The organism is Winogradskyella undariae (genome assembly GCF_013285155.1).
GTDB classification, from domain to species: domain Bacteria; phylum Bacteroidota; class Bacteroidia; order Flavobacteriales; family Flavobacteriaceae; genus Winogradskyella; species Winogradskyella undariae.
The window spans coordinates 57,672-113,424 of record NZ_JABTEL010000012.1 but is presented as its reverse complement, the minus strand read 5'-3'; the positions used below and the strand labels follow the sequence as shown (position 1 = coordinate 113,424).

At 31.6% G+C, this 55,753-nt stretch carries 54 protein-coding genes (1 of these 54 running past the window's edge); 15 read left to right on the top strand and 39 right to left on the bottom strand.

Annotated features, from left to right (window positions below):
• Positions 1-531 precede the first annotated feature (531 nt).
• From HSX10_RS15300 to HSX10_RS15290, 3 genes are all read right to left on the bottom strand, one after another.
• Positions 532-1,722, bottom strand: a complete 1,191-nt coding sequence (locus HSX10_RS15300; protein ID WP_173589116.1) for a CynX/NimT family MFS transporter — start codon at positions 1,720-1,722, stop codon at positions 532-534.
• 166 nt (positions 1,723-1,888) lie between these two features.
• A complete protein-coding gene (locus HSX10_RS15295) occupies positions 1,889-2,767 on the bottom strand; it encodes a YihY/virulence factor BrkB family protein (RefSeq protein ID WP_173589115.1) in 879 nt (292 codons plus the stop codon).
• Positions 2,768-2,835: 68 nt separating this feature from the next.
• Positions 2,836-3,342, bottom strand: a complete 507-nt coding sequence (locus HSX10_RS15290) for a redoxin domain-containing protein (protein WP_173589114.1) — start codon at positions 3,340-3,342, stop codon at positions 2,836-2,838.
• Positions 3,343-3,581: 239 nt separating this feature from the next.
• Between HSX10_RS15290 and HSX10_RS15285 the strand changes: the two genes are divergently transcribed.
• A complete protein-coding gene (locus HSX10_RS15285) occupies positions 3,582-4,973 on the top strand; it encodes an NAD-dependent succinate-semialdehyde dehydrogenase (RefSeq protein WP_173589113.1) in 1,392 nt (463 codons plus the stop codon).
• Positions 4,974-5,050: 77 nt separating this feature from the next.
• On the opposite strand, the gene HSX10_RS15280 is transcribed toward HSX10_RS15285, so the two are convergent.
• From HSX10_RS15280 to HSX10_RS15255, 6 genes are all read right to left on the bottom strand, one after another.
• Positions 5,051-5,242, bottom strand: a complete 192-nt coding sequence (locus tag HSX10_RS15280) for a cold-shock protein (RefSeq protein ID WP_173589112.1) — start codon at positions 5,240-5,242, stop codon at positions 5,051-5,053.
• A gap of 64 nt (positions 5,243-5,306) precedes the next feature.
• Entirely contained in the window at positions 5,307-6,296 is a 990-nt protein-coding gene (gene lpxD, locus HSX10_RS15275; RefSeq protein WP_173589111.1) for a UDP-3-O-(3-hydroxymyristoyl)glucosamine N-acyltransferase, read from the bottom strand.
• A gap of 308 nt (positions 6,297-6,604) precedes the next feature.
• On the bottom strand, positions 6,605-7,723 hold the full coding sequence (locus HSX10_RS15270) for a DEAD/DEAH box helicase (protein WP_173589110.1): 1,119 nt from the start codon (positions 7,721-7,723) through the stop codon (positions 6,605-6,607).
• A 193-nt stretch (positions 7,724-7,916) separates the two neighbouring features.
• On the bottom strand, positions 7,917-9,467 hold the full coding sequence (locus HSX10_RS15265; RefSeq protein ID WP_173589109.1) for an SDR family NAD(P)-dependent oxidoreductase: 1,551 nt from the start codon (positions 9,465-9,467) through the stop codon (positions 7,917-7,919).
• A 30-nt stretch (positions 9,468-9,497) separates the two neighbouring features.
• On the bottom strand, positions 9,498-9,947 hold the full coding sequence (locus HSX10_RS15260) for a KTSC domain-containing protein (protein ID WP_173589108.1): 450 nt from the start codon (positions 9,945-9,947) through the stop codon (positions 9,498-9,500).
• 91 nt (positions 9,948-10,038) lie between these two features.
• On the bottom strand, positions 10,039-11,592 hold the full coding sequence (locus HSX10_RS15255; RefSeq protein ID WP_173589107.1) for a DEAD/DEAH box helicase: 1,554 nt from the start codon (positions 11,590-11,592) through the stop codon (positions 10,039-10,041).
• Between the two features lie 384 nt (positions 11,593-11,976).
• Between HSX10_RS15255 and HSX10_RS15250 the strand changes: the two genes are divergently transcribed.
• Together HSX10_RS15250 and HSX10_RS15245 are read left to right on the top strand one after the other, a co-directional pair.
• A complete protein-coding gene (locus HSX10_RS15250; RefSeq protein ID WP_246293579.1) occupies positions 11,977-12,864 on the top strand; it encodes a M23 family metallopeptidase in 888 nt (295 codons plus the stop codon).
• Between the two features lie 64 nt (positions 12,865-12,928).
• Entirely contained in the window at positions 12,929-15,151 is a 2,223-nt protein-coding gene (locus tag HSX10_RS15245; protein ID WP_173589105.1) for a type IA DNA topoisomerase, read from the top strand.
• 24 nt (positions 15,152-15,175) lie between these two features.
• Here the strand turns inward: HSX10_RS15245 and HSX10_RS15240 are convergent, their stop codons facing one another.
• The 5 genes from HSX10_RS15240 to HSX10_RS15220 form a co-directional block, all read right to left on the bottom strand.
• Positions 15,176-15,649, bottom strand: coding sequence for a GyrI-like domain-containing protein (locus tag HSX10_RS15240; RefSeq protein ID WP_173589104.1), 474 nt, complete (start codon positions 15,647-15,649; stop codon positions 15,176-15,178).
• Between the two features lie 113 nt (positions 15,650-15,762).
• Complete coding sequence (locus HSX10_RS15235; protein ID WP_173589103.1) at positions 15,763-16,356, bottom strand: fasciclin domain-containing protein; 594 nt, start codon at positions 16,354-16,356, stop codon at positions 15,763-15,765.
• A gap of 183 nt (positions 16,357-16,539) precedes the next feature.
• Entirely contained in the window at positions 16,540-16,998 is a 459-nt protein-coding gene (locus HSX10_RS15230) for a cold-shock protein (RefSeq protein ID WP_173589102.1), read from the bottom strand.
• Between the two features lie 163 nt (positions 16,999-17,161).
• Positions 17,162-17,623, bottom strand: coding sequence for a hypothetical protein (locus HSX10_RS15225; RefSeq protein WP_173589101.1), 462 nt, complete (start codon positions 17,621-17,623; stop codon positions 17,162-17,164).
• A gap of 1 nt (position 17,624) precedes the next feature.
• Positions 17,625-20,096, bottom strand: coding sequence for a zinc-dependent metalloprotease (locus tag HSX10_RS15220; RefSeq protein WP_173589100.1), 2,472 nt, complete (start codon positions 20,094-20,096; stop codon positions 17,625-17,627).
• 133 nt (positions 20,097-20,229) lie between these two features.
• Between HSX10_RS15220 and HSX10_RS15215 the strand changes: the two genes are divergently transcribed.
• Together HSX10_RS15215 and HSX10_RS15210 are read left to right on the top strand one after the other, a co-directional pair.
• On the top strand, positions 20,230-20,526 hold the full coding sequence (locus HSX10_RS15215; RefSeq protein WP_173589099.1) for a DUF3817 domain-containing protein: 297 nt from the start codon (positions 20,230-20,232) through the stop codon (positions 20,524-20,526).
• Complete coding sequence (locus HSX10_RS15210; protein WP_173589098.1) at positions 20,519-21,757, top strand: mechanosensitive ion channel family protein; 1,239 nt, start codon at positions 20,519-20,521, stop codon at positions 21,755-21,757. Before HSX10_RS15215 ends, HSX10_RS15210 begins: the two co-directional genes overlap by 8 nt.
• On the opposite strand, the gene HSX10_RS15205 is transcribed toward HSX10_RS15210, so the two are convergent.
• Together HSX10_RS15205 and HSX10_RS15200 are read right to left on the bottom strand one after the other, a co-directional pair.
• The gene (locus HSX10_RS15205; protein ID WP_173589097.1) at positions 21,754-22,146 is read right to left on the bottom strand and encodes an acyl-CoA thioesterase; all 393 of its coding nucleotides are present in this window, start codon (positions 22,144-22,146) and stop codon (positions 21,754-21,756) included. The genes HSX10_RS15210 and HSX10_RS15205 overlap by 4 nt on opposite strands.
• A 39-nt stretch (positions 22,147-22,185) precedes the next feature.
• A complete protein-coding gene (locus HSX10_RS15200; RefSeq protein ID WP_173589096.1) occupies positions 22,186-23,079 on the bottom strand; it encodes a DUF72 domain-containing protein in 894 nt (297 codons plus the stop codon).
• 183 nt (positions 23,080-23,262) lie between these two features.
• Here HSX10_RS15200 and HSX10_RS15195 point away from each other — a divergent pair, with 183 nt between their 5' ends.
• Positions 23,263-23,679, top strand: a complete 417-nt coding sequence (locus HSX10_RS15195) for a glyoxalase (RefSeq protein ID WP_173589095.1) — start codon at positions 23,263-23,265, stop codon at positions 23,677-23,679.
• A 16-nt stretch (positions 23,680-23,695) separates the two neighbouring features.
• Here the strand turns inward: HSX10_RS15195 and HSX10_RS15190 are convergent, their stop codons facing one another.
• The 3 genes from HSX10_RS15190 to HSX10_RS15180 form a co-directional block, all read right to left on the bottom strand.
• Positions 23,696-24,373 (bottom strand): DUF2461 domain-containing protein, encoded by a 678-nt coding sequence (locus HSX10_RS15190; RefSeq protein ID WP_173589094.1) that lies wholly within the window; start codon positions 24,371-24,373, stop codon positions 23,696-23,698.
• Between the two features lie 88 nt (positions 24,374-24,461).
• A complete protein-coding gene (locus HSX10_RS15185; RefSeq protein ID WP_173589093.1) occupies positions 24,462-24,659 on the bottom strand; it encodes a hypothetical protein in 198 nt (65 codons plus the stop codon).
• A gap of 112 nt (positions 24,660-24,771) precedes the next feature.
• Positions 24,772-25,671: a mechanosensitive ion channel family protein gene (locus HSX10_RS15180; RefSeq protein ID WP_173589092.1), complete on the bottom strand. Its 900-nt coding sequence runs from the start codon at positions 25,669-25,671 to the stop codon at positions 24,772-24,774.
• A 303-nt stretch (positions 25,672-25,974) separates the two neighbouring features.
• Here HSX10_RS15180 and HSX10_RS15175 point away from each other — a divergent pair, with 303 nt between their 5' ends.
• On the top strand, positions 25,975-26,196 hold the full coding sequence (locus HSX10_RS15175; RefSeq protein WP_092443056.1) for a hypothetical protein: 222 nt from the start codon (positions 25,975-25,977) through the stop codon (positions 26,194-26,196).
• Between the two features lie 219 nt (positions 26,197-26,415).
• Here HSX10_RS15175 and truA read toward each other — a convergent pair whose 3' ends face one another.
• The 19 genes from truA to HSX10_RS15080 all read right to left on the bottom strand — a co-directional run bounded on the left by truA (position 26,416) and on the right by HSX10_RS15080 (position 46,165).
• Entirely contained in the window at positions 26,416-27,201 is a 786-nt protein-coding gene (gene truA / locus HSX10_RS15170; RefSeq protein ID WP_173589091.1) for a tRNA pseudouridine(38-40) synthase TruA, read from the bottom strand.
• A gap of 46 nt (positions 27,202-27,247) precedes the next feature.
• The gene (gene hisIE / locus HSX10_RS15165; RefSeq protein WP_173589090.1) at positions 27,248-27,850 is read right to left on the bottom strand and encodes a bifunctional phosphoribosyl-AMP cyclohydrolase/phosphoribosyl-ATP diphosphatase HisIE; all 603 of its coding nucleotides are present in this window, start codon (positions 27,848-27,850) and stop codon (positions 27,248-27,250) included.
• 72 nt (positions 27,851-27,922) lie between these two features.
• Positions 27,923-28,678, bottom strand: a complete 756-nt coding sequence (hisF, locus tag HSX10_RS15160; protein ID WP_173589089.1) for an imidazole glycerol phosphate synthase subunit HisF — start codon at positions 28,676-28,678, stop codon at positions 27,923-27,925.
• A 141-nt stretch (positions 28,679-28,819) separates the two neighbouring features.
• A complete protein-coding gene (gene hisA / locus HSX10_RS15155) occupies positions 28,820-29,536 on the bottom strand; it encodes a 1-(5-phosphoribosyl)-5-[(5-phosphoribosylamino)methylideneamino]imidazole-4-carboxamide isomerase (protein ID WP_173589088.1) in 717 nt (238 codons plus the stop codon).
• A 101-nt stretch (positions 29,537-29,637) separates the two neighbouring features.
• Positions 29,638-30,219, bottom strand: a complete 582-nt coding sequence (gene hisH, locus HSX10_RS15150; RefSeq protein WP_173589087.1) for an imidazole glycerol phosphate synthase subunit HisH — start codon at positions 30,217-30,219, stop codon at positions 29,638-29,640.
• A 9-nt stretch (positions 30,220-30,228) separates the two neighbouring features.
• Positions 30,229-31,362 (bottom strand): bifunctional histidinol-phosphatase/imidazoleglycerol-phosphate dehydratase HisB, encoded by a 1,134-nt coding sequence (hisB, locus tag HSX10_RS15145; RefSeq protein WP_173589086.1) that lies wholly within the window; start codon positions 31,360-31,362, stop codon positions 30,229-30,231.
• 224 nt (positions 31,363-31,586) lie between these two features.
• On the bottom strand, positions 31,587-32,630 hold the full coding sequence (gene hisC, locus HSX10_RS15140) for a histidinol-phosphate transaminase (protein WP_173589085.1): 1,044 nt from the start codon (positions 32,628-32,630) through the stop codon (positions 31,587-31,589).
• A 58-nt stretch (positions 32,631-32,688) separates the two neighbouring features.
• Complete coding sequence (gene hisD / locus HSX10_RS15135; RefSeq protein ID WP_173589084.1) at positions 32,689-33,975, bottom strand: histidinol dehydrogenase; 1,287 nt, start codon at positions 33,973-33,975, stop codon at positions 32,689-32,691.
• 16 nt (positions 33,976-33,991) lie between these two features.
• Complete coding sequence (gene hisG / locus HSX10_RS15130; protein ID WP_173589083.1) at positions 33,992-34,849, bottom strand: ATP phosphoribosyltransferase; 858 nt, start codon at positions 34,847-34,849, stop codon at positions 33,992-33,994.
• Between the two features lie 271 nt (positions 34,850-35,120).
• A complete protein-coding gene (locus HSX10_RS15125; RefSeq protein ID WP_173589082.1) occupies positions 35,121-35,936 on the bottom strand; it encodes a prohibitin family protein in 816 nt (271 codons plus the stop codon).
• A 10-nt stretch (positions 35,937-35,946) separates the two neighbouring features.
• Positions 35,947-37,980, bottom strand: coding sequence for a VWA domain-containing protein (locus HSX10_RS15120; protein WP_173589081.1), 2,034 nt, complete (start codon positions 37,978-37,980; stop codon positions 35,947-35,949).
• Positions 37,981-38,025: 45 nt separating this feature from the next.
• The gene (fabG, locus tag HSX10_RS15115) at positions 38,026-38,772 is read right to left on the bottom strand and encodes a 3-oxoacyl-[acyl-carrier-protein] reductase (protein WP_173589080.1); all 747 of its coding nucleotides are present in this window, start codon (positions 38,770-38,772) and stop codon (positions 38,026-38,028) included.
• 118 nt (positions 38,773-38,890) lie between these two features.
• Positions 38,891-39,763, bottom strand: a complete 873-nt coding sequence (gene sucD, locus HSX10_RS15110) for a succinate--CoA ligase subunit alpha (protein WP_173589079.1) — start codon at positions 39,761-39,763, stop codon at positions 38,891-38,893.
• A 182-nt stretch (positions 39,764-39,945) separates the two neighbouring features.
• On the bottom strand, positions 39,946-40,881 hold the full coding sequence (locus tag HSX10_RS15105) for a UDP-3-O-(3-hydroxymyristoyl)glucosamine N-acyltransferase (protein WP_173589078.1): 936 nt from the start codon (positions 40,879-40,881) through the stop codon (positions 39,946-39,948).
• A 74-nt stretch (positions 40,882-40,955) separates the two neighbouring features.
• Positions 40,956-41,522, bottom strand: coding sequence for an elongation factor P (efp, locus tag HSX10_RS15100; protein ID WP_173589077.1), 567 nt, complete (start codon positions 41,520-41,522; stop codon positions 40,956-40,958).
• Between the two features lie 49 nt (positions 41,523-41,571).
• A complete protein-coding gene (lpxA, locus tag HSX10_RS15095; protein ID WP_173589076.1) occupies positions 41,572-42,357 on the bottom strand; it encodes an acyl-ACP--UDP-N-acetylglucosamine O-acyltransferase in 786 nt (261 codons plus the stop codon).
• Positions 42,358-42,462: 105 nt separating this feature from the next.
• The gene (locus HSX10_RS15090) at positions 42,463-43,869 is read right to left on the bottom strand and encodes a bifunctional UDP-3-O-[3-hydroxymyristoyl] N-acetylglucosamine deacetylase/3-hydroxyacyl-ACP dehydratase (protein WP_173589075.1); all 1,407 of its coding nucleotides are present in this window, start codon (positions 43,867-43,869) and stop codon (positions 42,463-42,465) included.
• Positions 43,856-44,884: a UDP-3-O-(3-hydroxymyristoyl)glucosamine N-acyltransferase gene (gene lpxD, locus HSX10_RS15085; protein WP_173589074.1), complete on the bottom strand. Its 1,029-nt coding sequence runs from the start codon at positions 44,882-44,884 to the stop codon at positions 43,856-43,858. Before lpxD (HSX10_RS15085) ends, HSX10_RS15090 begins: the two co-directional genes overlap by 14 nt.
• A 51-nt stretch (positions 44,885-44,935) precedes the next feature.
• Complete coding sequence (locus HSX10_RS15080) at positions 44,936-46,165, bottom strand: HD domain-containing protein (RefSeq protein ID WP_173589073.1); 1,230 nt, start codon at positions 46,163-46,165, stop codon at positions 44,936-44,938.
• Positions 46,166-46,209: 44 nt separating this feature from the next.
• Here HSX10_RS15080 and porX point away from each other — a divergent pair, with 44 nt between their 5' ends.
• The 8 genes from porX (at position 46,210) to HSX10_RS15040 (ending at position 54,885) form a co-directional block, all read left to right on the top strand.
• Positions 46,210-47,757 carry a T9SS response regulator signal transducer PorX gene (gene porX, locus HSX10_RS15075; RefSeq protein WP_173589072.1) on the top strand — a complete coding sequence of 516 codons (1,548 nt, stop codon included), beginning with the start codon at positions 46,210-46,212 and terminating at the stop codon, positions 47,755-47,757.
• Between the two features lie 142 nt (positions 47,758-47,899).
• Complete coding sequence (gene tsaE, locus HSX10_RS15070) at positions 47,900-48,328, top strand: tRNA (adenosine(37)-N6)-threonylcarbamoyltransferase complex ATPase subunit type 1 TsaE (protein WP_217363296.1); 429 nt, start codon at positions 47,900-47,902, stop codon at positions 48,326-48,328.
• 277 nt (positions 48,329-48,605) lie between these two features.
• The gene (locus HSX10_RS15065; RefSeq protein WP_217363294.1) at positions 48,606-49,160 is read left to right on the top strand and encodes a hypothetical protein; all 555 of its coding nucleotides are present in this window, start codon (positions 48,606-48,608) and stop codon (positions 49,158-49,160) included.
• Between the two features lie 99 nt (positions 49,161-49,259).
• Positions 49,260-50,459, top strand: coding sequence for an alanine dehydrogenase (locus HSX10_RS15060; protein ID WP_173589071.1), 1,200 nt, complete (start codon positions 49,260-49,262; stop codon positions 50,457-50,459).
• A gap of 106 nt (positions 50,460-50,565) precedes the next feature.
• Complete coding sequence (locus tag HSX10_RS15055; protein WP_173589070.1) at positions 50,566-50,943, top strand: hypothetical protein; 378 nt, start codon at positions 50,566-50,568, stop codon at positions 50,941-50,943.
• A gap of 78 nt (positions 50,944-51,021) precedes the next feature.
• Positions 51,022-52,041, top strand: a complete 1,020-nt coding sequence (locus HSX10_RS15050; protein ID WP_173589069.1) for an NAD-dependent epimerase — start codon at positions 51,022-51,024, stop codon at positions 52,039-52,041.
• 125 nt (positions 52,042-52,166) lie between these two features.
• The gene (locus HSX10_RS15045; protein ID WP_173589068.1) at positions 52,167-53,546 is read left to right on the top strand and encodes a nucleotide sugar dehydrogenase; all 1,380 of its coding nucleotides are present in this window, start codon (positions 52,167-52,169) and stop codon (positions 53,544-53,546) included.
• 220 nt (positions 53,547-53,766) lie between these two features.
• Positions 53,767-54,885: a DegT/DnrJ/EryC1/StrS family aminotransferase gene (locus tag HSX10_RS15040; protein WP_173589067.1), complete on the top strand. Its 1,119-nt coding sequence runs from the start codon at positions 53,767-53,769 to the stop codon at positions 54,883-54,885.
• 46 nt (positions 54,886-54,931) lie between these two features.
• Here the strand turns inward: HSX10_RS15040 and HSX10_RS15035 are convergent, their stop codons facing one another.
• Positions 54,932-55,753 carry the 3' portion of a proline dehydrogenase family protein gene (locus HSX10_RS15035; RefSeq protein WP_173589066.1) on the bottom strand. The gene runs 351 nt beyond the window's last position, so the window shows 822 of its 1,173 coding nt (coding positions 352-1,173); the start codon falls outside the window, past its right edge; the stop codon is at positions 54,932-54,934.

The following is a 55,753-nucleotide window of genomic DNA, read 5'->3' as shown; positions in this document are numbered from 1 at the left end:
TTATAGAACACTGCGTGTCATTAGAACTATGATTATGTCAAATTTCACACAAAAACATTATTACGCTAACAAGAAGACACAACAATTAGCTTGTACATAATCATTAACGTTATGGAACACTGCGTGTCACTAGAACTATGATTATGTCAAATTTCACACAAAAACATTATTACGCTAACAAGAAGACACCACAATTAGCTTGTACATAATCATTAACGTTATAGAACACTGCGTGTCACTAGAACTATAATTATGTCAAATAGCGCTAAAATGCGCTATTACGCTAATTGTTATAGTTTGTCCTATAATTTATATTATGTAAAATAGACTTTGTAAAATAAGATAGTTCACTCCAAATACTGTTTATTGTAGCATATTAAAATCAATCAACATATCTATTTAAACAAATTTTGATGATTGACGCCTTTACTAAAAAAGACCTACTGCTTATTATATAATTTTAAAATAAAAAACCCATCACTATAATGATGAGTTTCAATATTTAGGTTAAAAAGATATCTTAGATAACGTTTAAACCTTAAGATCTTTACCAGCATTAATACCTAGAATCAATTTAACAATACCAAATACAATTAATAAAACTAAAGTATAATCCCAAACGGCTGTTAAATCAAAAATAACTCCAGCGATAAATGGTCCTGCAGCTGCAATAAAATAACCAATAGATTGTACAATACCAGAAAGTTCTGCGGCAGTTTCGGCATCTTCAGATCGTAAAACAATCAGCAACAAAGCCAATCCAAAAGTACCACCAAGTGCAATACCTAAAAGTCCAATCCAAAGTCCAACCATACCATCTCCAGGAAACATTAAACCAGCAAACGCTATAATTTCAATAACACCTAAAGTCAAAATAACCAAGCGCTGATCTTTTCTAGATCCGGCCCACATAGGTACCAAAATAGCACCAATAATACCTGTAGCTTGACATAATGAAAGCATCCACCCTGCGTATGCTGCGTCATACCCCCTATCTATTAAAATAGATGGTAACCAAGCTATAGTCACATAAAATGCAGCAGACTGAAGCCCCATATAAAAAGCAATTCTCCAAACTAATAACGAACCGCTCAATTTTCTCATAGCCGCTTTAAAGCTTCGGTTTGGAGGGAATCGTTTAATACGCTTAACATTAGGAATCCAAACAATAACAGCTAATACAGCTAAAATAGCCCAAATACCTAATGAGCCTCGCCAACCGAGGTTAAGCTCTATAGCCAAAGGCACACTTAAGCCCGATGCAAAAGCTGCACCTAGTGATAAAATTCCGGTAAATAAACTGGTGACAAATCCGGCTTTATGAGCAAAGTTTCTTTTAATTAATGCTGGGATCAATACATTTCCAAACGCAATAGCTATACCTAATAAAATGGTCCCTAAATACAGGTTAAAAATACCACCAACAGAACGAATTACAATACCTAATGCTAATAAAACCAATGATCCAAAAATAGTGATACCAATACCAAAACGTTTAGTAAATAAAGGTGTTATAGTAGAAACCACTGCAAATGCAAGTAATGGCAAAGTAGTTAGTAAGCCTAATAAAGTATCAGATAGCTTAACATCAAAACGAATCATGTCTATTAACGGTCCAATACTAGAAAGTGCTGGTCTTAAATTTACAGCCACAAATAAAACACCTATAAGTAGTAGCGTTCGGGATCCTTTATTTAATCCATTTTTATCTAATTTTGCCATAATGTTTAATAAGAGACACGAAGCGTCTAATTACTGCGGGGTTTAATATGCTTTCCTAATGAGTCGAAATACGTTTAAAAAGACAGCAAAAATAGGCGTTTGTTTTGAGAAGCAGCCTTTATTGGTAAAAAAAAGGCAGCACGAAAAACACAAAACCAACCGATAGCTACCCTGTGATATAGTCTCCTTCTACATATTGGTCAGCATATTGCTTGGTAAAATGTGCACCAAACAACAAGATTAAACAAGAATAAGATACCCAAAGCATAATTAGAATAATTGAACCCGCAGCTCCGTATGTAGACCCAGGTTCCATGGTATTAAAATATAAAGCCAATAGATATTTACCAATTAAAAACATAAACGTTGTTAATGCAGCACCTGTACGCACAGATTTCCATTTAATCTTAGCAGATGGTAAATATTTAAACATCGTTGCAAACAATAAATAAATGAAGCCTACAGAAACTAAAAAATCAACAATAAACAGATAATCAAATAAGTTGTCGGGCAAAAACCGATTGAGTTGTTTGCTAAAGGTGCTTAATAATGAGGTTAATATAAAACTGGTTAGCAATAAAAATCCAAGAATTAGGATAAATCCAAAACTCTTCACACGACTCATTAATGTGGCTACTATGTTATTTTTATAAGAAGGTTCTTGTTCCCAAATGGTATCTAATGCCGATTGTAGCTGAAAAAACACACCTGTAGCACCATAAAGCAAGGTTCCAACACCTATAATTGTAGCAAAAATATTGGTCTTTTCTCCGCTTTGGTTTTCAATCATTGTTCTAATAGCGTCTGCGGCATCTGGACCAATAGCTTGTGAGATTTCGCTTAGTAATTCGCCTTGTACCAATTCTTCTCCCCAAAAACTCCCCACCACTTTCAAAATAATAATCACTAAGGCAGGCAGAGACAAAACGGCATAATAAGCTACAATAGCACTACGTTGAAAAGGTGCTCCATCAAACCACGATTTGCCTGCGGCAACTAATAATTGGGGTAAATGCTGTATTTTAAACTTAGGTTTTTCTGTCATATTTTAATAATAAAAAATACGTAAAGCCTAATGAAAGACTTTACGTATATATAAAGTGATACTATGGATTAAGCTTCTCCTCTAGCCGGATAATCTTTACTTAACACAAATTTAATGGCATTAATAACATCGTCTAATGCAGGTCTTGCAAATGGCATCGTTTGTATAGAGGCGCAATATAATTCTTGATTAGGTTTTATAATAAATAAACCAGGTTCTATAAATGTTTCAGGTTCATCTTTGATACCTTTCGATATAAATAAGCCCCATTCTCTAGCGTCTTCTATAGGGAATTCATACCCTAATGGCACATCACCTATCGCCCATTCCTTAGTTGTTTTTTCAGCTAATGCTTTCGTTTCACTACTAATAGCTATTACATTAACACCTAGTTTTTTAAACTTTGGTAACTTAGTTTGTAATTCCTCTAAATATGTTTTACACACCGGACAGTGAAGACCTCGATAAACAATAATCATTGTAAACGCTTCTGGATCTTGTTTACTTAGTGTCCACTCTGTTCCATTCGTTAAATTTATGGTTAAATCTGGTGTTTTCTGTCTTGGTTTTAACATGTCTTTTTATTTTTTATGATTCAATAATTTCAATTCCAATATCGGAATGCTCTAAATTAGATATTATGCAGCGCACATGTTGTCTCGTTTGCAAATTCTATTAATGCGAAAGCTAAAATTCTTATAAAACACCTCACAAAATCATCTATTCTTATATCCGTCAATAGTTTTAGGGATACTGTCAATAGTTTCCTTAATAGATGTAGACCTTTGATATGAATTAAAAAAGAAAGAGAATTATGAAAACGACTGCAATTAAAAACGACATTACAACTATAAACCCTACAACAGGAAAAACCTTGACGTCATATACTTATATGACAGATGAAGACGTAAAAAACACCATTGATAAATCTCACAAAGCATTTTTAAATTGGAAATCGAAGTCTTATAATGAGCGTGGAAAAATCATAAAAGCCATAGGAAAGGAATTACTAAACTATAAACCTGAATTGGCAGAACTTATGACCAGTGAAATGGGGAAACTCCTAACACAGAGTCAGCAAGAAGTTGATCTATGTGCTGGTATTTGTGATTATTCCGCTAATAATGCTTCAGAATTCTTAAAGAATGAAGAACGAAAATTACAAGATGGCAGTAAAGGCATTATTACCTACGCTCCCATTGGTGTTATTTATGGTATTCAACCTTGGAATTACCCATCGTATCAAGTTATCCGTTACACTATAACCAATCTCATGGCAGGAAATAGCATTTTATTAAAACATGCTGCCAATGTAACAGGAACAGCCAAATTATTAGAGTCCATATTTAAAGCGGCAGGATTACCAGATGGCTTATTCAGCGTACTATTGATAGATCACGACCAATCAGACTTGGTAATTGATAATAAGCACGTTAGAGGAATCACCTTAACAGGAAGTCCTAAAGCAGGTGAAATTATTGGAGAAAAAGCAGGAAAAGCATTGAAAAAATCAGTTCTAGAATTAGGAAGTAACGATGCGTACATTGTTTTAGAAGATGCTGACATTGAGTTGGCAGTAAGAACCTCTGTCATGGGGCGTATCTATAATAATGGAGAAACCTGTATTGCAGCCAAACGATTTGTGGTGGTTGATGCTGTTTATGATGAATTTAAAGACGCTTTTGTAAAGGCTATGGAAAATCTTAAAGTGGGAAACCCTATGGACAGCGACACCAAATTAGGCCCCATTGCAAGAGAAGATCTTAGAAACACCTTACATGAACAAGTAAAAAAGAGTATTGAAAATGGAGCGAAACTACTTTGTGGTGGTAAAATACCAGAAGGTGAAGGTTTCTTTTATCCTGCAACGGTTTTAGAAAACGTTACCAGCGGACAACCGGCCTATGATGATGAATTATTCGGACCTGCAGCAGCACTAATAAGAGCTAAGGATGAAGAGGACGCCATGCGTATTGCCAACGATAGCCGTTTTGGATTGGGTGGAGGCATCTTTTCTAAAGATGTAGACCACGCCATAGAACTAGCCGAAAAACATTTTGATACAGGTATGATCTTTATTAATAAATTTGGTACAGCCTATCCTAATATGCCTTTTGGTGGTGTAAAAGACTCCGGGTTTGGTAGAGAACACGGCGGATTTGGGATGAAAGAATTTGTAAACGCAAAATCAATAATGATCGGTTAATAATAACGGAATTCATAAGATAAAAAAAAGCCCATCACATATATGTGATGGGCTTTTAAACTTAGTTAAAAGATATCTTAGATAACTTTAACATTAATAGCGTTTAAACCTTTTTTTCCTTCTGTAAGTTCGAATTCAACTTCATCACCTTCGCGAATCTCATCGATTAATCCAGAAATATGGACAAAATGATCTTTGTTTGAACCTTCTTCTGTAATAAAACCGAATCCTTTGTCGTCGTTGAAGAATTTTACTGTTCCTGTACTCATTGTAATCTATTTATTTAATAATTATTATATAGTAGTCAAATATAGTGCCAAAAATTTAAATCACCTAACGTGCTAACTTTCTTAATGCCACCCATTGTTTTAACATTTCTCTAGAATCAACCGCCGGATACCCCAAAACAGTTTTTCCTGCTGCAACATCATTCATAACACCAGAACCAGCACCAACAGTTGCACCAGAATGGATTGTAGTATGATCTTTTATAGATGCAGATCCTCCAATCATTACACCATCACCAAGCGTTACAGAACCTGCAAGTCCTGAACTTCCTGCCATAATACAAGAACGACCAAGAACACAATTGTGTGCAATTTGCACCAAATTATCAATCTTACAGCCATCACCTAATATTGTAGAACTAAATTTACCACGATCTACACAAGAGTTTGCTCCAATTTCAACAGCATTACCGATAACAACATTACCGATATGTGGAATTTTAACTAAACCTTTTCCGTCATCACTTGGACGATATCCAAAACCATCAGCGCCAATACTTACATTATTATGAAAAATACAATAGCTACCAATCTCAGAACGTTCTCTAATAACGGTCCCAGACCAAACGACCGTATGATCTCCAATCGTCGTTTCATCTAAAATAGTAACATTAGGATAAATGGTTACATTTTTGCCAAGTACAACATCTTTACCAATATAAGACCCCGCTCCAACTCTACTTCCTTCTCCTATTATTGCAGAAGGATCAATAGTTGCAGAAGGATGAATTTCTACTTCAAAGTGAGGTGTTGCAGGTGTAAATGACTCCAGTAATTTGGCCATTGTTAAATCGGCATTCTTAACTTTAATCAATACACGATTCTCACCAGGTTCTAAATCAATGTTATTATTAATAATGGCTAAACTTGCTTTAGAATCTTTCCAAAGGGCTGCAAATTTACGATTACCAATAAAGGTTGCCTGATTTTCTGTTGCTTTTTGAATCTGCTCTAATCCAGTAATTTTATGTGTTGTTGTTCCTACAACTTCGCCGTTAACGAAGGCGTTGATGTCTTCTATTGAAAGTGAGATCATTGATGTAAATAATATATAGTTTATAGAGACACAAGGTAATACTTAAATTCGAAAATCAAACAAAGTAATGCAATCTTCAAGTGTTGCTATTTCTCTTAAATAATTTAGAGGTAGACCAGTTGTGAATTTCTAGTTCAACAGGAATAACAAAATTATATATCGTATTTATTACGACTAATTTAGAGCCTATTAAATATAAAATTACGACACTAAAATCACTTATTTAAACAAAAAAAAGAGATTAACCATAACTTTAGTTAATCTCTTTTAAGTATTTAAATAACAAATAATTAAATTAACAGCAATTATTAAATCGCTAATTCTCTAAATGTAATTCCTAATGCCGATTGAATATCGATTACTTTCTGCATTTCACCAGGAATAATTAAAGCAATAGATTGCCCTGTTTTACCTGCTCTTGCTGTTCTTCCACTTCTATGTGTGTAATAATCTAATTGTTCTGGTAGTTGGTGGTGTAATACAAAACCTAAATTATTCACGTCAATTCCACGAGCAGAAACATCTGTTGACACTAATATTTGAAGCGTTTCGTTCTTAAAAGCACGCATAACTTTATCACGATCTTTTTGTTGCATATCGCCTTCTAAGGCATCTACAGCAAAACCTTCATTTTTTAATTGTAATGCCAAAGCTTTAGTCCCTGCTTTTGTTCTACAAAAAATGATTCCTCGTTCTTCCTGACGTTTGTCTATGATACGGATAATCATATTCAACTTTTCCTTAATATTGGTATGGATGTAATGGTGTGAAATATTTTCGTTTACCAAAGCATTTTTATTCACCTCAATCTTAATTGCATTTGGTGACATATAAGTATTTACAATACGTTTTATTTCTTCTGGCATCGTTGCAGAAAACAACCATGTATTCCTTTTCTTGGTATTGTAGGCTAATATTTTGTTTAAATCTTCTTTAAACCCCATGCTTAGCATTTCGTCTGCTTCGTCTAAAATCAAGGTTTTCACATTAGAAATATCAACAGCTCCACGTTCTACTAAATCTAGTAAACGTCCTGGCGTTGCGACTACAATATGTGTTGTTCTTGTTAAAGCTTTAATTTGCTTATCCATCTTTTCACCACCGTAAACACCTTCAGAGAAAATCTTCTCGTCAATATATTTGGTATAACGAAACAATTGCTTTTGTATTTGTTGCACCAACTCACGCGTAGGTGCAATAATTAAAGCCTGAACATCAGAATTTTTTGTATTTATTGAATGTAAAACAGGCAAACCAAAAGCAGCTGTTTTACCAGTACCTGTTTGCGCTAAACCAATTAAATCTGTCTTAGATTCTAATAAAATAGGAATAACTTTTTCTTGTATTTCCGTTGGATTTACAATGTTAAGTTCTTTTAAACCTTTTATATAGGATTTCTTAATCCCTAATTCTGAAAATGTTTTCATTATATTTTTATTATGATGCAAAGGTAATTTGTTCTTTTGATGAAATTCGTCAATTCGAGTAAATTTTACGATTGAAAATGCGTCAAATTTACTCGAAAATAAGAATTTCTAATAAGATGTGTTCTCACTACGATTTTTCATCCTTCAAAATGACGTTATAAATCGGAATAAGAGTATGTGGTCGATATTTAAACTACCAACTAATAGGTCTATAATCTTTTAAGAATTTACCAGACCAATGTTTCCCTGTATTAATCCCATCAAAAAGAGGATCCATAACACGAGCTGCACCATCTACGATATCTAAAGGAGGTTGAAAATCGTGTAAATCTTGTTTTCTTTTTGCTAATTCTGCAGGATCTTCGTCAGTTACCCAACCCGTATCAACTGCATTCATATAAATACCTTCTTTAGCTAAACCACCTGCTGCCGTATGCGTTAACATATTTAAAGCAGCTTTTGCCATGTTAGTATGTGGATGACGGTCTTCTTTAAAGAAAGAATGAAACTTTCCTTCCATTGCAGATACGTTAATAATGTGTTTTTGACCTGTAGGGTTCTTTTTCATGACCTCAGACAAGCGGTTACACAATACAAATGGCGCAACAGAATTAACCAACTGAACTTCAATCATTTCAGTGGTTTCAATTTCACCTAGTTTTAATCTCCAACTGTTGGTTTTTCTTAAATCAACTTGTTGTAAATCGGCATCTAATTCTCCTTCCGGAAAAACTTCTTGTGACACCAAAGTATTATCAAAACTATAAGGAATTTGAGATAATTTAGCCGAAGCTCTTAATCCAATTCCTGGTTCTGGTCCATGCCAAGTTACAGGCATGTTTTTGTTAGGTGAAGCACCCGACGTTAATTCTTTTAATTCTACTAAACATTCGGTATGATCATTTAGTAAATCGCGTGCAAATTTAGGCAACTCTTCAATTGGTCGCTCTTCATTTGGCATTAAATGGCTATAAAAACCAGAAGGTCTTCTTACGGTTTGTGCAGCATTATTAATAAGAATATCAAGCCTTTCGTAGCGTTGTTCTATAAAATTACAGAAAATCTCTACACTTGGTATATGTCTTAAATCTAAACCATGAATTTTTAAACGATGTCCCCATTCTGTAAAATCCTCTTCTTTAGAAAAACGTAAGGCAGAATCTACAGGAAAACGTGTTGTTGCAATCACAGTTGCCCCACCACGTAATAACATTAAAGTAATATGATAACCAATTTTTAATCGAGAACCTGTAATAACGGCTACTTGACCTTTAACATCTGCTGTTTGAAAACGTTTAGCGTAGTTAAAATCACCACATTCTTCACACATGGTGTCGTAAAAATGATGCAATTTGGTGAACATTTTTTTACAAACGTAACAGTTTCTTGGTGACTCTAATTCAAATTGATCCTTCTTTTTTAAGTCGGCTTCAGGTAAAAATTTAGGAGCAACAAAGACATGAGATTCTCTTGCACTTCTAATCCCTGTTTCCTTACGAGCATTTTTATCACGAGCAGCTTGTTTTCTTTTCGCTGCTTTTTTCCCATCCTTTTTACGACGTGAAAACTCTTCTCTGCTTGGGCGCGATAATAGACCCGAAGCTTTGATTAAAGCGGTACGCTGTTCTTTTGGAATTTCGAAAATTTGATCGGTATCAGCAATTAATCGTTCTAAAGTAGAAATACAACTCTCAATTTCTTTTGCTGAAATTTCTTCTGATTTATCGGATTTATCGTGGCTCATAACTATATAAGGACTACTTCTACTCTAAACTTATGCGTCTTGAGTTTCTTTCTTAGACTTTCTGTAGGTGTACGAGTTGAAGATACTACGTCTTGCAAATCGCATTTGTTTATCTGAGTTTAAAAACTTTATAAACACATTTTTAGGCACTCCAAAATATTCGTAAGTTGCACCGTCTAAAAATGTTATTTCTAATAATAAACCTTTATGTTGAAAATCTACAATACTAGACTCCATAATAGTTTTATTATATTCTTCTAAGTTTGCAGCCTTAGTCTCAGGAGCAATACTCACTAGAAAATGGTAAGCATCAATAATTTCAACACTTTTTAATTCTGCTTCTTCTTGTCCTTCATCACCATCTTGAAATTTATCTGGGTGCCATTCTTTTACAAGATTTCTATAGGTTTTCTTTAAGGTCTTTAAATCTAGAGGTCCCTCTACAGAAAAGAGTGTTTTGTACTGCTTAATGCGTTTCATGTTAAGTGCTTTATTTTGAGGCGCGAAATTACACTAATTTCTTGGACAAGGACTATTTTATTATTTTTTAATCTCAGAGCTTAATATTGTCTTAATCTTCAGGGGGGAAACCATGTATTTCTTCAAATTTCTCATCAAAATTAGTTCTTAAATACGAACTTAATTTTTTCTGATAATCATCTTTTAACCATTTTAAGAAATTATAGGTGCTTCTACTGATACATTTTGCATAAGTTTCTATACGTTGATTAATGTCATCTTTCAACAATTTAGCTAAAGCTAATGCATCATAAACATCTTCACTATTTTCAATACAAATTTTAGCATGATGCTCTATAGAACGCTCAAGAACTACTTTTGAAGATTCACCTGCAACCACAGCGTCCTTATACGTTTGTTTAATATCAAAATATGTATCTTCAGACTTAGAAAATTCTTTTTTTACTTCCTCAGATAAGTCGTGCTTAAAGTTAGATTCAATTGCTTCATCATCTTTAATACGATCTGCATAAAAATTGGGGGACTTAAAAATTGTTTGCCAATCTAAATCAGCACCCCAGGGTCCAAATCTATGTAAGTTGTTTCCTAAATCAATGGTTGTAAATTTCGATTTATTATTTAAAATACGAGATCCTCGACCAATCATTTGGTAATATAAGGTCAATGATTTTGTTGCTCTATTTAATATAATAGTATCAATTGTAGGCTCATCAAAACCTGTTGTTAAAATACTTACAGAAGTTAAAATGGCATCTGGCGTCTCATGAAACCATTGTAAAATCTGTTTACGTTGTTTTTTTGTAGCTGTATTATCTAAATGCATAATAGGTAAATCTGCTTCTTTAAAAGCATAATATACATTTATAGATGTATTAATACCATTATTAAAGATCAGTGCTTTTTTACCTAGTGAATGTCTTTTATAAGCATCAACTAATTTTTGCAACATTGAAGGACTTGAGTATAAATCTTCAGAAGACTTTACCGTATAATCACCATTAGAACCAATTTCTAAAGATGTTAATCCCATATCATAAGCATAAGTTTCAGCTCTAGCCAAAAACTCATTTTCAATAAGGTTTTCAATCGTTTCACCTGTAATAAGTTCGTCATAGTTATCCTTCATCGGTAACTCTTTATTAGAACTTAAAGGTGTTGCAGTAACTCCTAAAATAAATGATTTTTCAAAAAACTTAAAAAGCTTTGTAAAAGAATTGTAATGCGCCTCATCAATAATCACCAATCCAACATCCGAAATATCTAAAACACCATCATTTAATCTGTTGTTTAAGGTTTCAACCATGGCTACAAAACAAGAATAATCACCTTGATCATCTAAATTAGCCTTACTATTCACCACTTTATTAGTCACACCAAAGCCATTCAACATTTTAGCTGTTTGGTTACAAAGCTCAACCCTGTGCGTCATTATTAACACCTTTTTATTGTGATGTTTTAAATATTGACGTACCATTTCAGAGAAGATTACCGTTTTACCACCACCTGTTGGTAATTGATAAAGCAAGTGATAATCATCACGTTCCGTATCAAATTTTTCAAAGATTTGATTAATCGCTCCTTGTTGATAGTCATATAATTCTTTATCCGTTTTCTTTTCTTGAAGAGCTTGACTTGCTTGAGACATAAATTTAGTTTCGAAGATTTGAAGATTTAAATGAAGCTGCAAATTTACAACACTTTAAGACACAAAAAAAGCTTCAACCCAATAGTTGCTTTATAAACTTAATATGAAATATTAATTTTTAGGTGCATAATTTTTCTTTTTTAAGATTTATGCTTTCATTAACAAAGCGTGTTTTTTGAAGATTCTTTTTACAAAATTCATTCTGTCACAAGCATTTATACTCAATAGAGACAAAATCTAAAACCTTAACAAAATGTTAATCAAGATTACTATTTATGATAAAAAAATAATGGCATAATAATTATTTTATATTTGCGTTTCAAATGCTAGAAATCATCAATCCCCTCTATGAAACAGCTTCTTTTTTGCTTTGCCTTTATTTGCATGGCTTCTTTTTCATTCGCTCAACAAGATTCACTTGCCAATTTTATAAAAATAGAATTACCAACCGTTAACTTTAATAAAAGTAACATACCAGAAACTATTGAAATCCCTTTAGTTACTTTAAATATTGATACCATTGATATTAAAGCTGAAAATTGGGATAATTTTGTATTTAACCCTTATCGTAATGATCTTCATGCCTTTCCGTTAGAAATTAAATTTAGCGATAGCACTTACACTTCACCTGTTTTACATAAAAAAGTAATTACCTCTCATTATGGATGGCGAGGAGGACGCGCACACAATGGTATTGATATTGACCTAGTTACAGGAGATTCTGTTGTTGCTGTACTTGACGGCATTGTTAGATTAGCAAAATACGTTAATGGATACGGATACACTGTAGTTATACGTCATTATAATGGAGTAGAATCAACTTACGCTCATTTATCTAAAATTGAAACGAAGGTTAATGATACCATTCAAAGAGGACAATTTATAGCTAAAGGTGGTAATACAGGTAATTCTAGAGGAAGTCATTTACACTTAGAATTAAGTTACAAAGGAGAATCTATTTATCCTGAATATCTTTTCGATTTTTCTCCTAAAAATGAGATTAGATCTCAACATGTTTGGGTAACTCAAAAATGGACCTATGCTAGATTCCATAATTCTAGATATGCCACTGAGGTTAATGTAATAGAATCGGCAGATGAAGCTAAAGAATTAGTAAGATTAGCAAAACTCCCTAAATATTATGTGGTTAAAAAAGGAGATACACTTTATGATATTTCTAGAAAAAATAATACTTCTATTGCCGCATTATGTAATAGCAACGCTATAAAAAAGAGTTCTAAATTAAAAATAGGTCAGCGATTGCTTTTATAGTGCTAAAACCAAAATATAATTTATAAAATTCTGTACTTTTGCGCTTGCAAAAAAATAAGCGAATTTGAAAGTCTGTATTGCCGAAAAACCAAGTGTAGCAAGAGAAATTGCATCAGTATTAGGAGCCACAACAAAACACGATGGTTACTATGAAGGTAATGGCTATGCAGTAACTTATACCTTTGGACATCTTTGTACGCTTTACGAACCTGTTGACTATAAACCTTACTGGAAGAGTTGGGATCTTAACAACTTACCCATGTTACCAGAAAAATTTGAGGTAAAGGTTTCTAACAATGATGGTATTAAAAAGCAATTTAGAATTGTAAAAAGTTTATTTGACAGAGCAGATGTTGTTATAAATTGTGGGGATGCTGGTCAAGAAGGAGAGCTCATTCAACGTTGGGTGATTAATAAAGCAAATTACAAAGGCAAAGTAGAACGCTTATGGATTTCGTCTTTAACAACTGAGGCGATAAAAGAAGGTTTTAAAAACTTAAAGCCCTCTGAAGATTATGATAATCTTTATTACGCAGGCTTTTCGCGATCCATTGGCGATTGGCTTTTAGGGATTAACGCTACACGTTTATATACTGTAAAACATGGAGGTTACAAACAAGTACTTTCGGTAGGAAGAGTTCAAACCCCTACTCTAGCCATGCTTGTTAATCGTTTTAAAGAGATTGAAAACTTTGTACCACAACCGTATTGGGAATTACAAACACTTTACAGAGATACACTTTTTAGTTATGAAGAAGGTCGTTTTCTTAAAATGGAAGATGGTGAGATTCTGGCAAACAAAGTAAAAGAAGATGAATTTGAAATTGTTTCTACCACCAAAAAGAAAGGAACAGAATACGCCCCTAAGTTATTTGACTTAACAGGATTGCAGGTGTATTGTAACACCAAATTTGGATTTTCAGCAGATGACACGCTTAAGATAGCGCAAAAATTATATGAAAAAAAGGCGGTAACTTATCCAAGAGTTGATACCACTTTTTTACCCAATGATGTTTACCCTAAAGTACAAGGCATTTTATCTAAATTAACTGATTACTCAGTTCTTACAGCTCCTGTACTTAACAAAAAAATTAAGAAGTCTTCAAGAGTTTTTAATGATAAAAAAGTAACCGATCACCACGCTATAATTCCTACGGGAATGCAAACACATTTACAATACAATGAACAGCAGGTTTATGATATTATTGTAAAACGTTTTATTGCGGTGTTTTATGACGATTGTAAGGTTTCTAACACAACTGTCATTGGAAAAGCTGCAGAAGTTAATTTTAAAACTACAGGAAAAGAGATTCTTTCTAAAGGTTGGCGCGTTGTTTTTGAAACAGAAAAGTCTAACAAAAAAGAAGACGCTTTACTTCCCACTTTTGTTAAAGGCGAAAAAGGGCAACACGAACCTTCATTTTTAGAGAAACAAACAAAGCCACCTAATCAGTTTACAGAAGCAACATTACTACGTGCAATGGAAACCGCAGGTAAACAAGTTGATGATGATGAATTAAGGGATTTAATGAAGGAAAATGGCATTGGTCGTCCATCTACAAGAGCTAATATTATAGAAACCTTATTTAGACGTAAGTACATCAAACGAAATAAAAAGCAGATTCTACCAACTATAACAGGGATTCAGCTTATTGATACCATTAAAAATGAACTTTTAAAATCTGCAGAACTTACAGGAACCTGGGAGAAGCAATTAAAAGATATTGAAAAAGGTAAAATCAGCGCTAGTGCTTTTATAAAAGGTATGAAACGCATGGTTGATGCTTTGGTTTACGAAGTAAGAAGCGAACAAGTACAAACCCGTATTTCTGCTGTAAATAACAAAACTACGACGACTTCTAAATCTAAAGCGAAGTCTAAAACAAAACCTAAAACCGAAACACTTGTAGGTAGTTCTTGCCCAAAATGTAAATCCGGTGCTTTATTAAAAGGAAAATCAGCTTATGGCTGTAGTCATTATGGAAAATCTTGTGACTTTACACTACCTTTTAGTTTTGGAGATAAAAAGGTTTCAGAAAAGCAATTTATTAGATTAATAACCAAAGGATCGACTGTAAATTTAAAAGGGTTTAAAATCGATGGTCAAACACAAGAAGGATTAATAAGATTTGATGAGGCTTTTAAATTAAAATTCGAACCTAAAAAAACAGCTATTAAAGCTGGTGATGTTTGTCCTAAATGTAAAACAGGGAAGGTTTTAAAAGGAAAAACAGCTTTTGGTTGTAGCAATTACAAAACAGGTTGCGACTTTAGAGTCAACTTTTAATTCTGAAATAAAACGGACAAAAGATTAAACTATTGGTTTTATAGGGATATAAAAATCTTCTTCAGAATCTGAACTTCCATTTTTATACATCTCACCCATGATTTGAAAATGTGGTCTATTATCAATTGTATAACCTGATGTTGGTAACCATTCAGTCATAATACTTTGATATGTTTTTGAAGCATCCATTCCTTTTTGAAGAAAAACAGCATATTCACCAGCCGGAATTACAAAAGATGACATGCCTTCAGGAATATCTTTAAAATGCGAAACCTCTACACAAGCCCAAATTATATAATCTACAATGTTTTCAATAGTAGTTTCTTTTGGGAATTGTTGAACTGCTATAAATTCCTTTGGATTTATATTATTAATTTCTTTTTTTCTAGGCATAAATTTTTGCCATAATTGTGGGATTTTAAAATACTCATCCTTCGTTATTTTTGTTAAAAACCCAACAACTTTTCTCTCTTTACTCTTTATAATTTTTGGATACATTTTAGTCTGTTTTTCTTGTTTTAAAGGTATAAAAAAAGGCACAAGTTAAAAACCTGTGCCTTCAAGAATTAGTATCAATACCAACCAATCATAATAAACTAATTCTTATTTTATTACATACCTGGTAAAACTACAGTATCAACAATATGAATAACACCGTTAGATTGATTTACATCTGCAATTGTTACCATTGATGTGTTACCAGCCGTATCTTTAAGTACTAAAGATTTTCCGTCCATCATTGCTGTTAGCATTTGTCCATTTACGGTTTTAAAAGTTGCTTTACCCTTACCTTTTTTAATCGCTTTCATAATATCTTTTCCGCTAAATTTACCCGCAAGCACATGGTATGTTAATACCGCTTGAAGTTTTGCTTTGTTTTCTGGCTTTAATAAAGTTGCCACTGTTCCTTCTGGTAATTTATCGAATGCAGCATTTGTTGGTGCAAAAACAGTAAAAGGTCCATCGCTTTGTAATGTCTCTACTAACTCTGCAGCTTTTACAGCAGCCACTAAAGTTGTATGATCTTTAGAGTTTACGGCGTTAGATACAATATCTTTAGATGGATACATTTCGGCACCACCTACCATTTTTGTTCCTTTTTCCATTTTAACACCTTTATCCATTTTAGATTGTGCCATTACAGTAGATCCAAAAATTAATGTTACTGTTAAAGCTAATGTTGAAATAATTGTTTTCGTTTTCATAAATATGAGTTTTTAATATTAATTGTTTCTCTACCTACGAAGAATTAAAAAGGAAGGTTTTAAAAAATTCAACTATTTTATTTAAAACGAAGTATTGTACTAATTATTAAGTTGTAAGATGTAACAAAAAAAAGCCATTACAGTTTAAACTATAATGGCTTTTATTATTTTTTGATAAGAATGTTATGCTTGCTTAACTCTTACTGCATTCATTCCACGCTGTCCCTTTTCTAATTCAAAAGTTACTTTGTCGTTTTCTGCAATATCGTCAATAATACCACTTACGTGAGTAAAATGCTTTTCGTTAGTTTCAGTATCGATAATAAAACCGAAACCTTTAGAACTATCATAGAAAGATACCTTTCCTTTTCTAATAGGATCGAACGGTTCTTCGTCTGAATCATCTTTTTGTGGAACACCAAGAACTATATTCTCAGCTTTAACTTTCACCTTCATTGTTGGATCTGGTGGTGTATCTGTAAGGTTACCGTTATGATCTACATAAGCGATAGGGATTCCTTCAGAACCATTTTCATCCCTGTCGAGTTTACGCGCTTCCATTTTCTTGCGCTTGTCTTCTCTCTTCTTTAATCGTTTTTTTTCTTTTTCACTTTTACTAAAAGTCTGTTGTGATTTAGCCATTCGTAGTTTTAAATATTAATATGTGTGTGTGCTTTTGAAAATATCTATAATGCAGACAAGTTAATTAACTTAACAATGAATAGTATTAAAATCTAGAAAAATAACTCAAGAATCGAACTATTTGTGTAGTATATTTTCAATAAACTGGGTACAAATATACAATTTATATCCTTTTAATCATACCAGTTTGTCTAATATTATTAACATCTGAGCTTAAGGTTAAAAAAGCTTTGCCATTTGGCTTTACTTCTATGATAAATTTATCCTTATCTAAATTAAATTCTATAAGCACTGTTTGTTTCTCATCATTAAATGTTACTTCGTAATTTGTAATTTTAGAATTAGAAGTCTTAGTATTATAAGTAAATGAACTCAATGAAGTTAAAGATCCTTTTACACTTGTTGTATTTATTTCAAATTGATTTAAATCTTGATCTAGTACTTTTCTATCTTCAGAATTATAAACCACATGACCAACATATTGATAATGTTGAGAATTAATTATAGCTTTCATATTTTGATAGGTAGCCTCAAACCCATCATTTTGAGCTTTTTTGGATTGCGCATTGACATAAAATGATGTTGAAAGACTAAAAAGTACAACTAATAAAACTAATTTTTTCATATTATTTTGGATCTAAAATGTTACTAATTCTTTCAATACCATCTTGATAATGGTATTTGGTTTCTGAGTTTAAATTTCTTTTTAATGCCAAAGTTAATAAACGTTTTACAACATTTAATTCACCTCTTACCAAAGCTCTTACATCAGATTGGTTGACATTAAAATACTGTCTACTACGATTAGGGTTTAAATCTTCTGTCATTAAATTAAACATAGCATCTAAATAAGCACGTTGCAAATTACGTCTAAAAACTGAAACATTAATGCCTGATTTTGATTCTGACCAAATTCCAGTTCTAATATCACTCAATAATTCTAAAGCTGAATAGTTTTTAGCATCTAAAGCATTGTGATCTATCAATCTTCCTAAGCGCTCAAAACTCAATATATTGTTTAAATGACGCGATTGTAAACCTCTCATTCGATCCGTGTAACCAGCGTAATTTATATTTTGAAGAATGGACTTATCAATTAACCAACTTGGAGTTTCAAAAGCATTTTTATGCAACCAAGCCACAGCAGCTTTTTGTTCTGTTTTAGATTCTGGAGTATAAATTACACCTTCTTGCGATGGGTTTTTAGTATCCTCTACTACTCCACCAATATGTGTAACGACATGGCCAATATAACGCCCCCAAACACTTAATAATTCGCCATAAAGCTCTTCTAAATCTTCATAATTATCTGTTTTATCACTTGTCCAGCTGGGAAGATTTTTAGCAACTATCTTTAAATTTTTAAGTCCATAAGTACTCGCTTTAATACTATTGTTACCAATATCTTCAGTTTGTGCTGTAGGATCAAAACGACTGCTTTGTTTTCCGAATTTATAAATAGGATCTCCTGCTTTTTCAGTAATCCATGCATTTAAAGTTTCCTTTTCATCTTCTGCAGATGTTGCTTCGTCTATATATCTGTATCCATAATTAATTGCATAATTATCATAAGGGCCTAATTGTCTTATAAAACGAATGTTCTCGTCTCCAGGCTGTGCTATATAATTGTAACGCGCGTAATCCATAATGGTTGCAGCAATTCCATTCTTTTGAGTGAATTCACCATCTCTATAACTTTCTACATCATAAGCATAACTTGCACTCATATTATGAGGTAATCCTAAGGTATGACCAACTTCATGTGCAATCACCATTTTCATCATTTCACCAATCTCTTCATCTGGCGTATTTAATGTTCTTGCTGAAGGATTTGCCGCTCCTGTTTCTAACATGTATCGATTTCTGTAAGAACGCAAATGGTTGTGATACCAAATAATATCACTTTCAATTATTTCTCCACTTCTGGGGTCTGAAACACTTGGACCTGTCGCATTTCTTGTTGTACTGGCAACGTATCTTACCACTGAATATCTAATATCTTCTGGACTAAAATCTGGATCTTCAGCTTTAGTTGGGGGATCTTTAGCAATAATTGCATTTTTAAATCCGGCAGCTTCAAAAGCTTTTTGCCATAACTCAATACCTTCTTTCATATAAGATCGAAACTTCATTGGTGTTGCAGGATCTAAATAATAAACAATTGGTTTTACAGGTTCTACCAACTCGCCTCTATTATAAGCTTCAATATCTTTCGGAATTAATTTCCAACGTCTTAAGTAGGTTTTTTGATCCGATTTTAATTCTTCACTACTATAATCATATTGACTTAATGTAAACCACCCCACACGCTCATCAAAAAGACGGGGTTGCATTGGTGTTTTAGGAAGTAGAATCATAGATTGATTCATCTGTATACTAATTGTTTCGTCACCTGTGTTTACAGGAGGGTTTGAAGCATTGTATGTGAAATCTTGAATCACTTCTATATTCTCAGGAAAACTTTTTATCGAGTTTATAAAACTTCGAGATTTATCTAAATTCTTCACTTTATAAGACGAACGCAATCTTGAACCTAATCCGCTAATAGATTTCACATCCGAACTATAAAAACTGGTAACATCAATTACAACAGACAACGAATCTTTTGAAAACGCAGCAATATCAAAAGCATATAATATTGGTTCGTAATTATTAGATTTCACTGAAACATTAATAGGTAAACTATCTGACGCCACTGCACTTGAAGATTTTTCTTTAATAAGAATTTTATCTTTAAAACGCTCCCAGTTAATCATTCTAGTATTCGTTTTTGAGCCTGCGTTAACATAGCCTCCACCAAGATTTGCTGGTAATTTGGCAAAACGACTTACTAATAGCATATCTGTATTAAGATGTTCCGTCGGAATTTCAAAATAATACTTATCTCCTACTAAGTGAACATTAAATAACCCCTCATCAGTTATAGCATCTTTAGTAATTACTTTATCGTAATCTTTAATTTTACTTTGACTCTTTTTAGGACTGTCTGTTTTTGCATGTGCGGTTTTAGAAGTGCCTTTTTTACTACTTGTAGATTGCACTGTGGAACAAGACATTAAAACGAATGAACACAAGGCTAAGGATAGAATTTTTCTCATAAATAAAGGTTGGTAAATAGATATTTTGCCTAAATATAAATAATAGAAATTAAGTTTTCATTAATTTCTTAAAAGCTGTTAAATTCTTCTCTTTTTACTTAATTCTAAAGTATTTTTGCACAAATTTAATATCATGTTAAAATTACTGCCTGTTTTTAGGATTATAGCTTTATTAGAAGGTATTTCTTACATCTTATTATTGTTTATAGCAACACCTATAAAATACATCTACGAAGATCCACAATATGTAAAATTATTAGGAATGCCACATGGTGTTTTATTTATGGCTTACGTGGTAATGGCTGTATTAATTAGCAGTGATATGAAATGGACAACACGTACATTTTGGATTGTCTTAATCGCCTCAATACTTCCTTTTGGAACATTTTATATTGATTATAAATACTTAAAAGAATCAAGTCGTGCTTAACATAAAACATCTCTTATACGATTTTCTATTAGAACAAGGTTTATCTGAAGATACTTCAATGTATCTTAATATGCTTGGACTTCTTATTGCATTAGTGTTAGCCGCTTTTATAATCGATTTTATTACCAAACGTTTACTTTGGCAATTTTCGGCAGGAGTTGCTAAGCGGACCAAAACTAATTTCGATGATATTCTTATTGCCAACAAGCTTCCAAGAAATATTGCCCATATTATTCCCTTGCTAATTTTAATAGAATTTGTACCTCAAGTATTTACTGATTTTGAATATGCACAAAATATTATAGAGAAAACCTTAAAGGTTATAACCATTGTACTTACACTTCAAATTATAAGAAGCCTTTTAAGCTCTATAAAAGATTATCTAAAAACTTTAGTAGAGTTTAAAGACAAACCTATTGATAGTTATATGCAAGTCTTTATGATTTTTGCATGGATGTTAGGATTCTTTTCAATTTTAGCTATTATTACAGGCGTTTCTTTTATAAAATTCGCCACAACCTTAGGTGCAGCTTCTGCAGTAATACTACTTATTTTTAAAGATACTATTTTAGGCTTCGTTGCTAGTATACAGGTATCTATTAACGATATGGTTAGAATTGGAGACTGGATAACTTTTGAAAAATACGGAGCCGATGGTGAAGTTACAGAAATAAGCTTAGCCACTGTAAAAGTACAAAATTGGGATATGACTATTACCACAATCCCTACCTATGCTTTAATTTCTGATTCGTTTAAAAACTGGAGAGGTATGAACGATTCTGGTGGACGACGCATTAAACGCTCAGTCATTATTAAAACATCTTCTATCAATTTTCTTAATAACGAAGATATTAAGCGCTTTGGTAAAATAGAATTAGTCTCAGAATATTTAAAAACGCGATCTAAAGAAATTGAAACTTACAACAACGATCACAATATTGATAAATCTGTTTTAATAAACGGCAGAAATCTCACCAATTTTGGTGTGTTCAGAAAATATCTTCAAACGTATATTGAAAATCATTCTGCCATTAATAAAGATATGACTTTAATGGTACGTCAATTAGAACCTACAGCACAAGGTATTCCAATGGAGATTTATGCTTTTAGCAAGGATCAACGTTGGGTAAATTACGAATATATCATTGGAGATATATTTGATCATACATTGGCTGCAGTGTCTTATTTTGATTTAGAAGTTTACGAACTCGCTTTAGGTAAAAACGATTAATAATCTTTTAATCGGTCTTTTACAAATTCTACTTCAACTTTACCATGTGGTGCTGGTTTTCCGTCTGGTCCAAGGTTAACCATCACAATATTATCGATTGTAATTATAGTCTCTCTTGTCATTTTATTTCTAGCTTCACATTTTAGAGCTATTGAAGACTTTCCGAATTTTGTAACTAAAATTCCGATTTCTACGATATCTCCCTGACGTGCAGACGACATAAAGTTAATCTCTGACATATACTTCGTTACTACTTTAGAGTTTTCAAGTTGAATTACGGTATATAAAGCCACTTCTTCATCTATCCAAGCCAAAAGTTGACCTCCAAATAAACTACCATTAGGATTTAAATCTTCGGGTTTTACCCATTTACGTGTGTGAAATCTCATATTTATTTTGTTTTAAACTTTCGTTATTTATTATTACTATTATAAAAGTGTTTGTTGTGTATTTAAATCTTTATTTGGAATTATTAAATCCATTCCTAATTCTACATTCAATTGTTTTATTAAATACGAAGAAAGCAATGGTGATTCTTCCTCTATATTTTGATGCACAAAGAAGTTTATATCTTTAATACCATTTTCTTTCCAATGTTTTAAACGCTTTACCCAATCGTCTAATCTATCATAATCACTTGGATGATTAGCACCTACATAGCGCACAAAAGCTCTAGAATTTGTTAATCGCATGTGCATAATGTCTCGTCTACCAGCGCTATCTACTATAATATTTGAAATATTATTTTCTTCTAAAAGTTGATATAAATCTTCTGCTATGGCTTTATCATTAAACCAATCTGTATGTCTAAACTCAACAGCTAGCGGAATTTCTTTAGGCCAACTTTCTACAAAATTAATAACCTTTTCAAAATCTTTAGGAACAAAATTACTATGCATCTGCAAAAATACACAACCTAACTTTTCTTTCAGATTTATAACACTGTTTAAATAATTATCTACAATGGGATTTATCGTTTCATCCAAACGTTTCCAATGACTAATCTCTTGGTTTAATTTTGGAAAGAACTTAAAATCAGAAGGTGTTTTGTCGTACCATTTTGAAAATTGCTCAGGCGGAAAAATTCTGTAAAACGTCGCATTCAATTCAATAGCGTTAAATTGACGAGAATAATATTCTAGTTCATCTTTAGTCCCTTTCGGATAAAACCCTTTTAAATCAGCTTTATTCCACTTAGCGCAACCTACAGAAAGATTAGTTAGCTCTGATGGGTTTTTATGTAACGTTTTTAAGGTATCTAAATGATCAGAGGGTAAAGTGAAATCGATATTACTAGGGTCATCTACACGTCCAAATTTCATATGCAATTTATTTTATTCAAAGATAAAGCTTAAAGCGTTTTCTTTAAGTTGAAAAGAGATATGATTATTCAATATTAGAATTGCATTTGTTAATAACCGCGTTAACAACATATTTTAGATTCAATTAAATGAGGTTTATTAATACTTAAATTTATAAATATCTAAATGCTTAACAATTCTAATATGACTTCTAGAACAGAAAACCTACTTGCTCTAAGGCCTACTATTTCGTCTGCAAAAATCCATGATAACATGGGAGCTGAAGAGTTATTTCAAAACAAAACCATACGTCCTATTGTAAAGTTTCAACATAATTTATTAATTGCTGTTTTTAAAAATTATATTAAAAAACACAAAAATGTATTCTATAATCTTGCATTAGAGAAGCAACTAGAATACATAGATAATGCTATCCATAAAGACACGAAATTTAGAAACTCTATCAAAGGAATGATCATAGGTCAATTTACGGTTGAAGAATATCAATTATACATCCAAAATTCATCAGCATTAAACAAGCGTATGATGAACATTGTAAAAGAACGTTATATGGATAGCATTCAAGTGTTAGCAAATTCTGAAACATTAAAAGCTATGTAATTTGAAAAGCATAATATTATAATATCGATTCTCCGTTTAGATTTGTCGTTAATACATCGCTCATATAATTAAAAAATGGTCGTATATTTTTAAAAGCGTCATTAACATTATCTATAAAATCATCCGCAAGAACTTCTTTATCTGTATACTTCTTTGTAAAAATGAATTGTTTCTTTCTTATTAAATCTATAGAGGGATGTGTCTTATCAAAACCTTTGGGAACCGTTTTTAACTCATCTCCCGTAAAGTTTCCCCAAGTCGATTTAAAGGTTTTATCATTCAAGATGTCTCTCATTTCTGAGTCGTCCATTTCAAACTCTTTTCTTATGCGTAATAAATCTTCTTTGCTGGGATCCCAAAATCCTGTTGCAATAAAGGATTCGTTATTAGGTTGAATATGCACATAATAACCACCACGTAATTCTGGTTTTTTTCTTGCAAATGAACCACTAAAATGAGTTTTATAGGGTAATTTATTTTTAGAAAAACGAACATCTCTATAAATCCTGAAAATTTTAATCTTTTCTATCTGATCATGAGTATTCATTAATTCTCCTAAATAATTATAAGAAGCTTTCATTTTAGTTTCAATCGCTTTAAATTCTGGTTTATGTTCGTTAAACCAATCACGATCGTTATTTTTTTCAAGCTTTTTAAAAAATGTAAATACTTCTTTAGGGATAGAATGACTCATAAAAATTATAATTTGGATAAAAATAGAAAAAGCCATCGTAACGATGGCTTTTTCTATTTATAATATTATTATAAATTAAAGTTAAAAATTAATCTACAGCATCTTCAACATCATCAACTGTATTGTCAATAGCATCACCTGTGTCATCAGCTGCATCATCTATTGCATCTCCAGTATCTTCAACTGCTTCCTCTACTTTATCTCCTGTAGATTTCTGCTCTCTACAACTTGTTGTCATTAAACTTAAACTAAATAAGGCTATAAATACGTAACTAAATTTTTTCATCTTGATTGTGTTTTTTTGGTTATTGATATTACAAATATCGGTATGTCAATGTTTTAAACTTTGCTCTTATCATAAGATTATTAACTCATTAAAATAAGAATCTATTTTATAATTATTTAGAACTTGGTTGTTTGTTTCCAGAAGCATTTAAATCTAACTTATTATTAAATTCTAAAGTTCTAATTGGAAATGGAATATTGATTCCTGCAGCATCATAAGCTTTCTTTATTTCAATAATAGCTTTGGTTTTGGCTTTTAATTTCTCTAACATACTTTCTGCTTCAATCCAAAACCTACATAAATAATTAATTGAACTATCACCAAACTCAGTATAATAAAACTCTACATCATCAGAAGATTTTACCTGATCAAAAGTTTTGGCTATAGCCTCTTTTGTAATTCTTTGAACCTCTTCTAAATCGGACTCATAACCAACCCCACATTCTAAGAAAACTCTCATTTTAGTTGTTAAAGAATAATTCTTGAGTGGATTTTCTAAAATTGTTTTATTTGGAATAATAACAATATTATTATCGGCTTCTTTTAAAGTAAAATCTTTTAGATTAATATCTATAACTTCACCTGAATAACCTGTGGTTTCTACCCAGTTTCCGATTTGAATTTTCTTTCTAAAGGATAATACTAATCCTGCAAACGTATTAGCAATAGTTCCTTGTAATGCTAAACCAATAGCTAAACCAACAACTCCGGCACCTGCAAGTAACGATGTTAAAGCCTTACCTAAGTTTAAAACACCTAGAGCAATAAATAACCCTAAAGCAACTACTAAAACAGCCACTACTCTAGCTAATGCATTTTTAATTGAATCTTGTTCAATTTGTTTATCTACTAATTTTTTAACAAGTCTACTTACATATTTGGCAGCGATATAAGAAACAATCAGTACCAAAATGGCTAAAATAAAATTAGGAATGTTTTCTATAATGGCATTAAACCAATCTATAAGTTTTTCAATTAAATTTCCTAAAGCTGTATTAAATTGGTCTTTCATGAAAGCAATCTTTTTTTATTGTTCCACACAAATATCTTATAAATGTGTCAATGAAATTTGCTCTTATCCTATAAGTCTTAACGCATACAATTTTTTAAAATTAGGAATAACTCAATATATGCACATGAAAATTAAACTTTTGTAATCTGATATTAAATAAATTAAAAATTTGATTAAAAAGATGCATTTTAACGATTTTTTGTCTTAAACAAGCTTTTAATGATAAAAGTTTCTAAATTAATTTGTGGGTTGTGATATTTTTTGCTATTATGCACCACTTTTTAAAACAAGACATTAAAATTTATGGGTAGACCAGCAACAAGACCAACAGCACTCAAAGACGGTTTCTATATTGAAATAAGAAACAAAGGCTCAAAATCAGGTGTAAAACTTTACAGTGGCACCAAATTACAGATGCATCGTGCTATTAAAATGTACGAACGCTCTAAAGAAGTTATTATTTTAGGAGAATCTGTAAATGGGAAATTTGTAGATAAAGAACCTAAATTACACGTTGCTGAATAAGCACAAACATTTTATCAATTTCTTTTGAAATTTATATTCCATGACATCTTTTAAACTACAAAATAGATGGGGACAATTTGGTTCTCTTATAGAGTTTTAATAGATTAATGAATTGATATATTTATTTCACATAAGAATTTACTAAATACTAGATTATAAATAATCAGTATTAATTTATAGTTTAAAAAAAGGTATACAATTTAAATTGTATACCTTTTTTTATTCAAAATTTACAGAATGTAAGATTAATCCTGAAGCTGGAGCAATATAATCCATAACTTCAGTACTCTCATATTTTAAAGTTTCTTCAATATACTCTAAAGTAAGATCCCCTCTACCTAACTTTATTAAGCAGCCAAACATTAACCGGATTTGATTCCGCATAAATCCCTTACCTACAACTTTAAGCACGTAAGATTTCTCTGGAAAAAAGCTAGCCGTATAAATATCATTTTCAACTAGCTCACAGCCTTCAATAGTTCTAATATATTCTCCTTTATCTGTTGCACGGTAACAATAGGTTTTAAAATTATGAGTCCCCAAAAATAACTGTGCACCTTTTTTCATTAACTCAACATCTAAAGGTTCTAAAATAGTCGTCATAATTGGTGCACAAAACGGATGGTTTTTCTGACCTTCTGAAAACACATAGTGGTATTCCTTTAACTTAGAATCTTGAATGATATTAAATTTCTTATCAACTTCTTTAATGGATAACGCACGTATATCTTGTGGTAAATTATGATTAAAGAGCGCTAAAAATTCATCAAAATCTTGAATCGGTTCATTATAAATAAATAACTCTAAAGCCGCTTCATTTGCAGACACCATAGCATCTGTTCTACCTGCTCCTAAAGTTTTAAACCTTGTATCTTGAAGAATATATTTCAATGTACGGTCTATCATAAGGTGTACCGTCTTAACATCGGGTTGTTTTTGCCAACCATGAAAACGATAGCCTAAATACTGAATTTTAATAAGGTAATAAAAACGTTTATCAAACATATAATAATGAGGAACTCTAATTTATTAATGACTCTAAAAGCAATGTCTATTTTTTATTTCTTAATTTCAATACAGACACAACATCATCAATTTTAAAACCTTTGGCTTGCAATAACATTAGGTAATGAAATAATAAATCTGCACTTTCTTCTAAAAATAAGTGATCATTATCGTCTTTTGCTTCAATAACAACTTCTACAGCCTCTTCCCCTACTTTTTGAGCGATCTTATTAATCCCCTTTGCAAATAAAGATGCAACATATGACTTTTCTGAATCAGCAGCATTTATACGAGATTCAATGGTGCTCTCTAATTCAGAAATAAAACCGTAAGATGTTACATTATCTTGGTTCCAACACGTATCAGTTCCTTTGTGACATGTTGGGCCTTTTGGATTTACTTTTATTAATAAAGAATCACTATCGCAATCTAATTTAATATCTACTAAATTTAAAACATTACCGCTTTCTTCACCTTTAGTCCAAAGACGTTGCTTTGTTCTACTAAAAAAAGTGACTAATTTAGACTCTAATGTTTTTTTAAGCGCTTCAGCATTCATGTAACCTAACATTAATACTTTGTCTGTGTTATTATCTTGAATAATAGCAGGCACTAATCCATCTGGATTTTTATTGAAATCTACGTTCATAATATATTAATTTCGTCTCATCGACTATTTTATTTGGGGTTGATTGTAAGATATATCTAAGTAATATTTTTGCTATATTCTTACAGGTATGCCCTTTATTCTTAATTCTTCTTTTAATTCTAATATTGGAATTTCGCCAAAGTGAAATACACTAGCAGCCAATGCTGCATCTGCTTTTCCGTCTTTAAAAGTATCTACAAAATGTTGAATGGTTCCTGCGCCACCAGAAGCTATAATTGGAATATTTACCAAATCTGACAACTTAGCCAAAGCCTCATTTGCAAAACCAGCTTTTGTACCATCATGATTCATTGATGTAAATAAAATTTCACCTGCTCCGCGTTGTTCTACTTCTTTTGCCCAATCGAATAAATTTAATTCTGTCGGAATTGTGCCTCCTGCTAAATGTACAAGCCACTCGCCATCAACTTCTTTTGCATCGATAGCAACTACAACACATTGACTTCCAAATTTTTCTGAAAGCTCATTAATTAATTCTGGTCGTTTTACAGCGGAAGAATTAATAGACACTTTATCTGCACCACAATGCAACAGATTATCGACATCTTCTATAGAAGAAATTCCGCCACCAACTGTAAAAGGAATATTAACTTGTTCTGCGACTTTTAAAACCATATCATGCATGGTTTTTCTGTTTTCTAAGGTTGCAGCGATGTCTAAAAACACCAGTTCATCAGCTCCTAAATCGGCATATTGTTTTGCTAAAACTACAGGATCTCCTGCATCTCTTAAGTCTACAAAATTAACTCCTTTTACAGTTCTTCCGTTTTTAATATCTAAACAAGGGACTATTCGTTTTGTTAACATCTGTTTTGTTGTTATTTCTACCTAAGTAGAAACATTAATTTATGTGATTTTAAAAATCAATTTTTCTATAATAATTATACAAAGCATTTACTTCTCGATACAATTTTTTCGTAACTCAAAACCACTCGAAGTGACGATTGGCTATAGAAATTGTTCTAATTCTTTTAGGCTAATTCTATTTTCATAGATTGCTTTTCCAATGATGACACCGTCACAGCCCATTTCTAATAATTTTGGTAATTCATCAAATTTAGAAATTCCGCCAGAAGCTATTAACTTAATAGCTTTCGCACTTTCTAAAATGCGCTTATAAAGCTCAAAAGAAGGACCTTCTAACATTCCGTCTTTTGAAATATCAGTACAAATAACATCTGTAATTCCTTTAGATTGATAGTCTTTAATAAATGGAATCACTTCTAAATCACTTTCTTCTTGCCAACCACTAATTGCAATTTTTTCATTATTACAATCTGCTCCAAGAATTATTTTGTCTGAGCCAAATTTAGAAATCCAACCTTCAAATACTTCAGGGTTTTTAACAGCAATACTTCCACCTGTAATTTGATTTGCACCAGATTGAAATGCTATTTTTAAATCTTCATCAGATTTTAATCCTCCGCCAAAATCAATTTTTAAATTTGTTTGGGTTGCAATTTTTTCAAGCACTTTATAATTAACTATATGACTCGCTTTTGCACCATCTAAATCTACAACGTGTAAATACTGAATCCCTGCATCTTCAAAAGCTTTTGCGACTTCTAAAGGATTCTCGTTATATATTTTTTTTGTGTCGTAATCGCCTTTGGTTAAACGCACACATTTTCCGTCAATAATATCTATGGCTGGGATTATTCTCATAACATTTTCCACTAAAATGGAATTTCTTTTTTAATTAATAACTATTTCTGTCAAGACCTTTCGACTCCGCTCAAGGTGATATTTATTAATGTTTTAAAATCTTAAAGTTCAATAAAATTCTTCAACAATTGCTCACCGGCTTTACTACTTTTTTCAGGATGAAATTGTACACCATAAAAATTACCATTCTCTAATGCTGAAGCATATTCTAATTCGTAATCTGAAGTTGCAATAGATTCCTCACATTGTTCTGCGTAGTAACTATGCACCAAATACATATGCTCTTTTTCTTTAATGCCTTTAAATAAATCAGATTTTAAGTTAGAAATGGTATTCCATCCCATTTGTGGCACTTTTACTTCATTTGAAAATCGTTTTACATTCACATCAAAAATACCAAGACCTTTGGTATCACCTTCTTCACTATGTTTACACATTAATTGCATGCCTAAACAAATCCCTAAAACGGGTTGTTTTAACGTTGGAATTAATTGATCTAAACCACTTTGTTGTAATTTAATCATGGCAGAACTTGCTTCACCAACCCCTGGGAAAATTACTTTATCTGATGTTTTAATTTCTTCTGGATTATCAGTTAAAATAGCTTCGTATCCTAAACGTTGAAAAGCAAATTGTATGCTTTTAATGTTTCCTGCGCCGTAATTTACTATTGATAGTTTCATTGACAGTTTTTATAACATTCCCTTAGTACTAGGTAAAATCATTTTTTCAACATCTTGTTTTACAGCCATTTTAATCGCTTTTGCAAACGCTTTAAAAATAGCTTCAATTTTATGATGTTCGTTATTACCTTCTACTTTAATATTTAGGTTACACTTTGCGCCGTCTGTAAACGATTTAAAAAAGTGAAAAAACATTTCTGTTGGCATTTTACCAATCATTTCACGTTTAAATTCAGCCTCCCAAACAAGCCAATTACGACCTCCAAAGTCAATACCAACCTGTGCTAAACAATCGTCCATTGGTAAAGAGAATCCGTAACGTTCAATACCTAATTTATTACCTAAAGTTGTCGCAAACAATTCACCTAAAGCAATAGCTGTATCTTCAATAGTGTGGTGTTCATCAACCTCTAAATCTCCATCAACTTTTATATTTAAATCGAGTTGTCCGTGACGAGAAATCTGATCGAGCATATGATCGAAAAATGCAATTCCGGTATCAATATTACTTTTCCCTGTGCCATCAAGATTTAAATCGATCTTAATTTTAGTTTCGTTAGTGTTTCTTTCAATACTTCCTACGCGTTCCGTAGTTTTAAGAAACTTATAAATCACTTCCCAATCGTTTGTTTCTAAAGCTATAAATTCTTCCAAATCCTTATTGCTAACGGTAACTTCATCAGTTCCTAAATTGGTATTATCATTAATAAAAATCCCCTTAGCACCAAGGTTTTTCGCTAATTCAACATCTGTAAGTCTATCTCCAATAACAAATGAATTCTTTAGATCATAATCTTCAGAAAAATACTTTGTTAATAAGCCTGTATTTGGTTTACGTGTAGGTGCATTATCTTTTGCAAACGTTCGGTCTATAAATTGTTCCTTAAAAACAACACCTTCTGCTTCAAAAGTCTTTAGAACGAAATTATGAACAGGCCAAAATGTATCTTCAGGATATACTTCCGTCCCTAAACCATCTTGGTTGGTAATCATCACAATTTCAAAATTTAATTCTTTAGCGATTTTACTCAAATATTGAAATACTTTTGGATAGAATTCTAATTTTTCAAACCCATCAATTTGTTCGTCTGCAGGTTCTTTAATTAAAGTTCCGTCTCTGTCTATGAATAATACTGGTTTCATATGCTACTGTCATTCCTGCATTGGCAGAAATCTAATTTTAGATTAATAATTTATTTATGGATTCCACTTCAATTACGTAATGACAAACGTTACGATAATTGAATTAACGTTTTATTATTGTCGTCAATTCAAGTGATTTTCTATTTAAAAAAAATTGCATCGAGAATAATATACATCTCGATATAAATTTTGAAAAGTCAAAATTCACTCGATGTGACGTTTATTTACAATCCTTTTAATATTTGAATTAACGTCTCATTCTCTTCTTTTGTACCTACTGAAAATCGTAAACAATTTTCGCACAAAGGTTGATTAGTTCTATTACGAACTACAATTCCTTTTTCTACCAACTGTTGATAGCGTTTATTAGCATCATCTACTTTTGCTAATATAAAGTTAGCATCTGAAGGATAAACTTCCGTTACAAAATTGATAGTTTTTAAGGCTTCATTTAATATACCTCTTTCTAGAATAATGCTTTTTACTTCATTATCTACAACTAATGTCTCATTTAAACGCTCTAAGGCTTTAATTTGCGTGAGTTGATTGATATTATAAGGCGGTTTAATTTTATTTAAAACCGCAATAATTTCTTGAGAAGCATAGCAAATCCCTAAACGAATCCCTGCTAAACCATAAGCTTTAGATAAGGTTTGTGTAATTATTAAATTAGGAAACTCTTCTAGTCGACTTAACCAACTTTCTTCTGCTGAAAAATCAATATAGGCTTCATCAATAATCACAAGACCTTCAAAATTACGAATTAATTCTTCAATCTTTTTCGCATCAAAACTATTGGCCGTAGGATTGTTTGGTGAACATAAAAACAAGAGTTTTGTATGCGTTTGTACTGCTCTCGATATTTCATCCATGTTAGGTTGAAAATCTTTCTGCAATTCAACTTCTATATTTTCAACCGCATTTAGATTCGCTAAAACATCGTACATACCATACGTTGGTGGCAATGTGATAATTTTATCGCGATTAGGCTCACAAAAAGCTCTAAAAATCAAATCTAAAACTTCGTCACTCCCATTTCCTAACAAAATTTTGTTTATTGGGATACGTTTCAATTCAGATAAACGTGCTTTAACATTGGTTTGTTGAGGATCTGGATACCGATTCACATCCGTATTAAAAGGATTTTCATTGGCATCAATAAAAACCATACCGTCAGTAATATCCTTATATTCATCTCTTGCTGAAGAATAAGGCTTGATGGATTTAATGTTATCTCTGATGAGATTATTTAAGTTGAAATTTTTCATTTTAATTACTTCTCGATACAATTTCTCCTACCTCGAAATCACTCGAAGTGACGTTAAATTATTTTTTTAATTCCTTTAATCTTAAAGTTACCGCATTTTTATGGGCTTGTAAACCTTCAGCTTCAGCCATTAACTCTATCGCATGTCCGATATTTTGAATCCCTACTTTAGAAATTTTTTGAAACGTCATGCTTTTTTGAAAACTATCTAAGTTAACTCCAGAATACGCTTTAGAAAATCCGTTTGTTGGCAATGTATGGTTTGTACCAGAAGCATAATCTCCTGCACTTTCGGGTGTATAATTCCCGATAAATACAGAACCTGCATTGCTTATATTATCTACAAAAAAATCATTATCTGTTGTCGCTACGATAAAATGCTCTGGACCATATTCGTTAATTAAGTCAATTGCTATGGCATTAGAATCTACAACTATAGATTTTGAATTGGCTATTGCTTTTTCTGCCATCGCCTTCCTAGGTAAAACTGCAAGTTGATTTTCTACTTCAACAGAAACCTGATCTGCAAAAGCTTTAGATGTTGAAACTAAAATAACCTGACTATCACTACCGTGTTCTGCCTGGCTTAATAAATCTGAAGCCACAAAAGCAGCATTTGCAGAATCATCTGCCATTACCAACAACTCACTTGGACCTGCTGGCATATCAATTGCTACACCATATTTCGTAGCTAATTGCTTGGCAACGGTTACAAACTGATTTCCTGGACCAAATATTTTGTATACCTGAGGAATTGTATCGGTTCCGAAAGTTAATCCTGCAATAGCTTGGATACCACCTACTTTTACAATTTTAGTGACACCACAAAGGTTTGCAGCATATAAAATCTCATTAGCAATTTTTCCTTCTTTATTAGGTGGTGAGCACAATACAATGTCTTTGCATCCTGCTATTTGAGCAGGAACAGCCAACATTAATACTGTTGAAAATAAAGGTGCTGTACCACCAGGAATATAAAGTCCGACTTTCTGAATTGGTCTTTTTTCTTGCCAGCATTCTACACCAGACATTGTTTCTACAAAAACTTTATCTGTTTTTTGAGCTTTATGAAAAGTTTCAATATTTGATTTTGCTAAAGCAATTGCTGATTTTAAAGCTTCAGAAACATTTGCAACAGCTGTTTCAATTTCTAATTCAGAAACAATAGTGTCTTCTAATGTTACACCATCAAATTTTGATGTGTACTTTTCTATAGCTTTGTCTCCATTTTTAGAAACATCGTTAAAAACCTCATTCACAACAGCTTCAATATCTGAAACCGTTTGTGTTGGTCTTTTTAATATTTCGGACCAATCTGATTGATCTGGATTTGTGTATAATTTCATAAACTTACTAAAATTATTAAAGTACCATATTTTCAATTGGGCAAACTAAAATACCTTCGGCACCATTCGCTTTCAATTCGTCAATAATATTCCAAAAATCATTTTTGTCTATTACTGAGTGCATAGAACTCCAACCTTCTCTTGCTAATGGTAAAATAGACGGACTGTTCATTCCAGGAAGGATTCTTATAATTTCATCTAACTTATCGTTTGGTGCGTTTAACAGAATATATTTGCTTTCTCTTCCTTTTAAAACCGATTTTAAACGGAATTGAAGCTTATCTATTAGCGCTTGGTTTTCTTCTGAAATTTTAGGAGAAGTCGCCAAAACAGCTTCAGATTTTAAAAGTACCTGAACTTCTTTTAATCCATTTTTGAATAACGTACTTCCACTCGATACAATATCGCATATACCATCTGCAAGCCCAATATTTGGTGCAATTTCAACAGAACCATTAATAATGTGCAAATTAGCTTTTACACCTTCTTTTTCTAAAAATTGATTTACCGTATTAGGGTAAGAAGTAGCAATACGCTTTCCATCTAAATCCTTTAAACTTTTTGCTTTTGATGATTTTGGTACCGCAATAGACACTTTACATTTTGAAAATCCTAAACGTTCTACAATTTTAAGATCGTTTCCTTTTTCAATTAAGACATTTTCACCAATAATAGCTGCATCTACAACGCCATCTCTTAAATATTGTGGAATATCTCCATTTCGTAAATAAAATACTTCTAAAGGAAAGTTACGTGCTGAAGCTTTAAGCTGATCTTTTCCATTATCGACAGAAATACCAATCTCTTTTAAAATTTTCATTGAGTCTTCATTAAGACGACCTGATTTTTGAACTGCAATTTTTAATTTACTCATTTTTAGTTTTGGTTATGTCTAAGATTTCAGCTAGAATTTAAAAAACAAAAAACCCATCTGATTTCTCAAACGGGTTTTTAATATATATCTTGACTTTATTCAATACAAATTCACCTCGCCTGATTGCTAGTATGAAAATGATGATGAAATTGAATAAGTGTCATGTGTTCTAATTTGTGAATACAAATATCTATAAATAAAATTTAGTAAACCTTATTTTTCATGATTAAAATATAAGTTTTAGCAAAAATTTAATATTTAAGGATATTAATTATTGATTTCCTAAAATAATTGGTAATCCACTTTCACCTGAACCAATAATAATCGTTTTACTATTTGGTGACTCAGAAAGTTTTACCGTAGCTTCAATACCTTTATCTTGAAGAATCTTATCCGTTAATGATGCACTTAATATACGGTTAGCATCTGCTTTACCTTGCGCATCAATAATTACTTTTTCTGCTTCTTTTCTAGCACTTTCAAGTCTAAACTCATACTCTAAAGATTCTTGCTCTTGCCTTAATTTACGTTCAATAGCTTCTTTAATTGTAGGAGGTAAAGTAACATCTCTAATTAGAATATCGTTAAGTTGAATATACTGTGGCTCCACTAATTTTTTAGTTTCCTCATAGATTTCCTCTTGAATTGCATCCCTTTTGCTTGAATACAACTGCTCAGGTGTGTAACGACCAACAACACTTCTTGCTGCACTTCTAATGGCTGGCTGAAGCACACGACTTAAATAATCCTCACCCTTTTGATTGTGTAACTTCCCTAAACTTATAACATCTGGTTGATAGAGAATAGAAGCGTCAAGTTTAATATCTAAACCGTTAGATGATAATACAGCCATTTTTTCTGCAACTTCTTGCTGACGAGTTTCATAATCGATGACGCGATTCCATGGAGCAATAACATGAAACCCTGGACCTAGTGGTGCTTTTTCTGGATCTACACCATCACTTAGTGTTTCGTATAAAACTCCAGCATGACCAGAATCTAGCGTGACAGCTGATTTTGCTAAAACTATGATTAAAAGTACAACTCCTATTAAAATAGGCAATCCAATTTTTGGTAATTTATCCATTCTATTCTTTTTAAATTAAGCCGTTATATTTTCTAAGAAACCATTCTGTAAATAAGCTTATTACAATGATTATTAGTAAATATTTCCAGTCTATCAAAGATACAATATTTTTAGTGCTTTTTTGAATGGTTTTATAACGATTATCTTTTAATAATTGATTAATTAATGAGTTAGTTTGAGACGTAAAAACGGCTTTACCATTACTGTTTTCTGCAAGTACTGTTAACTTGTTTATATCTGCATTTAAAAACTGTTGCTCAACGTTATATTCTAGAATTTTAAAACTTCCAGAAGCCGAAACGGACTCCGAATTATGTTTTACAGTAAAGTCGTATTCTCCTGCTTCTATTCCACTTAAGTCTACTGTATAATTTCCGTTATTGAGTAATAAAGGAACTTCTTTTGTACTCTTATTTTCTGTGTTTTTTAAAACAATACTTAATGAAGCTGAATTATCAAATTCAAAATTTTTATTGAAATACTGAGCTGAAATCACAACATCATCATTTCCATTATAAAAAGATTTACAATCAATATTTATACGTTTTCTCTTTTTATTAGAACTTAGGTATTGAACTAACTTATTTATAAATTCATCAAAAGCATTAAAACTATTAGTGTTTAAGAATGATTGCGCTCTCCATCTCCAAATCCCTTCACCATTTAAAATAGCATGTTTTGTGTTATTTGTTTCAAAGGTTGAAAGCATAATATCCTCAGTCGTAATTCCATTAATACTTTTGTATAATAAGGTTTCAAAAGGCACCGATATTTTATAAGAACCAAACTCTGATGTTAATGGTGGAAAGCTATTAAAATCTATATTATCAACTATAAAAGTTCCGTAATTTCGGTTTAAACTTGGTTGAAAATCTTCGGTTTGATTTGTTATGGTTTGCTTAAAATAACTTTGGCTGTTATTTAATAAATTCCAATCCGTTGTTTCTCCTGAAATAATAAATGTATTAGAGTTTTGTTCTTTAATTTCTTTTAATAATGAATTAAAGTTATTGTTTGGTTGATATAATATAAATAATTGAAAATCATTAATTTTACTTAATATCTCTTTTGGTTTTAATAAAGAAACACTTCGCTGCTCGTTACTTTCAATTGCTTTTTTAAGAGCCCCTAAATCGGGATGCATTCTATCATAAACCAAAGCGATATTTGTTTTTTGATCTATAACTTCTACACCAAAATTTTTAAAATTATTGACTGTATTTTTCTCATTATCTAAAGCAACTAACTCTACTCTATAAGTTTTAACACTAACACTATTTGCGATTAAAGATGTTGAAATTATTTCGGAAGATTTTGACGTATCAAATTGTAATGGTTTTCTAAATACTACAGTATTACCAGACCAAATTTTTAGTTCTGTATTTATGGGTGTAATTCCATTGTAGTTTGCTATGATTTCAACAGGAAATTTATTCTTTAAATAGACATAACGATTTACGTTAAGTTGCTTTATAGTTAAATCGGAATACACAGTAGAATCCCCTAAAATTATTGGATAAATTGGTTGTTTTACGCTTTTAGAAATGTAACTATAGTCAGAACCGTAAGTTTGATTTCCATCCGTTAAAATTAAAATTGGAGCCGTTTGGTTATTATAAACTTCACCAAATTGTTTTAAAGCTAATGACAAATTAGATTGACGCTCATTAAAATTTAAGCTATCTAAAGTCTTTACAGTCTTACCAAAGGCATAAGATTCAATATTAAAGCGTTCATTTAATTCTGAATTATTTTTCAACGTATTAAAAACCTCTAAAGCCTTATCATTTTGTTTTAAATAGGCAATAGATTCAGAATTATCTACAGCTAAAACCAAAGTTGGTTTTTCATCAAAATAAGTAAAAGATTCAAATTTAGGATTAATGAGGAGTAGCAAAATTCCAAAAATTGAGATTGCTCGTAATCCGGTAAGTAGATATTTTAAATTAGACTTTAATTTCGATTTATATAAATACTGAAACAGCGCTAATAATAGCGCTGTTATGGCAGCAATTGTTATATATAATAGAGTTTCAGAACTCATTAAAATTTAATTTAAATAATAGATTTTGATAATTAAGTTGATTTATTATGTCAACATTCCACCATCAACATTAAGTGTTTGTCCAGTAACATAAGCACTTAAATCACTTGCTAAGAATACACAAGCATTAGCAATATCTTCAGGAGTTCCTCCTCGTTTTAAAGGAATTGCATTTCTCCAACCTTTCACCGTTTCTTCATCAAGTTTTGCTGTCATTTCTGTTTCAATAAAACCTGGAGCGATAACGTTACTTCTAATATTACGAGATCCTAATTCTAAAGCTACAGACTTAGAAAAACCAATAATTCCGGCTTTTGAAGCTGCATAATTTGTTTGTCCGGCATTACCTTTTACACCAACAACAGAACTCATATTAATAATAGAACCTTTACGTTGCTTAAGCATAGTACGTTGTACGGCTTTTGTCATGTTAAAAACAGACTTAAGGTTTACTTCGATTACTTTATCAAAATCAGCTTCACCCATTCGCATTAACAAGTTATCCTTTGTGATACCTGCGTTATTCACTAAAATATCAATAGCACCAAATTCAGCTAATACTTCTTCAGCTAATTTTTGAGATTCATCAAAATTAGCAGCGTTACTTTGGTAACCTTTAGCTTTTACACCTAAAGTATTTAATTCTTTTTCTAGTTCATTTGCTGCTTCTACAGAAGAGCTGTATGTAAATGCTACATTTGCACCATGTTGAGCAAAAACTTCAGCAATACCTTTTCCGATACCACGACTTGCTCCGGTTATTATAGCTGTTTTTCCTTCTAATAATTTCATAATAAGTAAATAGTTAGTTGTATAGTTATTATAATCAAATATAATAATTACAAATTGTAAGAATAAAAAAAACCTCACAATATTTTGTAAGGTTTTTAACAGTTTTATAAGGAAAAGTTTAGCCTAAAACTTCAGCAACTTTCTTTCCTATTTCAGCAGGAGAATCTACAACGTGGATTCCACATTCTGCCATAATTTTCTTTTTAGCTTGAGCAGTATCATCACTACCACCAACAATAGCACCAGCATGTCCCATTGTACGACCAGCAGGAGCAGTTTCACCAGCAATAAAACCAATTACTGGTTTTTTACTTCCACTTGCTTTATACCATTGCGCAGCATCGGCTTCTAATTGACCTCCAATTTCACCAATCATTACAACGGCTTCAGTTTCAGGATCATTAATTAATAATTCTACAGCTTCTTTAGTTGTTGTTCCGATAATTGGATCACCACCAATACCAATTGCTGTTGTAATACCTAAACCTTGTTTTACAACTTGGTCAGCAGCTTCGTAAGTTAAAGTACCTGATTTTGAAACGATACCAACATTACCTTTTTTAAATACAAAACCTGGCATAATACCAACTTTAGCTTCACCAGGTGTAATAACACCAGGACAGTTAGGACCTACTAAACGACAGTCTTTACCTTTAATATAATCTGAAGCTTTAATCATATCTGCAACAGGAATACCTTCTGTAATTGTAATAATTACTTTAATACCTGCATCTGCAGCTTCCATTATAGCATCAGCAGCAAATGCTGGTGGTACAAAAATGATAGTTGTATCTGCTCCAACTTTTTCTACAGCTTCTAAAACTGTATTAAAAACAGGTCTGTCTAAATGTGTTTGACCACCTTTACCAGGAGTTACACCTCCAACTACATTAGTACCATATTCAATCATTTGTTCTGCGTGAAATGTTCCTTCACTACCAGTAAAACCTTGAACTATAATCTTAGAATTCTTATTAACTAAAACGCTCATTTGCTATTGTGTATTTAAAGTTTTATAATTTTCGTTGTGCAAAAATAAGAGATTTATAACGCAAAAGCGTTCTCTTTTTTATTTTTATTTGTTTGTAGGAACAGAGAATCTGCCTTATTTCTTAAATCAGAATAAATAAAATATTATTTTACTCTATTAATTTTGACTAAGAACAATAATACCTACAAGTTTTTAATCTTTTTTAATATTTCTGGAATCTTTTTCAAATATGCTAAATCCTTAAATGAAACTCTAGCTTCTTGAGCAGGACTTCCAAAATAAGTCTTTCCTTCTTCTGTTGAATGTCCTAAACCAGATTGGGCATATAACACCGTTCCTTTTTTAATAGTAATTCCGCTTTTAACTCCAACCTGTCCCCAAATCGTTACATTATCTTCAACAACAACACAACCAGCAATTCCTGTCTGTGAAGCTATTAAACACTTTTTACCAATTACAGTATCGTGACCAATTTGAATTTGATTATCTAATTTAGAGCCTTCTCCAATAGTTGTATCTCCTGTAACTCCCCTATCTATAGTACAAAGTGCACCGATATCAACATTGTTTTCAATAATAACACGACCACCAGATTTTAACTGATCGTAACCTGCTGGTCTGTTTTTATAATAGAAAGCACTTGCTCCTAAAATAGTACCTGCATGTATTGTTACATTATCTCCGATAATAGCATCATCATAAATACTAACATTAGAATGTATAAGACAATTTTTACCGATAGTTACATTATGACCAATAAAACAATTGGGTTGAATTACAGTTCCTTCCCCAATTATTGCATCAGAAGCAATTGCGCTATTTGATGCTTTAAAAGGTTTGAAATGAGCTGTAATTTTATTAAAATCTCTAAATGGATCATCTGAAATTAAAAGTACTTTTCCTTCAGGACAATCTACATCTTTATTGATTAAAACAATAGTTGCGGCAGATTCTAAAGCCTTATCATAATATTTAGGATGATCTACAAAAACGATATCACCTGGTTCTACCACATGAATCTCGTTTATACCAAGAATTTCAAAATTTTCAGAACCTTTAAATTCACAATCAATTAATGTTGCTATTTCTTTTAAGGTGTGTGGCTTTGGGAATTTCATATTTCAATATTAAGTAAGAAAATATCAGTTTTCAGTAATATATAAGCTCCTAAAAACTGATAACTTTTAACAAACTATGCTTTGATACGTTCTTTGTAAGTACCTTTTTCAGTTTCAACCCTAATTTTATCACCTTCATTAATAAATAAAGGAACATTAACTTCTGCACCAGATTCAACCGTAGCAGGTTTAGTTGCATTAGTTGCTGTATTTCCCTTCACTCCTGGCTCTGTTGCTGTTATTTCTAAAATAACAGAAGCTGGTAAATCTACAGAAAGAGGCATATTATCTTCAGTATTGATTTGAATCGTTACAACTTCACCTTCCTTCATTAAGTCAGTTCTGTCTATTGAAGATTCTAACAATCTAATTTGAGTATAATCTGCTTCATTCATAAAATGATAAAATTCACCATCATTATATAAATACTGAAATTTGTGTGTTTCTACTCGTACTTCTTCAATTTTATGACCCGCTGAAAATGTATTATCTAAAACTTTACCTGTAGTAACACTCTTCATTTTTGTTCTCACAAAAGCTGGTCCTTTACCAGGTTTAACATGAAGAAATTCTACAATTTTATAAATATCGTTGTTGTAATTTATACATAATCCGTTTCTAATATCTGATGTACTTGCCATAAAATGTTTTAATTGTTTGTTGTTTATAAGTTGATTCTAAGGTTATTTCTTAATTTGATTTGAAATAACCTTTCATGATTCCACGATGAGAATTCTTGATAAATTGTAGAATTTCATCGCGTTCTGGAGTTGCCTCCATTTCTGCTTCTATTAAATCTGAAGCTTGTGTATTATTATAATTCTTTTGATATAACATTCTGTAAATATCTTGAATCTCTCTTATCTTTTCTGTACTATAACCTCTTCTTCTCAGTCCTACTGAGTTAATACCTACATAAGATAAAGGTTCACGACCTGCTTTTACAAAAGGGGGAACATCTTTACGAACTAAAGATCCACCAGTTACAAAAGCGTGATTTCCGATAGAACAAAACTGATGTACCGCTGTCATACCTGCTAAAACAACATAGTCACCAACATTAATATGCCCTGCTAATGTACTGTTGTTTGAAAATATGCAATTGTTACCCACAATACAATCGTGAGCAATATGACAATATGCCATAATTAAACAATTATCACCAATAACGGTTTTCATTTTATCTGTAGTACCACGATTAATTGTTACACACTCTCTAATGGTAACATTATCACCGATCTCTACAGTGGTATCTTCATCGTTATACTTTAAATCTTGAGGTACTGCTGAAATTACTGCACCTGGAAAAATATTACAATTCTTCCCTATACGAGCACCTTCCATAATCGTTACATTACTTCCAATCCAAGTTCCTTCTCCAATCTTTACGTTATTATGTATTGTTGTAAAAGGCTCTATAACCACATTCTTCGCAATCTTTGCGCCAGGATGTACGTATGCTAACGGTTGGTTCATTTTTCTAATATTTATTTTAATAAAGCGGTAAAAATGTGTTCGCTTTTTAAACGTTACTGAATCTTTAGTTGAGTTAGGAATCAGCTCGGTTCATTTTTCTAATATTTATTTAACTTTAGATATTTGAGCCATCAATTCAGCTTCAGCACATATTTTACCATTTGTATACGCGTAACCTTGCATATGGCAAATACCGCGACGAATTGGAGTTATTAACGAGCACTTAAATATCAAAGTATCTCCAGGAACTACTTTTTGTTTGAATTTAACTTTATCCATTTTCATGAAAAACGTTAAATAATTTTCAGGATCAGGAACTGTACTTAAAACTAAAATCCCACCTGTTTGCGCCATAGCCTCCACTATTAAAACGCCTGGCATTACTGGTGCACCTGGAAAATGTCCTTTAAAAAACTCCTCGTTCATTGTGACATTTTTCATACCAATAACATGGTTCTCTGACAATTCAAAAACCTTATCAATTAACAAGAAAGGTTGTCTGTGAGGCAACATATCCATTATTTGATTTACGTCCATAACAGGAACAGCATTTAAATCAATTTGTGGTACGTTATTTCTTCTTTCGTTTTTTATCAGCTTAGACATTTTTTTAGCAAACTGAGTGTTTACAAAATGTCCTGGTTTATTAGCAATAACCTTACCTCTAATACGTGTACCAATTAATGCTAAATCTCCTAATACATCTAATAACTTATGACGTGCTGCTTCATTTGGATGATGCAAGGTTAAGTTATCTAAAATCCCATTTGGTTTTACCGAAATATTATCTTTATTAAATGCAATTCTTAACTTTTCCATAGTTTCTGGTGATAATTCCTTATCAACATAAACTATTGCATTATTAAGATCTCCACCTTTAATTAAACCATGCTCTAATAGCATTTCAATCTCATGTAAAAAACTAAATGTTCTTGCATTAGCAATATCAGTTTTAAAATCTGATATAACATTTAATGTTGCATTTTGAGTTCCTAAAACCTTAGTTCCAAAATCTACCATAGTAGTAATTTGATAAGAACTAGAAGGCATTAAAATAATCTCACTACCAGATTCCTCATCGGTATATGAAACTACTTCAGTAATTTCATACTCTTCTCTAAAAGCATTTTGCTCAACAATACCTGCTGCTTCTATAGCTTCCACAAAGAATTTAGACGAACCATCCATTATAGGAGGTTCTGAAGCATCTAATTCAATAATTGCATTATCAATATCCATACCGACTAAAGCCGCTAAAACATGCTCGCAAGTCTGAATAACAACACCATTTTTCTCCATACAAGTACCACGTTGTGTGCTTGTAACATAATTGGCGTCTGCTTCAATTTTGGGTATTCCTTCTAAATCTATTCGATGAAATACGAATCCTGAATTTTCTGCTCCAGGCTTAAATACTAATTTTACATTTGCACCAGTATGAAGTCCTACACCAGAAAGTGTAACCTCTTTTTCAATGGTTTTTTGTTTCGTTTCCGTTTTAATTATTGCCATCTACTTTTTTTTCTAATTCGTTAATAGTTTTTGCAAGTTTAGGTAAGTTTTTAAAATAAACATAAGATTTATTCCAATCTGTATATCCAAAAGACGGAGAGCCTTGTAAAACTTCGTTGTTTTTTACATTTCTACCGATACCAGATTGCGCTTGTACTTTTACATTATCTCCAATAACCAAATGACCAGCAACACCTACCTGACCACCAATAAGGCAATGTTCTCCGATTTTAGTAGAACCAGCAACACCAGATTGAGCAGCGATGACTGTGTTTTTACCAATTTCTACGTTATGTGCTATTTGTATTTGATTATCTAACTTTACTCCTGTTCTAATAATTGTAGAGCCCATAGTTGCTCTATCTATTGTTGTACCAGCACCAACATCTACATAATCTTCTAAAATTACATTTCCTGTTTGAGGTATTTTAGTATAACCACCATCTTTTGTGGGTGCAAAACCAAAACCATCAGCTCCGATTATAGCACCAGAATTGATAACACAATTTTGTCCTATGATACAATCTGAATAAATCTTAGCTCCAGGATAAATTGTGGAATTGTCTCCAATAGTTACATTATCACCGATAAATGAATGCGGATAAATTTTTACATTTTCTCCAAGTATCACATTTTCTCCTATATAGGCAAACGCTCCTACATATATACTTTCTGAAACTTTTACGGTTTGAGATATATAACTAGGCTGTTCTATACCTGTCTTAAATGATTTTATACGGTCGTAATATTCTAATAATTTTGTAAAACCTTCGTAAGCATCTTCAACCTTTATAAGTGTTGTAGAAATAGGTTTATCTGGCTCAAAGTCAGCATTTACTATAGTAATTGACGCCTCTGTTTTATAAATATATGGTGTGTATTTTAAATTGGATAAAAAAGTTAGAGATCCTTGTGTTCCTTCTTCAATTTTAGAAAGTTTAAAAACTTCAATATTAGGATCACCAACAACTGTTCCTTCTAAAATACCTGCGATTTGTTCTGCTGTAAATTTCAAAAAATTTATTTTAATTGCTCAGTTAGTTTCCGCAAAAATAGAAAAAAAGGATTACATTTTCTTTTTAGGATAACACATATAATATTTAGTGATCGGTTTACTCAGCGCTTTTAGGTTTAATTGGTCTGATGCTTTGATGATATCTTTAATTTTTCCTGACTTAAATAAAATCTTAATCTTCTGAAATTTATTCTCATAAGCTTGATTAACTAGCTTACCTTTAAATACAAAATATTCAGCTTCAGCTTCAGAAATATTAAATTTTTTAATTAATGAATCTGAATACATTTTTAATTCGGACTCATTAATAGGCTTGTTTTTCAACTTTATTTTTAGTAAATTTCTTTCTAAGATCATTTGACAAAGATTACTTAACACAAAATCATCACTGTTTTGCCAATCTTTCATCGCTGCAACAACATCATAATCATCCAATTTTGAGAAAATAGCTAATGTTTCAACATTGAAACTTTCTGCATTAATTTCAGAATCTAGAAAATAAAATAAAGCTTTACTACAATTTAATTTTATACCTTTTGATACTAATTCCTTAGCTCGTTTTAAAATACGTACTAATAATTGTTCTGCTACTACGCCTGTTTTATGAAGATAGACTTGCCAATACATGAAGCCTCTTGCTACTAGAAATTTCTCGACACTTAAAATCCCTTTTTCCTCAAGTACTAATTGATCATTTACAACATTAAGCATTGTAATTAAACGTTCGCTATTAATGTTACCTTCTGCAACACCTGTGTAAAAACTATCGCGTTTTAGGTAATCTGCCCTATCCATGTCTAATTGACTAGAAATTAGTTCGCACATAAATTGTCTAGGGTACTCTTTCTTAAAAATTGAGATGGCTAAAGTTAAACTTCCGTTAAACTCAATATTGAGTTCTTCCATAAATCGAAGCGATATTTCTTCGTGAGAAACACTATCTACAATACTATGTTCCATAGCGTGAGAAAACGGACCATGACCAATATCATGTAAAAGAATTGCTATTAGCAAACCATTTTCTTCTTCATCAGAAATCACAACTCCCTTAAAACGAAGTACATTAACAGCTTTTTGCATTAAATGCATACAACCTAATGCATGATGAAATCGTGTATGATGTGCACCTGGATAAACCAAATAAGATAATCCCATTTGACTAATACGGCGTAATCTCTGAAAATATTTGTGCTGAATGATATCGAATATTAAAGTATTCGGAATCGTAATAAATCCGTAAATTGGATCGTTAAAGATTTTAAGCTTATTATTTGTAGGCAAAATTTTAAAATTCACTAATTATTAGATAACAAATATACCACAACATGATAAATATTCTTTGGGTTGACGATGAAATAGATTTACTTAAGCCTCATATTATTTTTTTAGAGCAAAAAGGTTACCAAGTTACAAAGTGTCAAAGTGGTACTGAAGCTTTAGAAATTATTAACGATACAAATTTTGATATTGTCTTTTTAGATGAAAACATGCCTGGCCTTACGGGTTTAGAGACTTTAAACGAAATAAAAGAGCGCAGAGCCAATTTGCCAATAGTAATGATTACTAAAAGTGAAGAGGAATATATAATGGAAGAAGCTATTGGTAATAAAATTGCCGATTATTTAATAAAACCTGTAAATCCTAATCAGATTTTACTGAGTTTAAAGAAAAATTTAGACCATTCTCGCTTAATTTCAGAAAAGACGACCTCTAATTACCAGCAAGAATTCAGAAAAATTGCCATGGACTTATCTATGGTAAATTCTTATGAAGAATGGGTAGAACTCTATCAAAAACTTGTTTACTGGGAATTACAATTAGAAAGTATTGAAGATATTGGGATGACAGATATTTTAGAGTCTCAAAAAACAGAAGCCAACATGCAGTTTGGTAAATTTATTGAGAAGAATTATGAAGATTGGTTTCAGCCTAAATCTGACTCACCAGTAATGTCTCATAATTTATTTAAAGAAAAAATTGTTCCAGAGCTAAGTGACAAACAACCAACATTATTAGTTGTGATTGATAATTTACGCTATGACCAATGGAAAGCTTTTGAACCTATAGTTAACAACTATTACAAAAAAGCTTCTGAATTAGCATTTTATAGTATTTTACCAACAGCCACACAATATGCTCGTAATGCTATTTTCTCTGGGTTAATGCCTGCCGATATGGAAAGTTTATTTCCACAATATTGGAAAAATGACACGGACGAAGGTGGTAAAAACATGCATGAAGGTGATTTTTTAAGAGAACAATTAAAACGCTTAGGATTAAGTCATTTAAAGCATGAATATCACAAAATAACCAACTTAAAAGCTGGAAAAAAATTAGTTGAAAATTTCAGATCTTTAAAAGATAATGATCTTAGTGTAATTGTTTACAATTTTGTAGATATGCTATCGCATTCTAAAACAGAAATGGACGTTGTAAAAGAATTAGCATCTAATGATAAAGCATACCGCTCATTAACCGTAAGCTGGTTTAAGAATTCACCTTTATTAGAGATGATTCAATTATCACAACAACTTGGTTTTAAATTAATTTTAACCACAGACCACGGAACAATTAATGTAAAATCACCAACAAAAGTAATTGGAGACAGAGACACAAGTTTAAATCTACGTTACAAAACCGGAAGAAGTTTAACGTATCAAGACAAGGATGTATTAGCTATTAAAAACCCTAAATCTGTTCATCTACCTTCTTTAACAATGAGTAGTTCGTTTATTTTCGCTAAGGGTGATTTATTTTTAGCATATCCAAATAACTTTAATCATTATGTCAGCTACTATAGAAACACCTATCAACACGGCGGAGTCTCTCTAGAGGAAATGATTATTCCTTTTATTGTATTAGATCCTAAATAAAAATATTGACTAATCTCTAATTCAGGATAAAAGGCTAAAAAAAACTTTTAAACGCATAAATTCTCGATGAAATACGTTTCAAACTAGGTTTATCCAAAATAATTCATTAGTATTGTATGAATAAATTGGTAATATAAAAACATTGAAAATTATTGAATTCACATATCATTTAAAAGATATCGATAAAATTGCTGTTAATGTTTTAAGTCACTTAAATACAAAAACAGTATTATTTAATGGAGATATGGGAGCTGGAAAAACAACTTTTATCAATGCGCTTTTAAAAGCAATGAAAAGTGAAGATATTGCTACTAGTCCAACATTTTCTATTGTAAATGAGTATAATTTACCTGGTGATAAAGTTTACCATTTTGATTTTTACAGAATAGAATCTATTGAGGAAGCTTACAACTTTGGAATAGAAGATTATTTAACTAGTGAACATTGGTTATTTATGGAATGGTCAAAACGTATTGAAGAATTAATACCTTCAGTTAACCAAACCATTACAATTAGTGACTTACAAGACAATAAAAGATCACTAAAACTAACATTAAACACGAACATTTAACCTTTAAAACAGCTATGACAGGTCTAAAATTTTAATTTTTTAAGTAATATTCCTACAAAATCAAACGAGAGTTACGGAAAAACCGTAGTTATAAGTACATGATTTTTTGGTTTTTAACATTTTGTCATTTGTAAAAAATTACGAACACTTTTACATTTGAATAAATTAATTAATTAAATCCCTTAAATTATGAAAACTAAAAAAAATCTCGTACTAGCAATTGCTATCTTTGGAGGAGTGTTATTTACTGTACAAGCTACTAACATTATTGACTTAGATGGACAAACAACAAGCCAAATTGACAAAAGAAAACTTAAAATTCTTCCAAACGGATAGAAATATTAGCAATAAAAGCATTATAAGAGGGAGTTTGATTGCTATTACAATAGCATCAACTCCTTTTCTTTTTTATTTATACGAATATGCTCCGGAAGGTAAAATATGGGAAACATGGTTTTTTACTTACAAAAGTGGATTTTATGAAGATGTTCAAATAGGTTTATGGTCTATTTTAATGAAGCTTGTTCCTTTATTGCTTTTATTTTTATGGTTTTTCACATGTAGACACTGGTGGTATCACGCAATATTAGTACCAATAGCAATGTTTTCTTATCAAATATTTGGAGCTATAAATGCTGAATTAATTAATTTTGATGAATCTCAATTATTATACCTTGTCCCATTAATGGCTTTTATAATTCCATCTATTTATTTAATCAGAGCAAAAATGTTTAACAAAATTAACACAGCCGACAAAACACTTTCAGAGCTCGAAGAAGAATTCATGATAAAACCAAAAGGCCTTTGGAGTAAGATTAAGCAGTATTTTTAAAACATTTCTATTTTTCATACACATATACCATTTGAAGTTATACAATTATATAATGCTATTTACTATCTTGCAATAGTAAACTAAAGCCAACAACTTCTAATGAGTATATCATTAACACCATTTACTAGAGCTCAATTATTACCACAAGAAGAAACCTTAGAAATTCTCAAGAAAAAAGGAGAACTCTTTATCGGTATTCCTAAAGAAGCTCATTTTCAAGAACGACGTGTGTGCTTAACACCAGATGCTGTATCTGCCTTAACAGCTAACGGACATCGTGTTTTATTTGAATCTGGAGCAGGTGATGGCGCTAATTTTAAAGATAAGTCATATAGTGAAGCTGGAGCAGAAGTAACCAATGATACAGAAAAGGTATACTCCTGCCCTATTATATTAAAAGTCGAACCACCTTCTTTAGATGAAATAAAGCTTATAAATCCACAAACACTCTTAATTTCTGCCCTTCAAATAAAAACTCAAAATAAAACCTATTTTGAAGCTTTAGCTAAAAAACGAATTACCGCATTAGCTTTTGAGTATATAAAAGATGATGATGGCCAATACCCTGCAGTAAGTTCTCTTAGTGAGATTGCAGGAACTGCCTCTATTTTAATTGCATCCGAATTACTCTCTAATGTAAACGGTGGCAATGGTTTAATGATGGGTAATATTAACGGAGTTCCTCCTTCTGAGGTTGTTATTTTAGGCGCTGGTACTGTTGGTGAATTTGCTGCGCGTTCTGCTATCGGCCTAGGTGCAAACGTTAAGATATTTGATAGCTCAATTACAAAACTTAGACGACTTCAAAATAATTTAGGACGCACCGTTTACACATCTACTATGCAACCTAAAAATCTTTTAAAAGCACTGAAACGCTGTGATGTTGCTATTGGAGCTGTTAGAGGCGCTAACCGTGCACCTGTAATTGTCACAGAAAGTATGGTCTCTAATATGAAATCTGGATCAGTAGTTATTGATGTTAGTATAGATATGGGAGGCTGTTTTGAAACTAGCGAAGTAACTTCTCACGATCGACCTACATTTGATTATAATGGAGTAACTCATTATTGTGTACCAAATATCCCTGCTCGATACTCTAGAACTGCTTCAGTTTCCATTAGTAATATCTTCACACCGTACTTATTAGAGATTGGAGAATACGGAGGTATAGAAAATGCGCTTCGATTTGATCGTGGTTTAAAAAATGGGTTGTATTTTTACCACGGAATTTTAACTAATAAATCTGTTGCAGAATGGTTTGGCTTAGAATATACTGATGCCAATTTATTAATTTTCTAGTCTTGAGATATTACACTAAGCGTAGCCGAAGTGTTATTTCTTTATCTGCACATTATCAATATTATTTAACTAAAAAAACTTCTTGCTTTAGCAGGATAAAATTATTATGAAATTTGTACATCGTTTAGGCTATTATCTTGGTGGCTTTGGTATAGGATTAATACTACTTTTATTTTTTTTGAATGGAAAAGATGCGTCTTGTGATTATGGGCCAAATGCTAGAACTGTAAAAAACATTAGCTCTAAACCTTTTCAATATTCTAATAAAGCTTCCAACTTTATATCAAAACAAACATTAGATTCTACTACCATTTTCAACTTAGTAAAATATGGAAGCGTTGACTTTTCGAAGAGTAAAACAGAAATAGATTCTTGTAAAATATATTTAATAGAAAATAGCTATAAGGAACGTGACTTAGAATTACAAGTTAAGAATTGTGATTCAATTGTTACTATTCTCGATATTATTTATACGAACAACTAATAATAAAATGAAATTAATGGCTTTAAAATTTAGAGATTAATATCTAAATTTTGACCTTTGAAAGATTATTCGAAATTTATGAAAATATTAGTTACAGGAGCAGCAGGATTTATTGGTTTTTATACTTCTAAAATATTAGTATCTAAAGGACATCAGGTTGTTGGTTTAGATAACCTAAACGACTATTACGATGTCAATCTAAAATACTCAAGATTAAGTGAATTAGGTATAAACAAAAGCGAAGCAGCAGTTTTTAATACTGTTTGTAAAAGTAAATCTCAAGACTTCTCTTTTGTTAGGATGAATCTTGAAGATCGTGAAGAGCTCCCTAAATTATTCAAAAACGAAAAATTTGATATCGTTTGTAATCTAGCAGCTCAAGCAGGTGTTAGATACAGTATTGAAAATCCTGAAACTTATGTAGATTCTAATCTTATAGGTTTTTTAAACATCCTTGAATGCTGCAGAAATTACAAAATTAAGCATTTGGTTTATGCAAGTAGCTCTAGTGTTTACGGAATGAATAAAAAAATACCGTTTTCTACAGATGACAACGTGGATCACCCAATAAGCTTATACGCAGCAACCAAAAAAAGCAACGAACTTATGGCGCACACTTATAGCCATCTGTTTAAAGTCCCAACAACAGGATTAAGATTCTTTACGGTATATGGACCTTGGGGAAGACCAGATATGGCCATGTTTCTGTTTACTGATGCTATTGTAAATAACAGACCTATAAAAGTTTTTAACCATGGTAAAATGGAACGCGATTTCACTTACATAGATGACATTGTAGAAGGCGTTGTTAGAGTTATTGAAAAATCACCAAAAGAAAGAATAGAAGCTAATCAATTTTATAAATTATATAATATTGGTAATAACAACTCTGTAAAATTATTAGATTTCATAAAAGAAATTGAATTAAACTTAGGTAAGGAAGCTATCAAAAATATGATGGAGATGCAACCTGGAGATGTAGAACGCACTTGGGCAGATGTAGATGAATTAATTAAGGATTACAACTACAGCCCCAATACATCAATAAAAGAAGGTGTAAAATCTTTTATAAATTGGTATAAAGACTATTATAATTAATAGTTAAGCATTAAATAAATTATATTTGTATACCAAAATAACACAATACATAATAAAGATCAATTATATAATAAGATAAGTCAAATTCATAGACTGTTGACTTTAATTAAATCACAATTAAAAGCATGAAAGTAACCAAAATTTGTTGTATCGGAGCCGGTTATGTTGGAGGACCAACAATGGCAGTAATAGCAAAAAAGAATCCAAATATCAAAGTAACTATAGTTGATATAAACGAAGAGCGTATTGCTGCTTGGAATGATAAAGATCTATCAAAATTACCAATATACGAACCGGGTTTAGCTGAGATTGTTGAAGAAACTAGAGGGAAAAACTTATTTTTCACTACAGCTATTGATGAAGCTATTGCCGAATCTGAAATGATTTTTATCTCAGTAAACACTCCTACCAAAACATATGGTAAAGGAAAAGGAATGGCTGCCGATTTAAAGTTTGTAGAATTATGTGCTAGAAATATTGCTGACGTTGCAACTACCGACAAAATTGTTGTAGAAAAATCAACACTACCAGTAAGAACAGCTCAAGCTATTAAAAGTATTTTACACAACACAGGAAGTGATGTGAAATTTGAAATCTTATCTAATCCTGAATTTTTAGCAGAAGGAACAGCAATTGAAGATTTGCTAGATCCAGATCGTGTTTTAATTGGTGGTGAATCTAAAGACGCTATTGAAAGCCTAGCAAATGTCTATGGTAGTTGGGTGCCTCAAGAAAGAATATTAAGAACTAATGTTTGGTCTTCTGAGTTATCTAAATTAACTGCTAATGCCTTTTTAGCACAACGTATTTCTTCCATTAATGCCATTTCAGAATTATGTGAGCATACAGAAGCAAATGTAAACGAAGTTGCGAAAGCTATAGGAATGGATTCTAGAATTGGATCTAAATTTTTAAATGCTTCTATCGGATTTGGTGGTTCTTGTTTTCAAAAAGACATATTAAACCTTGTATACATCGCAAGAAGTTATGGTTTAAATCAAGTAGCTGATTATTGGGAACAGGTTATTATTTTAAATGATCACCAAAAACGTCGTTTTTCTGATAATTTAATTAGCACATTATATAATACTGTATCTGGTAAAAAAATTGCAATGTTAGGTTGGGCCTTTAAAAAAGACACCAATGACACAAGAGAATCAGCAGCAATTTACGTTGCAGATCACTTATTAAATGAACAAGCAAATATTGCTGTTTACGATCCTAAAGTAAATGATAAAAAAGTACAAAACGACTTAAATTATCTAGACACAAGAACTAAGGAAGAAAATGCAGACTTAGTAACATCTTTTGACGATCCTTACGAAACTACAAAAGACGCACATGCTATTGCAATTATGACCGAATGGGATGAGTTTAAGACTTACGATTGGAAAAAAATCTATAGTCAAATGAAAAAACCAGCGTTCATTTTTGACGGTAGAAATATCTTAGATAAAACAGAGATGGAAGCTATTGGATTTGAATATTCTTCAATAGGAAAATAAATCTATCCTTTTAAAAATATAAAAATGCACTAAACACTTAAGTTTAGTGCATTTTTGCTTTAAAATAATTCAATTTAATAGCCTTATTTACAATCAACAAATAAATAGCAAATTAATTATATTGTTTTAATTTTGAAAAAAATCCGATTGTACATCAGATTTATTCTATTATACAAACAATTTCCCTCGTAATAAAATAGTTACTTAACAATTTATATTTATGAAACCTAAAATATGGCTTTCGTCACCACATATGAGTGGTAATGAGTTAACATACATCCAAGAAGCTTTTAACTCTAACTGCTTAGCATCTATAGGGCAAAATATAAATGGATTTGAAAATGACTTAGAATCTTATTTAAATAAAGATAAACATATTGCTGCATTAGCTTCTGGCACTTCCGCTATACATTTAAGCTTAATCCTTCTAGATATTGGTTATGAAGATGAAGTTATTTGTCAAACCAACACATTTTCAGCAACAGCAAACCCCATCGTGTATCAAGGAGCAAAACCAATTTTTGTTGATAGTGAAAAAGACACATGGAACATCTGCCCTATTCAATTAGAAATTGCTATTAAAGACAGAATCTCCAAAGGAAAAAAACCTAAAGCCATTATTGCTGTACATTTATATGGTATGCCTTATAAGGTTGATGAAATTAATAAAATAGCCTCAAAATATAATATTCCTATTCTAGAAGATGGTGCAGAATCATTAGGGAGTCTCTATAAAGGTAAACATTGTGGAACTTTAGGTGATTTATCTATATTATCTTTTAACGGAAATAAAATAATAACAACTTCTGGTGGAGGCGCTTTAATTACAAAAACATTAAAACAAAAAAAGAAAGCTATTTTCTTAGCGACACAAGCTAGAGACAATGCGCCATATTATCTACATTCCGAAATAGGCTACAATTACAGAATGTCTAACATCGCTGCGGGTGTTGGCCGTGGACAAATGACGGTGCTCAACAACCATGTTTCAAAGCGAAGAGCTAATTATGATTTATATGTAGATGCTTTTAAAACGAATGAGAAAATTACATTTTTAAAAGAACCTGAAGGCTATTTTTCTAACCGATGGCTAACATGCATATTATTAGATTCAGAAAAAACTAAAGAAAATATAAGACTAGCTTTAGAGAAAGAAAACATCGAATCTAGACCATTATGGAAACCTATGCACCAACAACCTGTTTTTAAAAATAGCCCATCATACCTCAATGGAGTTTCAGATGAATTGTTTGAAAAAGGCTTATGCTTACCTAGCGGGTCTAATCTTAAAGAGGACGAATTAAAAAGAATTATCTCAACTATAAATAAATGTTTTTAAGAAACTTAGATAACAACACTAAAACTCATAGATTAACTAGACCTAACTACGATTTACGTCTCTTTTTTTCTGTTTTTAATAAGGTTAATTCTCTACTTGTCTGCCCAGAAACCGAAGTATTTTCTTCTGCTCTTCTTATTAAATAAGGCATCACATCTTTAACTGGTCCAAACGGAATATACTTAGCAACGTTATAACCTTGTGCTGCCAAATTAAAACTTATATGATCGCTCATTCCGTACAATTGTCCAAACCAAACATTATTATCTTGTTTAGATATGTTATGTTTTTCCATAAGATCCATAGCTAAATAACAACTTGCTTCATTATGTGTTCCTATAAAAACAGAGATTACATTTAAGTTATCTAAAATATAATTTAATGTTTCATTAAAATTATCATCAGTTACTTTTTTACTTTCACAAATAGGAGAATCATAACCTTTCTCTAAAGCGCGTTCACGTTCTTTTTCCATATAAGCACCACGAACTATCTTCACTCCTATTTTAAACCCATTTTCAATCGCGTTTTGATGTAATTTTTTTAAATAATCAAAACGATCCCAACGATAGAGCTGTAAAGTATTATAAACAATTGTGACATCTTTATTATAACGACGCATCATTTCCTCTACTAAATCATCTGCAGCGTCTTGCATCCAGCTTTCTTCGCCATCAATTAAAACTTCTACATCTTTGGATTTTGCTAATTTACAAACGGTATCAAATCTATTAACTATGCGCTCCCATTCAGCTTCTTCATCTGTAGTTAAAGCAACACCTTCTGTTTTCTTTTGGTATAATGCAAAACGCCCAAAACCAGAAGGCTTAAAAACAACGATTGGCATCGCTTCCCTATCATCACAAAA

What these genes read in the sequence shown, in the direction of transcription:
- HSX10_RS15300 (WP_173589116.1), bottom strand. Translation starts at nt 1,722, where the DNA reads ATGGCAAAATTAGATAAAAATGGATTAAATAAAGGATCCCGAACGCTA.
- HSX10_RS15295 (WP_173589115.1), bottom strand. Translation starts at nt 2,767, where the DNA reads ATGACAGAAAAACCTAAGTTTAAAATACAGCATTTACCCCAATTATTA.
- HSX10_RS15290 (WP_173589114.1), bottom strand. Translation starts at nt 3,342, where the DNA reads ATGTTAAAACCAAGACAGAAAACACCAGATTTAACCATAAATTTAACG.
- HSX10_RS15285 (WP_173589113.1), top strand. Translation starts at nt 3,582, where the DNA reads ATGAAAACGACTGCAATTAAAAACGACATTACAACTATAAACCCTACA.
- HSX10_RS15280 (WP_173589112.1), bottom strand. Translation starts at nt 5,242, where the DNA reads ATGAGTACAGGAACAGTAAAATTCTTCAACGACGACAAAGGATTCGGT.
- lpxD (WP_173589111.1), bottom strand. Translation starts at nt 6,296, where the DNA reads ATGATCTCACTTTCAATAGAAGACATCAACGCCTTCGTTAACGGCGAA.
- HSX10_RS15270 (WP_173589110.1), bottom strand. Translation starts at nt 7,723, where the DNA reads ATGAAAACATTTTCAGAATTAGGGATTAAGAAATCCTATATAAAAGGT.
- HSX10_RS15265 (WP_173589109.1), bottom strand. Translation starts at nt 9,467, where the DNA reads ATGAGCCACGATAAATCCGATAAATCAGAAGAAATTTCAGCAAAAGAA.
- HSX10_RS15260 (WP_173589108.1), bottom strand. Translation starts at nt 9,947, where the DNA reads ATGAAACGCATTAAGCAGTACAAAACACTCTTTTCTGTAGAGGGACCT.
- HSX10_RS15255 (WP_173589107.1), bottom strand. Translation starts at nt 11,592, where the DNA reads ATGTCTCAAGCAAGTCAAGCTCTTCAAGAAAAGAAAACGGATAAAGAA.
- HSX10_RS15250 (WP_246293579.1), top strand. Translation starts at nt 11,977, where the DNA reads ATGGCTTCTTTTTCATTCGCTCAACAAGATTCACTTGCCAATTTTATA.
- HSX10_RS15240 (WP_173589104.1), bottom strand. Translation starts at nt 15,649, where the DNA reads ATGTATCCAAAAATTATAAAGAGTAAAGAGAGAAAAGTTGTTGGGTTT.
- HSX10_RS15235 (WP_173589103.1), bottom strand. Translation starts at nt 16,356, where the DNA reads ATGAAAACGAAAACAATTATTTCAACATTAGCTTTAACAGTAACATTA.
- HSX10_RS15230 (WP_173589102.1), bottom strand. Translation starts at nt 16,998, where the DNA reads ATGGCTAAATCACAACAGACTTTTAGTAAAAGTGAAAAAGAAAAAAAA.
- HSX10_RS15225 (WP_173589101.1), bottom strand. Translation starts at nt 17,623, where the DNA reads ATGAAAAAATTAGTTTTATTAGTTGTACTTTTTAGTCTTTCAACATCA.
- HSX10_RS15220 (WP_173589100.1), bottom strand. Translation starts at nt 20,096, where the DNA reads ATGAGAAAAATTCTATCCTTAGCCTTGTGTTCATTCGTTTTAATGTCT.
- HSX10_RS15215 (WP_173589099.1), top strand. Translation starts at nt 20,230, where the DNA reads ATGTTAAAATTACTGCCTGTTTTTAGGATTATAGCTTTATTAGAAGGT.
- HSX10_RS15205 (WP_173589097.1), bottom strand. Translation starts at nt 22,146, where the DNA reads ATGAGATTTCACACACGTAAATGGGTAAAACCCGAAGATTTAAATCCT.
- HSX10_RS15200 (WP_173589096.1), bottom strand. Translation starts at nt 23,079, where the DNA reads ATGAAATTTGGACGTGTAGATGACCCTAGTAATATCGATTTCACTTTA.
- HSX10_RS15195 (WP_173589095.1), top strand. Translation starts at nt 23,263, where the DNA reads ATGACTTCTAGAACAGAAAACCTACTTGCTCTAAGGCCTACTATTTCG.
- HSX10_RS15190 (WP_173589094.1), bottom strand. Translation starts at nt 24,373, where the DNA reads ATGAGTCATTCTATCCCTAAAGAAGTATTTACATTTTTTAAAAAGCTT.
- HSX10_RS15185 (WP_173589093.1), bottom strand. Translation starts at nt 24,659, where the DNA reads ATGAAAAAATTTAGTTACGTATTTATAGCCTTATTTAGTTTAAGTTTA.
- HSX10_RS15180 (WP_173589092.1), bottom strand. Translation starts at nt 25,671, where the DNA reads ATGAAAGACCAATTTAATACAGCTTTAGGAAATTTAATTGAAAAACTT.
- HSX10_RS15175 (WP_092443056.1), top strand. Translation starts at nt 25,975, where the DNA reads ATGGGTAGACCAGCAACAAGACCAACAGCACTCAAAGACGGTTTCTAT.
- truA (WP_173589091.1), bottom strand. Translation starts at nt 27,201, where the DNA reads ATGTTTGATAAACGTTTTTATTACCTTATTAAAATTCAGTATTTAGGC.
- hisIE (WP_173589090.1), bottom strand. Translation starts at nt 27,850, where the DNA reads ATGAACGTAGATTTCAATAAAAATCCAGATGGATTAGTGCCTGCTATT.
- hisF (WP_173589089.1), bottom strand. Translation starts at nt 28,678, where the DNA reads ATGTTAACAAAACGAATAGTCCCTTGTTTAGATATTAAAAACGGAAGA.
- hisA (WP_173589088.1), bottom strand. Translation starts at nt 29,536, where the DNA reads ATGAGAATAATCCCAGCCATAGATATTATTGACGGAAAATGTGTGCGT.
- hisH (WP_173589087.1), bottom strand. Translation starts at nt 30,219, where the DNA reads ATGAAACTATCAATAGTAAATTACGGCGCAGGAAACATTAAAAGCATA.
- hisB (WP_173589086.1), bottom strand. Translation starts at nt 31,362, where the DNA reads ATGAAACCAGTATTATTCATAGACAGAGACGGAACTTTAATTAAAGAA.
- hisC (WP_173589085.1), bottom strand. Translation starts at nt 32,630, where the DNA reads ATGAAAAATTTCAACTTAAATAATCTCATCAGAGATAACATTAAATCC.
- hisD (WP_173589084.1), bottom strand. Translation starts at nt 33,975, where the DNA reads ATGAAATTATACACAAATCCAGATCAATCAGATTGGTCCGAAATATTA.
- hisG (WP_173589083.1), bottom strand. Translation starts at nt 34,849, where the DNA reads ATGAGTAAATTAAAAATTGCAGTTCAAAAATCAGGTCGTCTTAATGAA.
- HSX10_RS15125 (WP_173589082.1), bottom strand. Translation starts at nt 35,936, where the DNA reads ATGGATAAATTACCAAAAATTGGATTGCCTATTTTAATAGGAGTTGTA.
- HSX10_RS15120 (WP_173589081.1), bottom strand. Translation starts at nt 37,980, where the DNA reads ATGAGTTCTGAAACTCTATTATATATAACAATTGCTGCCATAACAGCG.
- fabG (WP_173589080.1), bottom strand. Translation starts at nt 38,772, where the DNA reads ATGAAATTATTAGAAGGAAAAACAGCTATAATAACCGGAGCAAGTCGT.
- sucD (WP_173589079.1), bottom strand. Translation starts at nt 39,763, where the DNA reads ATGAGCGTTTTAGTTAATAAGAATTCTAAGATTATAGTTCAAGGTTTT.
- HSX10_RS15105 (WP_173589078.1), bottom strand. Translation starts at nt 40,881, where the DNA reads ATGAAATTCCCAAAGCCACACACCTTAAAAGAAATAGCAACATTAATT.
- efp (WP_173589077.1), bottom strand. Translation starts at nt 41,522, where the DNA reads ATGGCAAGTACATCAGATATTAGAAACGGATTATGTATAAATTACAAC.
- lpxA (WP_173589076.1), bottom strand. Translation starts at nt 42,357, where the DNA reads ATGAACCAACCGTTAGCATACGTACATCCTGGCGCAAAGATTGCGAAG.
- HSX10_RS15090 (WP_173589075.1), bottom strand. Translation starts at nt 43,869, where the DNA reads ATGGCAATAATTAAAACGGAAACGAAACAAAAAACCATTGAAAAAGAG.
- porX (WP_173589072.1), top strand. Translation starts at nt 46,210, where the DNA reads ATGATAAATATTCTTTGGGTTGACGATGAAATAGATTTACTTAAGCCT.
- HSX10_RS15065 (WP_217363294.1), top strand. Translation starts at nt 48,606, where the DNA reads ATGGACAAACAACAAGCCAAATTGACAAAAGAAAACTTAAAATTCTTC.
- HSX10_RS15060 (WP_173589071.1), top strand. Translation starts at nt 49,260, where the DNA reads ATGAGTATATCATTAACACCATTTACTAGAGCTCAATTATTACCACAA.
- HSX10_RS15055 (WP_173589070.1), top strand. Translation starts at nt 50,566, where the DNA reads ATGAAATTTGTACATCGTTTAGGCTATTATCTTGGTGGCTTTGGTATA.
- HSX10_RS15050 (WP_173589069.1), top strand. Translation starts at nt 51,022, where the DNA reads ATGAAAATATTAGTTACAGGAGCAGCAGGATTTATTGGTTTTTATACT.
- HSX10_RS15045 (WP_173589068.1), top strand. Translation starts at nt 52,167, where the DNA reads ATGAAAGTAACCAAAATTTGTTGTATCGGAGCCGGTTATGTTGGAGGA.
- HSX10_RS15040 (WP_173589067.1), top strand. Translation starts at nt 53,767, where the DNA reads ATGAAACCTAAAATATGGCTTTCGTCACCACATATGAGTGGTAATGAG.